Consider the following 57,671-nt stretch of genomic DNA (forward strand, 5'->3'; position numbering starts at 1 on the left):
GCTGCTCCTGACATAATGATTGTCGGCGCAACCTCCGGCTGCACACGTCAATTATTGTCTCAGATTACCGCCCCCTTTGGCAAGAAAAAACTATTCATTTCCCGATAGGGAAACTGAGCGGCAACACAATTGCCTACGGATATACATGGATGGTAGCGTTAGCTATTATAGCTCTGCTTGGTATTGTAACACTCTCGTATACTCAAATTGTCCAGGCTAACCCGGGGGGCGGCGGTTCATATTCCGTGGCCAAAAAGAATCTGGGAGAAACAGCTGCTTTAACGGCTGCTGCCGCCCTACTCATAGATTATACCCTTACTGTAGCAGTTAGCATTTCTTCTGGCACCGATGCCATTATTTCTGCATTTCCTCTTCTCTCTAACTACAGGATGGGTTTAAACCTTTTTGTTTTGTTTGGAATACTTATTATACTGCATTCTCCTCACCGAGCAATCACCGCCCCATTATTCAGTTTCATTGAAAAGATTGAAAGCAAAAAAAGCCCGGATGATTATATTACCATACTTATTCCGGAATTTGAGACAAAAAAATGGTGGCATCGGCTACTTCACAGCCAGACAGGATTATTATTTAGAAATTTGTTGGTATTTAAAAATGTTGTTGTTACAGTGGTCCTTTATCAACTTGAAAAATAGCTGTAAGTTTATATAGGAGTTATTAGTAATAAACCACTCTTGGGCAAGGACATGTTGAGAATTTTGTTCTGAGGTAAAACTTTAGAACTTGGGATAAATATACGGGTTTTGAGGCTCCTGCGCCTTACTAAAGGCAGTAATCCTAATTACAGGGATTGTATTTCCCTCGTATTTTCCTAATTGAATGGTTCCCCGGATATTCAGCCAATCGCCTTCTCTAAAGTTTGACGCATTCTTATATTCGCACATAAAGCCATCTGGCATAGCGTCAGCGGAGCAGCATGTAATTACATAACGAACCAGCCCAAATTGATCGGTAGTAAACTTTTGTTCTTTTAATACAAAACCGATCATGGTTATTTCTTTGCCAGCATACTGTTCGGGATACATGTTTACCTCATTGGTAACCAAAGAAAAATTATCTTCGGTTACATTAATAAGACTGGTTTTATGAAGTTCATCGATTTTTGCTTGCATTGGGTTTTGCTCCTGTGGGAGGTATCCTTGACTGTTTGAGTTGTTATTATTAGTCTGTGTTGTTGGTACATTACCCGGGACGGTAACAGTTAGGCCGGGTTGACCTGAGGTCGTCGGCCGTGTGCTAAGGTTCATTCCTTTATTAAAAGCCATGCTGGCATCAAGAGCATTGTTAGGCAATAGAAACGCCATCATTAGAGTGACAACGAACGGGAGTAAGGCCAATTTATTATGACTATGGCCGGAATGGCACAAGCAGCTATGGACAACAGATGTCCATCTAAAGGAATTGCCGGCTTGCACCAAAAACATGAGAAATATCAGAACTGCTGCCGCCTCGGTAAGCCTTACAAAACGAGGATTGATATAGTAAACAATATTATTGCTTTTCACAAACCAAAAAAGAAACGCGCTAAATCCAAGAAGAATTAAAGTTTTGAAAACAGCTTCTGTGTTAAGCGAGAAACGCCTTTTCATCCTACCTGAAACCCCCGACTGACACAATATTGATCAAAAGAGTACTACCTATAACCAATAGACTAACTATCATAACCAGAGCAATTACAAAACGAGCCTTAAAAGCATTGAGCAACATTAAATTATTTTTCATATCAATCATAGGACCGAACACCATGAATGCGAGCAGTGAACCAGTAGTAAAATTGGTTGCAAATGACGCGGCGATAAAAGCATCGGCAGATGAGCAAACAGAAACCCCAAAGGCAAAGGTCATCATTGCCGCTATTGATGACAGTGAATTCTGCCCTATGTTCAATATAATGTCTCGTGACACAAAGGTTTGAGCAATTGCAGCTAAAGAAGCTCCCATAATCAAATACTTACCCATATCAAAAAACTCATCGCAGGCGCTCTGGAATGTGTTAATTATTTTGGTTTTAAATGTTGGTTGTGAATTGTGATGGTGGTCATGATGTTCATGATCACAACCGCAGTAATAGAAGTTTTGGACAATACCCCTTTTCAGTTCGCTACTGTCAAACCAATAGCTCAAAAGCAGCCCGGTAACAAAAGAAACAAAGAAAGCCAGTCCTAGCCTGAACCAAACTATTTTAGGGTTGGCGCTGAACGCAACCGCTGTTGACGAAGCGACTACCGGATTAATAATGGGCGCGGCCAACATAAAGGTTATGGCGCTATAAAGAGGAACTCCTTTACTAACCAGCCTTCGGGCGACCGGCACAATACCGCATTCGCATACGGGAAAGATAATCCCCAGAAAACAGGCAAGGAAAATGTTTAGAATTCTGTTCCCGGGTAAAACTTTACGTATTGTTTCTTCAGAAAGAAAATTTTCCAGGATGGCGGATACAAGAACGCCGATAAGAATAAACGGCAGTGCCTCAATGATAATGCTCAGGAAAACTGTTTTAAAGTTTAAAAAATCGTTCCAAGTTATTATTGCCCTGGCATTTTTAAAAGGTAACGCAGTCACTAATGATTTTGACAAATGCCATGTTATATAAGTAAAGAATAGCAAGAAAAGAAATGGGATAGCCAGCTTTTTTATATTTAAAATTAATACACGCAAATTAATCTCGCCTTCGTTCTTTATCTTAAGTTTAGTTTAACGCTTCTTCTAAAGTTTTCATGTTGGCTTCCATAGTTTTCAGATAAGCGTCCGGCTCCATGCTACCCGTTACCGCCGGATCAAGGGTATATACTTTCGCTCCCGTTTCGCGGGCAATGGTCTCCGCAGCTTTCGCCGGATACTGGGGTTCAGCGAAGAGCGCCTTAATATTTGACTCTTTAATAGTTTCGATAGTGTCAGCCAACTCAGCGGCACTCGGTTCAGAACCGGGTTCCCTTTCGATTACATCTACAATGTTAAGGTTAAATTCCCGGGCAAAATAAGGAAATGCTTCATGAAACGTAATGATGTCCCGCTTCTTGGCGCCATCAAGATTCTGATGCATTGTCACGCGGAGGGCATCAAGCTGATCGACATATGCGGTAGTATTAGCATTGTATTGCGCGGCATGCTCCGGATCAAGCGCGGCCAGTTGCAGCCCGATATTTTTCACCTGTTGTATGGCATTTGATATACTTACCCATACGTGAGGATTATCTCCTTCCTCTCCGTCTCCTTTTATAAGCGGTATACCCTTGCTCGCGTCAACAATTTTCAGATCAGGCAGTTGACTGACCACTTTATCCATAAACGCCTCCATCCCCGCACCGTTAACAATAAATATTTGAGCCTCACTAAGAGTTTTTAAGTCATCAGGCTTGAGCTGGTAATCATGCAGACAACCTGTCGTAGGCTGGGTTATATTGACAACCTTTACACCAGGTACGTCTTTGGCGACATTCACAGCCGCTATATACATTGGGTAAAAGGACGTAGCAATGGTCAAGGTTTTACTTGCTGTTGATTTATCCGGCACCGTTGGGGTTTGTACCTGACATGCCGACAAAAAAACAGATATAACGGCAAGTAAAATAACAGCAATTAAAAAGTTTGCAGGTTTACGCATTTTAAAACTTCCTCTCAGTATATTTTGCAAATCAATAGTTCGATCAAAAAAATAATTCAATTAGTTAATTAAATTTCCAACGTTTTAATAGCTATAACGAAAATTCCTCATGGAATAGTATTCAGAAAATCCCCCTTTCATTCAAGGTTAAAGTGCTTATTCTTTAACAAGAAGTCTTCCTAAATAATACATATTCTTATTTGCAACTTAATATTACTTATATCCTGAAAATTTACAACTGTCAATAGCAATTAGAATTTAATGTACTTTATTAATTATTTCCTTACGGTTAATTATGCGCGGCGGTTCCTCGAACCAGCCGTTGTCTATCATAATATTGGTTCCGTCCTCTGCAAAGTCGCCGGCTTCAGCCATGATCAGGAGATATTTGGCCTTGAGGTCATGTCTGAAGTTCAAGGTCGAAAGTAAAGAGTAATCCATCGCACCGCAGGTATTTATCAATCCAATGTGAAACATCATTAATTTATCCGAAACAGGCGGCTCAACCGAGTCTGTCACCATAGTGTCCCAGAACATGGGTACAGGGATATCATCCTCTTTTAAATGCGCGCTAAACGTATCTATAATTTTATTAGCTAGTTTTATCCCCCGCTCAAGATAGTCTCCTACCTGCTTCGACCTGGTCACCTGTCTGAATCCGGTCATCAGATTCTTCCCCACCGAGTTTAAGAAAATCAAGTGAAATGAAGCGGCAATCTCTTGAGCAAGAGAAGGTCTTTTCTCACCTAGAAACCCTGTCAAGAAGTTTTGCTTTTTAACAAAATCAATTGTTTCTGATAGATTAATGTTTGGATATCTTATATAAAGACCCTTGGAAAGCAGGGTATTGGTAACATTATCAAAATACCCCAGCGAAGAGACAATGCTCCTGTTGAAGAACTCTCTTACATCATAACGGGTTGATAGTCCCAGGTTGAAGGCATTTCTGGGAATAATAAATCTTTCGAGACAAAATAAATAGTAATTGCAGAAGAGGTCGGAATAAAGACGGGGCGCCTCCAGATTAACATCTTCCGCCGTAAAACCTACCGGTATAGGCAGATTATCCGGTTCCATGATATTTCTGATGTCTTTCGCCTGCTGTTCATATAATTGCACGGCGTTTTCAGCCAAAGATTTGATATCACTGTCCTGAATATGCAGTGAAAGGTATTTTATAAAAACGGATATCATGCTTACATACAGATACGCGTTCCAGAGGCTAGCGATTTCCGAAGAAGTCAATCCCGGGTCGAACGAGGGTTTTTCGGTAATAATGTTACTTTCATCAATATATGGCTTTTCCATTCAATGATTCTTCCTCTCAATATTATTTTTCCCGGTTTATTAAAAGTACCGTCACAACATAACACAATGTAATTTTCCTTAAGTTAAAAAAAATATCCTGAATTTTATCCTTTCTATTATCCGTTTTAATATGCATACTCAATCGATTTTTTGCAAAAAAAACTTAATCTCTTCTTCCATAATTACACGTAGACTATTCTGACATAAAACCATGGAAACGGGAGAAAATAGCGGTTAATATCCGGTTGATGGAGGTGAACAATGAGAATTTGAGCAAATATAATCATGTCCATGCTGATAGAGCCAAGATAGTTCACCTTCTGCCCGGCCGGGTAAGGATGTTCGTGCCGCGGCTAAAGGGTAACTGGTTAATGGCTTCGGTCATTAACCAGAAAATGACGGAAATGGCCGGTGTCCGTCAGGCGCGGGCAAACCCGCTGACAGGCCGGGTATTGGTGGTTTTTAACGAAACACAGATAAGACCAAACAACCTGATTAAAACCATTAACGACATAAATAATGAACCAGAGTTTGAGTTCCATCTGCCTCCAAAGAATAACCAAGCATCCGCTTCAACTTTGAAGAAGCTTCAGGAACCGGAAGATTTACCGATCAGCGAGCAACTGCTAAATGTGGCCATGGGGGGAGGTATACTGGCTTATTTAGGGCTAAAGCGCGTCCTGTTCGGCCGCTCCTCTCTGGCCGAGAACCCCGGTATTTTCAACCTTGCGGCAATCACTGCCATCGTTTCCGGTTATCCGGTTTTGCATAGCGGATTCCAAAGCCTAGTTAAAGGCAGGATCAACCACGACTTATTGATGGGCACAATAGCCTTGGGCACCGTTTTTTTGCGGGAAAGTATTCCCGGACTGCTGGTAATCTGGCTGGTCAACCTAACCGCTTTGGGGCAGTCTCTGGTGCTTCGGAGCTATCGCAACGCGCTGCCAGAACTGCCTGAAACAACAGGAAAGCCGGCGCAAAAACAAGAGAAATTGACAATTCCCCGTTGGAGTGAGGCTGGGCAAGAGTATGGCCGCAAGGCGGTCCTGCCGGTATTTGGGCTGGCTTCATTATCGGGAATTGCCGGCGGCGCCGGCGGTTTCCAAAGATGGCTAGCCATGCTGCTGGCGGCCAACCCGTCTCCCGCCGGCCTTGCCGCCCCTACCGCCGCTACCGCGGCGATGGCCGGGGCGGGGAAAAAAGGGATCCTTTACCGGGACGAGCATACACTTGAGGTTCTTTCAGCGGTGGACACAGTTGTCATCACCAGCGCAAAGACGCTGTCTGAAGCATCCTACCAGGTGGCGGACATTCTACCGGCTCCCGGGATTACCAAAAAAGAATTGCTTGACTTGGCAGCTGAGGCTTCATGCCAAATGGATAACCATCATTGCCTGGTCTTAAGGAAAGCGCTGGCAGCCCGGGTATACCGCTTAAGATCAACAAATAACAGCCCAGGGGCAAGCGGACGGATATTAGCAGGTGATGAACATATTCTAACAGCCGGCGGCATCGACAGCAGGTGGTTTTTTTCCAAAGCCCGGCGTCTGCGGCATCTCGGTCAACTTCCGGTATTTATTGCCACGCATGGCCGGTTAGCCGGCCTGCTCGGGATCAAGCGGTATCGGGCGGCTGATCTGCGCGAACTGGTTAACGGCTTACGCGCCCTGGGTATTAGTAACATTGGTTTAACCGTGGAAGAAGATAACAATGTGTTGCGGCAGTCCGCCCATGAACTCGGAATACACCATGTCTGGCCGGGTTTAACAACTCAAAACACAGTAGCGGAAATCGGCAATTTGAAGCGCCAGGTTAAGAAGATTGCTTTATTAATGGGTGATACAGACGACTCTCCATTATTACAAGTTGCTGACGTTAGTATTTGCCTGGCTTCCAATCTGAAATGCAATTCAGTCGACGTGGTTATTTCCAAACCCGCCTTATTACCGGAAGTATTCCGCATGGCAAGGATTGGTAGACTACGGGCCAAACAGAATTTAGCTTTAGTCCTGGCGGCTAACGTCGCAGGTTTGGCTCTGGGGGCAACAGGCCGTATGCCGCCGATGGCCGCCTCAGTATATAACAATTTAATTTCTGTATTTGTAGGAGCAAATTCTTTGCGGCTGTTGTCAGGCAAACCCCGTCACCCAAGAAACCATTGCCGTTCGCTGCCGACAGCGCGAAAGGAAATAGCCGCGGCTTTAGCTCTTGCGGATAATTATCCTAAAACCCTTCAGCAGGAACATCGGCAAAAATATAGCTTTAACGACTTGCACAAACTGTCAGTAGCCGAAGCTTTAAGCAAACTAAAAACAGACCTGGAAAGTGGCCTGGATAAGCCTCAAGTGCTGCAGAGAATGAACTTATTCGGCCCAAATAAGTTGGCTGAAGCGAAGCCGCAGGGTTTTCTCTCCAGGATATGGGACCAACTCAAGGACTTTCTAGTAAAAGCTTTAATGGCCTCTTCAGCGGTCTGCATTGTGATGGGTGAATTTAATGACGCCCTGGCAATAGTGACTATCTTGATCTTGAATGCAGTTCTGGGCGCCCTGCAGGAGCAAAAAGCCGAGGGGGCTTTAGAAGCCCTGGATAAAATGACCGCTCCTACCGCAAAAGTTAGAAGGTCCGGAAAAGTGCGGCGTTTACCGGCAGCCGAATTGGTGCCGGGCGACATTGTATTGCTGGAGCAGGGGGACGGAGTCCCAGCGGATTTACGACTGGTAGAAGTACACGGGCTGGAAATCGAAGAGTCGGCCCTGACCGGCGAGCCATATCCAATACCTAAAAAAGCCGACCTGATCACAGATTGCGTCGCTTTATTAGATTGTGACAACCTGGCGTTCATGGGCACGAATGTTACCCGGGGGCGAGCGGTGGGACTGGTGTCGGCTACCGGCATGTCGACTGAAATCGGCAAGATTGCCGGCATGCTCAACGAGCATAAGAGGGAACCCACACCTCTGCAAAACCGCATGACCGCGGTTGGCGGCGTAATACTAAAGTACTCCCTGGCGGCCAGCGGGCTGGTGGCGCTGGCCGGCGTGCTGCGGGGCGGCTCATTGTTCCAGATGTTTTTAGCCGGGGTCAGCCTGGCAGTCGCCGCCATACCGGAAGGTTTACCGGCTGTTGTTACCATCGCCATGGCTTCCGGCGTCAAACGGATGGCTAAGGAAAACGCCGTGGTCAGGCGCCTGCCGGCCGTGGAGACACTGGGCAGCGCTACTTTAATCTGTACCGACAAAACGGGTACATTAACCCAAAACCGTCAGCAGGTGCAGTCGGTTTATACCAGTAGCGGCTGGTGGCAAACCCAACCGGGCGAGCGGCAGCTTAAACCGGTCCAAACCGGGAACAACGACCCGCAAGATTTGGTGAGTTTGCTGACTGCCGGAATACTGTGCAACGATGCCAGCCTGCACTGGTCACAAAACAAACCGGCCGGGAAGACTAAACCACAGTGGCAGGTAGAAGGCGACCCTACCGAAGGCGCCTTGCTGCTGGCAGCCTTGCAAGAAGGCCTGAATTACAAGGAAATACAGGAAAAGTGGCAGCGGATTCGAGAGCTTCCCTTTGACGCCGAACGGTTAAGAATGACGGTGATTTGCCGGGAAAAAAGTCTGGATTACGCGGCATTTGTGAAAGGCGCGCCGGAAGTTGTCCTTGGCCTTTGCCCACAAATGCAGCAACAGGGTAGAATTGTTCCTCTGGACGGCGCTTCCCGCCAAGCGGTGCTGGAGGCAAGCGAGCGGATGGCCGGAGACGCCATGCGGGTACTGGCAATTGCTTACCGCCCGCTGTCTGATCCGGATTTGCCCGACCCGGAACAATCTCTTATCTTGCTCGGCCTGGCAGGCATGGTTGACCCGCCGCGGCCGGAGGTCGGCAATGCCATTGCCACTTGTCACCGCGCCGGGATCAAGGTCGCAATGATCACCGGGGATCACCCCAATACCGCACTGACTATAGCCAAAAAGCTGGGCATTGCCGAAAGCGGCAACGTGCTTACCGGACGTGACATTGAGAGTCTCAATGACCTTGAATTAGCAACGGCTGTGCGAGAAGTGAGAGTTTTCGCCCGGGTGCTGCCGGCGCACAAATTACGCTTGGTCAAGGCTTTCCGCCAGCAGGGTGAAATCTTAGCCATGGTCGGGGACGGCGTCAACGACGCCCCCGCCGTGAAAGAAGGAGACATCGGGGTAGCCATGGGCCGGACCGGTACCGACGTAACCAAACAAGCCGCCGATATCGTGCTGCTTGATGACAATTTCGCCACGCTGGTTTCCGCTGTGGAACAGGGCAGGGGAATATACAGCAACATCAAGCGGTCTGCACGTTACTTATTGTCTACTAATGCCGGTGAAGTGCTTTTAATGTTCCTGTCGGTTCTTCTTGGCTTACCGATGCCTTTACTGCCCATCCAGTTGCTCTTCCTGAATTTATTGGGAGACGGCCTGCCGGCTTTGGCCCTGGGAGTTGAGCCGCTGGCCAAAGACTTGATGGACCAGGCGCCCAGGCCGGCCAATCAAAGTTTTTTTGATGAGGGGCTTAACACCCAAATAGCCAGCCGGGGTGTATCCCTTGGCCTGGTTGGATTAGGGGCCTACCACTGGGCCTTAAAACAAGGCAACCTGAGCCGGGCCAGGACTGTGGCACTGGCAACCATTACATCAGGACAACTGTTGGCGGCCTTGGAATGCGGTGAACGAAAAGAAGGCAAATCAAGCCATTTCCTGGCTGGCTCGGTGGCTCTATCGGCAGCCTTGCTGGCCGGAGCAATCTACCTGCCATTTGGCAGGGGGATCTTTAAAACAAGTCCGCTGGGTCTGATGGACGCAGCCGTTGCATTAGGCACATCCGGGCTGACTTCAATTATGGACCGTGCCATTGCCGATTTATGGCGTGGCAGTATACCAAGTAAAAAACCATTAATGCCGGCAATTAAAGAAAAAGCGGAGAGCTGCCAGGATTAACGGCAGCTCTCACAATTATATATCTCCTTCCACATCCGCAACCGGCCCCGCTGCCTGCGGATGTGATTCATCGGGTAACTTTTGCTCCATTCTTTCCTGCATAGTCCTGGCGCTTTCCACCATTTTTCCCCATGCATCCTTTAGAGAATCACCGGCATCATTAACCATATCATTGACAGTAAACGCACTTTTTACTGTTAACACAGCTAGACCACGGACTGTCTTTTTAAGTACCGGAACACCTGCTATACCCACTACCGCTCCAACCGCCAATAAGCCCAGAGGTGACAGTGTCCGTAAAGGACTTGCCAGTAACCATTTCAATTTTGTTCAACTCCTCCTGATTAAAATATATTATATCCTTCACCAATTAGCATTCTAATATTCAATCTTACAGCTATGCATTCAATGGAAGCAGTTATAAAAACATAATAATGTAAAACTATTGTAATAATTGGTTTTTATATGGACAAAATAATCCAGACTAAAATCTTGGGAGGAATATTAATGCATCAAGAACAAGATAAAGAAATGGTTAGCAAATATGACCCCGAGGTAATCAAGCAGCTAAAGAAGGAAATTATTGAGGATCTTGAGGAACGCCGGGAATGGCGGGAGAAGCACTACCATGACGGCTATGGCCGGGGCAACTACCCGCCGGTGCACCAAAATCGAAAACGCCGGAATTATGAAGATGACTGGTGGACTGACAGAGAAGAATATGATTATCAGCGTAATATGTCACTGGCGAGAAACCAGTTGCGGGATGAGTTAAGAGCGCTGGATAAAATGAACCAGCGTCTTGGACAAGTCAGGGACCCTCAAATACATCAAATGCTTCATGACTTGTTATATGAAGCCCGGGAACAGGGCATGGGAGTTCAGGACCTGCTGCAAAGCCTGGGAACAAATAACAGCGGTCCCGGCAGAGCAAGACCTTTCTGGAACCGGATTACGAATCCATTGAGAGGCATCGACCGCCGCAGTTTTGGCTGGGGGGCGGGCGCGGCATTAGTTGGTCTGCTCTTTTTACCCTCGGTTTCAAAATCAATACGTCCGTTGATCTGTAAAGCAATGGAAGAAGCGATAGAAATAAATGAACGGGTACATGGCGTTTTTGCTCAGGCAAAAGAGGAAATCGAAGATATTGTTGCCGAGGTAAGCTTTAATAAAATCGCGTCATCACCAAAGGTACCGGTATCCAATGACGACGTGACTGGTAAAAATGAACCAGCCCACGATAACGAGCAGACTCAAGATAATGAAGCAAACCTCGAATAATTAATTAATATCAGGATGAAAAGGAGGCGGCCGGTTGGCAGGTACGGATGAATTAATTGCACATCTTTCCAAAATACTGGCGGATTTGCGTAAAGCTATTGACGATAGTGTAGCCATTCGGAGCCGCAGCAAGGCCGACGCCAAATCTGTGGCTCAAATTTGGGAGAGTTTTCTAAGTGAATTCATCGGATATATTATGAAAAAAAGGCGGGAAACCGGCCAAAATTTACTTGATGGCATCTCCTTTCGCAATATTTGGCGCAGATAACCTATATCGCATGATTTGAAATTAAGAAGCTGGCCTTGGATATTTGGACCATTTTGGACAACTCCCAGGCCAGTCCCGTTAGGGAATAGAGCCAGCCAGGCGGAAGGGCGTGGCCAGGGGCGGCTCACTTTATCCTTTGTGCACACTGGTAAGCTGCTGCAAGGGCGCCGGGCACACCGCCGATCTGCATCGCCCAGCAAGAGCCGATATAAAGGTTTTTCACCGGTGTTTCTATGTTCACGCTCATGATGTTTTTATAGAACTTCTTCTTAGGGTTCCAGCTCCATGCGGAGCTCGCTCCATCTGTATTATGGGTAAATCTTTCATAAGTCAGCGGGGTTGCGGCATCTTTATATTCGATACATTCCTTTAAGCCGGGAATAAGCCTGGATGCGCTGTCTATCATCGCATCCATCGCTTTTTTCTTCAATTGTCCATATACTTCTTTATCTCCGCCGCCCCAGTTGTTCATCCAATGGTAAGGCACTATGGTCTGAAGCATCAATGAGGATTTCCCTCTAGGAGCATGTTTGGGGTTTACCATCGACGGCGAATAAAGTGAAGCAGATGTCTTACTGAAAAACTCTCCGTCTTCGGAATTATAAATGTCGTAACCGGGTTTAACCTCTAAAGGAAATACGTGAGGAACTTTCATATATTTGCCAAGTTCTTCGTTGGACATATTCAATCCCAGATATACTGTAAAGAAGGCCTCCGAAACGGCAGCCCTGTCAATATTATCCTGGAGTGCCTGTGGAATAAGGCTCTTGTCATCTAAAAGCTTTAGCAGGGTTTTCTTATAATCACTGGCAGAAATAACATAATCCGCGTCATAAAAGGTATTTTTGCATGAGACTCCAACTGCGGCCCCGTTTTTTGTGATTATCTTGTCGACATAGGAGTTCAGCTTCAAATCCCCGGCCAATTTTTTGAAGTTTTCTGCGAGAATGTTAGCCCATGATTGCATACCGTCTTTTACAGTCCAATAGTCGGTGAACATCGCCGATAAACCACTCCCAAACATGGCCGGCATATCCGGATAGCCGAATCCGCTGAACAGCTTGAATAGCTTTGAGTCTTTTTCAAAATATTGGGCGGCAAACTCCGATGACGTCATGTTGCCATACAACTTGGTTAATTTCATTTGCTTCGGACCGCTCAGGATGTAGGGGAGCATTGATGTTAACATTTTAAGCCCGCTGTAAAGAAAGGGCATGGGTTCATCCACGTTCCCCATCAGGCCGGCTATTTTGTCCAGATCTGAGAAAACCGCATCCAGCTTTTCTTTATCGGACGGGAAAGCAGAGTAAATCATTTTTTTATAATCATCGTAATTCTCAGGAGTTCCGTCGAAATCCTCTGAAACGAACCGCATTCTCTGTCTTACGAAGTTTATCTTTTCAAATACTCCGATGTCCTTCATTGCCTTGAATACCGATGCTGAGGCTTCAAAGGAAAGAGTGCCGCTTTCAAAGTAATACCCCTTCTTGTAAAATCCGGCGGTATAGCCGCCAGGCATGCTGTGTGATTCAAATATGGCTACTTTATGCCCCTTCTTTGCAAGAAGGTTGCCGGCAATAAGGCCGCCGATCCCCGAACCGATTATTATGACATTTTTCATTTCCCATTCTCCTCGCATATCTTATGTTCTCCACTATTCCATATATATTCCCCTAGTGTTCCCATTGTCAAGACAGATATTGCAAAAAAAATAAATAACAGTTCTCCTTCGATAAAAATGCTACTACGCTGCTTGGGATGAAGAGCCTGGAGTAATGCCTGATGTGGATTGTCCACATTGTGGGAGAGAAATGTTATATACGGATAGAGATAGACCATAGCGAACCTATCCCTGGTTTAATTTAAGTCGCCCGATAGGGCGAATTTGTTCTATTGGTATAATTTACTATAATAAAAAGTGGAACTTTAACACGTGCTTAATTACAATCTTACAGTCTTATTGGATAATAAAAAAAAGTATATTCTTTGTGGGGTATTATATGACGAACTCTAGTGTTACTGCAATTTTTAACCGGTTCATCTGCAACACTACGATAAGTGTATCCTCGTTAGCCCTTTCACTTCAGGCGGTAAACAGCTCCACCAGTACACATCCTTTCATTAATGAACAAGGAAGGCGAATACTTTATAACGATGGCAACAAAAAGGCAGCCCAGTTATTCTACTTGTTCGCCGGGCAACTGGACAGCGGCGTGGTTTGGATTGACAAAGGTTTGAAGAGCGCCTGCCACCATTATAATCCGAATACTGGCTCAGGGTTCTGGCTCTGTCCGAATGCCGCGGATAAATGCACCGACTTGTTTTCTAAAGCAATTAAATTATGGCGCAGAGAGAAACACGCGCTGGCGATATTCTTCCTCGGCGCCGCAGTCCACCTGGTCCAAGATGTCTGTGTGCCGCATCACGCTTCCTGCAAAATTTTTAACGGTCATCTGGACTTTGAATTATGGGTGGAAAAAAGGAAAAGCAATTATCAGATTGTAAGCGACGGCACTTATGAAATCTCTGATAAGCCGGCAGAGTGGATAGCTGAAAACGCCAGGCTGGCCAAAAGGTACTGCCACCTTGTGGAAAACAATTTACCAGGGGATTACCACCAGGCTGTTGAAGTCTTGCTTCCCCGGGCGCAGCGCACTACAGCCGGTTTTTTTATGCATTTTTACAACACCATCTATAATGGTAAAGGTGATTGATAGATGAGGGTTGCAATCTTTACAGATACGTTTATACCCCAGGTGAACGGGGTTGCCGGCAATACCGGAAGGCTGGCCGATGCACTCACAAAGCGGGAAATACCCTGCATGGTTCTTTCACCGGATACTGGCTATGAAGGCGGCCAGGGTTATAATGTATATTTTACAAGACGATTTAGTTTTCCCGCTTACCCGGAATGTAAAATAGCATTGCCAAATTACTTGAAAATGTGCCGGCAACTCGATTTATTTAAACCGGACCTTATTCATCTTGTAACTCAATTTTCTATCGGCTTGTGCGGCTTAAGGTATGCCTGCTCGACCAGTATACCTGTAATCAGTTCTTACCATACAAATTTCCCCCAGTACCTATCCTATTACAGGCTGGCTTTTCTTACTCCCTGGGTCTGGAAATACTTTCGCTGGTTTCATAACAAGTGTCTGAAAAACTACTGCCCGTCAGAAACAACAATGAAATTGCTCAAGGAAAATGGTATCCGGAACCTGGATTTGTGCGGGAGCGGGGTGGATATTGCTCTCTTTAACCCTAATAAACGAAGCCCGGCTTTTATCTCCAAGATTGGCGCGGACAATAAAACCATCTTACTGTACGTTGGACGGCTGGCAAAAGAAAAAGACCTGGATATGTTGATGGAAGCGGTAAGGGTTCTTAATAACTCTTTCCAAGACATATGCCTGGTAGTTACAGGCGACGGCCCGTTGACAAAAACGTTGAAGCGGAATGCGCCGGAAAATGTGATTTTCACCGGGTACCTAAACGGTGAGGAACTTGCTGAAGCATACGCCTCCAGTGATATTTTCGTTTTTCCCTCCACTACTGAAACATATGGCAATGTAATACTGGAAGCTATGGCTTCGGGGCTGCCTGTGGTGGCGCCATATTCCGGAGGGATACAGGAAAACCTGATAGACAAATATAACGGTCTAACCTGCAGACCTCGCAATTATGGTGATATTGTGGCAGCGGTAACAATGCTCAAAGAAAATGATCAACTGAGGGAAGCCCTGGGCAATCAGGCCCGGACCTTTGCTCTGAAGAAGTCCTGGGATAAAATATTAGGTGACCTCATTACAGATTATTTTGAATTGGTTAAGAATAATATGCGAAAGTTGCAATAAATTCGGCACAGGTTATTTCACACGGGCCGGTCATGATCGAAATAAAGGGCTGACCATGTGCCCGGAACCCTGGCAGGCGCGCTGAATAGAGGCATGTTTGCCGCCAAGTGGCACCGGGCATGGCGTTTTGGAGAATATTGCCGGTGTTGTTATCCAGCATCAATGTGTTCAAAATACCAAAACGAGAGACCTGAATATGAATATAATTCCTATTTTGAAAGCCTGCTCTTAAAAGTGGAGCTTTGCTTTTTATAATATATTTACAAAAAATAAACGACAAAATAACAGAAAAAACGCGAAATATTAACGTTTTAGTGCTAAATTAAGAATGTCCATATTACCATCCTTTTAAATAATTACTTACCAAAGCCTCCTTTTGACACACATTCCTCTTCACCGCCGTACTGGCGGTATTTTTCTATAATTTCCAAGAATATTTTCCATTCCGGCAGAGGTACCCTCATCGGCATATCCGGTCTTTTAAACATTCCTTATATACAAACAATTGGAGGTTTATTACTGGTTTGGATCGCGGTAAAACTTCTGGTTGAAAAAAGAGAGGAAGAAGAATTGGAAGCATCTATCAACATGCTTCAAGCTATTAAAACAATTATTATTGCCGACCTTGTAATGAGCTTAGATAACACCCTCGCCGTAGCTGCAGCCAGCAAAGGAAATTATTTATTATTAATAGCTGGCTTAACACTCAGCATCCCAATTGTTACCATGGGAAGTCAAATAATCGCTTCGCTTATGAATAAGTTTCCGGCTTTAGTCTATTTGGGCGCCGGCTTCATATCCTGGACGACCGGGGAGATGATTAACGGAGATAAGAGAGTTGCACCCTTCATGTACCACTATGTGCCTGAGAATTTGAAATCGTTGCTTCCCGCAGTTATAACAGCACTTGTTATTTTTGGGGGATGGTGGCTGAAAAATCATTAGAATTTCTATCATTTTCATAAAATTAACAGGAATTTAAAAAAGGCAAAATATTATTTACATATAACTATAACAATAATTTGGTACAATCCCTGATATACCAAAACATAGCATATGGGGGGATATCTTATGATACACATAGTTAATAAGCTACCTGCGTTACAATCTATATAGAAAGACATTTTTCGTGTTAAATGCATTTTATTGAGGTATAATCCGAGAAGGGGAACTTTGATAATGAAAATCGCGAATAGTATAAAATTCAAGCTAATTATCACTATTATCGTCATTTTAGTAACAGCCTTGGGCACTCTTTCATACCTAAGTTATTATAAGGCGGAGCAAGCCCTCGTCAACAATATGCAGCAGAATATCACTTACTTGGCTACGGCAACCGGTAAAGAGGTTAGTTTATGGCTGGAAGAGCATAAAGTTAAAATTGATACTCTGGCTAACTCACCGGTAATTGCCGGAGGTAATCGTGATGTAATCCTAACTTATCTAAACGCAGAGCTAAAGCGTAACAACGAGTATGAAACATTTGCCGTAGCCGACGAAAAAGGCGATTTTTACACAACAGGAGGAGCGACAGGCAATGCCAGTGATCGTGAATACTTTAAACAAGCATTTGCTACCGGTCAAATAGTGATTTCTGATCCGCTCGTCGATCGCACAACCGGAAAACTGGTCATTATGTTGGCAGCTCCCTTAAACAAAGACAACAAAGTTACCGGTCTCTTGTTGGGAACCCTCCCGGTAGATGAATTAGTACAGGAAATTGGTAAGATAAAAGTGGGCGATACTGGCTACACCTTCATGATTCAAGGGGATGGACTTTGTATTGCCCATCCCAATAAAGACATGGTCATGAAAGTGAACTTATTGAAAGACAGCGGCCTGCATCCAAAGCTGATTGAGGCTGCTCAAGAGATGACAAGAGGCGAAAGCGGCGTCACCCGCTACATTTTTGAAGGGGTGGACAAGTTCACGGCCTACGCGCCGGTACCTGGCAGTTCATGGTCTCTGGGAATTACTTGCCCCGTAACGGAACTATTGAGCGAGCTTAAATCCCTGACTGTCACTTCAATCGCCTTGACTCTGGTTATCTTGTTTATCGCGTGTGGCATCGCGGTCGCCTTGGCCAACCAGATAGTCAAGCCCGTCCAGGTCCTTAAGCGCGAGATTGGTTTGCTGGCGGAAAATGGCGGCGACTTGACTCAGGAGATCCGGGTACGCGGCAAAGACGAGATAGGCGACTTGGCCAACGCTGTCAACCGGTTTCTTGCCAACCTGAGAATAATCATGACAGAAGTAAAAGGAGCTGCCGATAAGGTTGCCGGGACAGCCGGCCAGCTTACTTTAAGCGCTCAACAAACATCGGCGGGCGCCAGCGAAACCGCCGCCACTATGGGTGAAATCGCCTCCACGGTTGAACAGTTTAGTTATAATGCGCAGAATATATCCCACGCTTCGGAGTCCGCCGCCAATCATGCCGGCGCTGGCAACCAGGGAGTCGCCAGAATTACCGAGCAAATGCATAGTATTGCCGACTCAACAGCAGTGGTTTCCAAAGCTATCGACGGGCTAAAAATGAAGTCACTTGAGATCAGTAACATTGTCGGGCTAATTACAAATATCGCCGACCAGACCAATTTGCTGGCTCTGAACGCCGCCATAGAGGCGGCCCGGGCCGGGGAGCAGGGTCTGGGATTCGCCGTCGTGGCTGAAGAAGTCAGAAAGCTGGCCGAGGAAGCGACCTCTGCTACCAAGAGAATAAACTCTCTAATATGCGAAATCCAACTTGAATCCGATAGAGCGGTGGAAAGCATGGCTGAAAATAGTAATGAGGTAGCGGCAGGGACAAAAATTGTTCAAGAAGTTGGCGGTAGTTTTAAAGAAATTATTGACGCTGTGCGGGATTTGACAACACAGGTTCAGAACATGGCGGCAGCTACTGAACAAATATCTGCCGCGATCCAAAACGTGGCGGCTTCCACAGAGGAACAAACCGCAGCCATGGAAGAAGTCTCGGCTTCTGCAGAATCTTTATCCAGTTTGTCTGTCGAGTTGGACACTCTGGTAAACAAATTCAAAGTATAGCTACAAAAATCATCAAGCAATGACAAAAAACTATATTTATGCCATAAAGGTTGCATACATGCAACCTTTTTAATCCAATAAAAAGGGTGCGGACACAGAAAACCGCACCAAGACATTAAATTAACAGGTGAGCGTTGATTATCTTCTGCATATAACTCCTGAAAATCGAGCAAATATATATTTCTACCCTCACTCATTATTATCGCACTGCAACTTTAACCATAGTCCCGTCTAAAACTATGGTAGAATGCGCGTCAACAATGGAAGAACGCTTCACCATAGATTTTCATTATAAGTTTCATTTGAATAACTTTGATATGACGGATTCCAGCCAAACGCCCAATTATCATTTTCTAAAACAGTGCAGTGTTCCAATTCACAACGAACACAACGGCTTGTTACAATCCTCCCGATCCTGCCGCATACCGGGCAAACCTGGATTCTCGCTTTCGGAATATTCCTATCCAGGTTCCATTCCCAAGCTGGGCAGGCGCAGTTTTTGCAAACCATTTTCCCCTCCTTTTTATCCGGCCTTTCCCCCGCCGGACTGGGGTAAATTTCACATTAAAGAAGTTCTACTCCCAAAGCGGCCAAAGAACTGCGTTCGGTCCGGTTTAAAGTGATATGCGCGTATATCTGCCGCCCCTTGAAGGCCTCGATTAAAGTTACAAAGCCGTTGTTCGTGGCTGTCAAGCGGCAGTTGTCGATCTGCTGGATGTCCCCGGTTATCACTATTTTTGTTCCCTTCCCCGCGCGCGTGATGATTGTTTTAACATTTTCCTTGGTTAGGTTCTGCGCCTCATCAATAATCACCCACTGTCCGGGAATTGAGCGTCCGCGGATATAGGCCAGGGCTTCCAGTTCAATATAGCCTTCTTCCATAAACCTGCCGACTTGCTCGGCAGGTGATGATTTTCTGTCATACTTATTTCCGGCAAAACCACTGAGTAAGAATTCCAGGTTGTCAAAGATAGCTCCCATCCAGGGCGAAAGCTTCTCTTCTTTATCACCCGGCAGCGCCCCGATGTCCTGGCTGTGTGGAATAAGCGCCCGGGAAACAATCAGCTTGCTGTATAAACCCTTGTTGATAACCTGGCACAAGCCCGCGGCTAGGGCCAGTAAGGTCTTCCCCGTACCCGCCGGGCCAAGAATGCTCACCAGTTGAATATCCGGATTGAGCAGCGCGTCCATCAAAAAGCGCTGTTCCACGTTCCCTTCCGCCGGGCCGATGCCAAAAGCTTGCAAGTCACGCCGCAAGGGCACTATGGTTTGATCATCGACGCGATAGCGCCCGTAGTGTGTTCCTCCCGTCTTGTCAACCATTTTGACATATTGATTGGCCAGCAGTGGATAATCGGTAGAAAAATAATTGAGCTGGTAAAATTTTTGAATATCCTGGGCTGATATCTGAATTTCACACCAGCCGGAATATAAATTTCCCAACTCAACATTTTCAACTATGTAGTTTTCAGCCGGTATACCTAAAATATCAGCGATCAACCTGGTGTAAATGTCTTGAGTGATCAGCTCCAGCGGCTCTTCTTCCTCCATGATGCCTTTGCTGACGGTAAGGATCCGGTTATTTATCTTGTTCTTTGATAAAATCTCGGGAAGTTGAACATCGGTATGATTTACTTCCACTTTGAAGAAGTGTCCGGTTTTGAGATGGACGCCTTGGTGAAGTTTCGGCCTCAACCCGTCAAGAAATCTAATCGCGCTGCGGGCGTAAAGGCCTCGCTGGTCTTCCAAACCTTTAAAATTATCCAGTTCGTGAATAACCGCAAGGGGCAAGATGATCTTACAGGGAGGGAACGATTGGATTATTTCTTCTATGGGTCGATCCAGCAGAACATTGGTATCTAGAACCCTTACTGTCAAGTTTACTACCCCCTATCTCCATAATCGTATTGTGTTGGACATGGTAGCGCGCCCTCGAGTTTATTATAAAAGATAATTATTAAATACAAACTAATTACTTATTAACTATTGGTTATTTCTTTGTAAAATGTTATATCTATTATCATTTAGGTATTCAGAATTCAGAATATTTCAAGATGTTTAACCATTCTTTTATTCTGACTCCTGAATTCTGACTCCTGACTCCTGTTATATGGTTTTAAATTTAAGCAGCTGGCCCTGGAGACTTTGGGCCTTTACAGCCAACTCTCTGGCCAGTTCCGCCACTTTCCTCGCTGAAGAACTATGCGCGTCCGTAATTGCGTCTGATTCCATTTCCGCCGTCCCGGCTACGGACCTCATCGTCAAAACTACCTGTCCGGTACCCGTGGAGATTTGTTCCATACTCCGGCTTATTTCCGTTATGCGTTCATCGGCATTTGCTATGGAGCGATAAATATTATTTAAATATCCTTCAGCGTTACCGGTCAATAAGAGACCTTCCTTTGCTCCCTTTCTGCCTGCTTCCACCTTCTCCAACACAGCTTTGCTTTCAACTTTGACGGCATTTGTCAACTCGCTTATTTCTTTAACCGATTGTCCGGCAATTCCCGCGAGTTTCCTTATTTCATCAGCCACCACGGAGAAACCTCTACCGTATTCCCCTGCCCGCGCCGCCTCTATTGAAGCGTTTAATGATAAAAGATGCGTTCTTTCTGATATGTCTTTGATTATATCCAATACTTGTCCGACTTTGTCCAGATGTCCGCTCAGAAACTCAACAGAACGCGATTGGTCTTCCATTAGGGTGAAATTCTCATTGATGTTTTCCAAGATGCTTCTGAGAGCCGAACGTCCACTTTCCACCGCCATCCGTACCTCGCGGCCGGCTTCTTCCGTCTCAAAAATCCTGGCGGATATTTCCTGAACCGAAGAAGCCATATCATTAACCAGCAAGCCTGTCTCTTGGATTAATTCTACCTGGTTGTCCGCGACAAAATTTATCTTTTTACTGTTTGCCAGGAGATCTTCCACCAGGGTTTGGAATTCATTTATCAATATTGCCAGATCGTTTAACATTTTGTTAAAACTTTTCCCCAAAACAGAATACTCCAAACCAACCCCTTCCTCATGGGCGCGCACAGTCAAATCACCTGTTCCCGCTTTTCCCGCGACCTGCAGCATGGCGGCCAACGGTACGGCAATCCTTCTGGACACAAAAAAGCAAATCAAAAATGAAGCGGCAATAGCAACCAGACCGATTGTCAGGGTAAAGTTTCTCAGTTTATTTATCGGGGCCATATAATCATCCACAGAAATACAAGAAACGTAAATCCAATTTTTCCCTGGTATATTGACATAAGCAGCGTTATACTTACTCCGTCCATTTTCAAAAAATAAAGTTCCACTTTTTTTCTTAATTATTTCCTCAATGGCAGGTTGGGGAATAAAGTCGCTTTGTCCTGTTTTTTCGCCTAGTTCAATTACATTACGGCCATCTCCATCGATCAACCGCAATTCTGCCCCGATCCCCTTATTACTGAAATATGCTAATTCCTGGGTCATTAAATAACCGGCTTTGTTTCTTAGTTCCCTGCTATCTACTGTTGAGGTAAAAAGTTCAATTTTATCCCCAACGTTTTTTACCGAAAGATTTAAGTTATCTGTAATCAATCTTTCCATGTTGCTTTTTAATGTGAAATATGTTGTACCCCCTAACAAAATTACAACGAGAATAACAAGGGTGGTGAACATTATCATAATTTGGGTTTGAAACTTTAAATTAAACCACCATTTACCAAACTTCTGAAATGTTTTTCTGTTGATAATATCTGTTGTTATCATCCTCACACCTCCTAATTAACCCTTAAGTGGCAGTCATCTTCCGGTGTATTCTCCTGCCAAGCCAGCGGGCCGTCAGGTTGAAGCCAAGCACAAACAGGATCAGCACCGCCGCGGAGCCGTCCGCTACCCTGCGCAGGTCGGGGATAAGCCCCTCGGCGTTAATCTTCCATATATGAACAGCCAGGGTTTCCGCCGGGCGGAACGGGTTTAGAGGCGAGGATCCGCTGAAAATATTCCACTGATTAAAATTCATTGCCGGGCTGGCCATGCCGGCGGTAAACAGCAACGCCGCGGCCTCTTCAAATACCCTGCCGCAGGTGATCACGACACCACTGATTAAGCCTGGAAAAGCGGCCGGCAACACTACCCTGCAGATTGTCTGCCAGTGGTTGGCGCCCAGGGCCAAGCTTCCCTCGCGCAGGCCGTCCGGCACACCGCGAATAGACACCTCGGTGATCCTGATCATGAATGGAAGGTTCAGCACCGTCAGGGCAAGCGCGCCCGAGATTAGCGAGTAACCCCAGCCGGTCATATTGACGAAAACCAGGAGGCCGAAAAGACCGACTACAATTGAAGGCAGGGAATTCAATGTCTCAATGGATAGTCTGATTGCTTCAGTTAACTTGTTGGTACCCGCGTATTCAGACAGATAAACCCCGGCCAATAGACCTATGGGAATTGTAATGGACATGGACAGCAGCAGGAGATAAAAAGTATTAAAGATCTGCGGCCCGATACCTCCGCCGGCGCTGATTGCCTGTGAAGGCTTTGTTAAGAAACCCCAGTCAATATACTTTCCTCCATGGTAAAGTATGTAACCGATTATGGCGCCCAGAAAAAAAATGACGGCAAGGGCGCCGGACCAGAATATTACAGTGGCGATCCGATCGATGCGGCGTGAATTCATCGGGCTACTCCCCCTTTACGTACGACAAAACGTAAAACCAGAATAAAAAAACAAGACATCATCAAGGTAAATAAACCCATTGACCAGAGCGCGTTGTTCCATAAGGAACCCATTGGCGTATTGCCCATATCCATGGTAATAGCGCCGGTCAAAGTAATCACCGGATCTATAATTGATGTAGGCATTTTTCTCATATTGCCGATTACCATCTGTACAGCGAGCGCTTCGCCGAAAGCCCTGGCCAGCCCCAGCACAATACCAGTGATTAAACCGTTGCGGGCGGCAGGAATAAGGACATGGCAGATGGACTGCCAGCGGGTGGAACCCAGTGCCAGCGCCGCCTCTTTATATTCACGGGGCAAGGATCTCAGGCTGTCTGTCAACACGCTGACGATAGTGGGCAGAATCATTATTGACAGCACCAGAAAGCCGGCCAGGATGCTAAAACCCATGCCGCCAATATTATCCCGGATAAAAGGAACCAACAGGCTTAAACCGATATACCCGTAAACCACGGATGGAATACCGGCCAGGAGCTCGATTGAAGGCTGCAAGAACCTCTGCCCCCAAGACGGCGCGATTTCGGCCATAAATACGGCGCAAATGATGCTGAGCGGCGCGCTCAAAAGAACAGCCAGCGCCGCGATTGTTATGGATCCAAAAATAAAAACCAGCACGCCGACTTGCGGGCCGCCATTTTCCGGCGGTCGGTCGGGCCACCATTGAGTGGAGAATAAAAACTCCTTAACACTGACCCCGTTGATTATAAAAGTAGACATTCCTTTTACGGTAATAAACGACACAATTGATACAACAGAAATTATTGCAATAACCGCCGCCCCCATGGTTAGGAGTCTGCCCAGCAATTCGCTGTTCAGTCTAAATGCCCCAGTTGCAACATTATTTTTCATCAATATCACTCCCCGATTCCACAATCAATCTACGGCGTTTTTTCAAAAACAGGGCCGGGTGACGGCCCTGTTTATTGTCCAATAAAATAATTTTCTGCTGGAACGCTGCGCAGACTATTTATTTTTAACGCTGCCATCCACACTTCTGACAATTTTCATTTCAGTCCCCGGAATATAACCAAGCTGAGGAACAATATTTTTCTGCACCTCATCAGTCATCATGAAATTCAAAAAAGCTTCCGCCACCCCGCTTGGCTTGCCCTTGGTGTAGCTGTGTTCATATCCCCACACCAGGTACTTGCCGGTAGTGATATTTTCTTTGTTGGGCGCAACTCCGTCCAGGCTGACAGCCTTTACGCTGCCGTCCAGATAAGACAGCGCCAGGTAGCCAATCGCCCCGGGAGTATCGTGAATAATCTTGCGGACTGTGCCCGAAGAATCTTCCTCAATGCCGGTGGCCTCCTCAGCGCCGCCCAGCGCAAATTTCTTGAAGACCGCCCGTGTGCCGGAAGCTTTCGGGCGGTTCACCAGCACTATTTTTTGATCAGGACCGCCCACGCTGTTCCAGTTAGTTATTTTACCGGTAAAAATATCCACCAACTGTTGCTTTGTCAGGTTGTCAATAGTAATTGCCGGGTTAACCACCGCAGCCATGCCGACAACACAAATCTGGTGGTCAGTAAGTTGTGAAGCATCGATACCTTCCTTTTCTTCAGCGTAAATATCCGAATTACCGATGTCAGCCGCTCCCTGCGCGACCTGGGTGAGGCCGGTGCCGCTGCCGCCGCCCTGCACCACTACTTTGGCATTCGGATTCTTGGCCATGAACTGAGTCGCGGCCTGTTCCATCAGCGGCTGCAGGGCGGTGGAACCCACCGCGGTAATGTTGCCGGACAACTGCTGGGCCTTGTTATCCGTCCCTTGTTGAGCCGCCTGTCCGCCGCAGCCGGCCAACGCTATCACAGTCGACAGGCACAATGCGGCAACTACCATAAATTTTGCTTTTTTCAGCAAGTCTTTCTCCTCCTTGTAACTTTTTTATATGATAAGTGGCTTTTACAACGCCACAAATTTTCAGTGCGTCTCCCGAAAACGATAGCCCACCCCGCGCACCGTTTCGATATATTCCGGGTTGGCCGGATCTTTTTCAATCTTCAGGCGTAAGTACCTGATATGAACGTCTACGGTGCGTGATTTCCGGTCATAATCGTATCCCCAGATTTTTTCCAGGAGCGAATCCCTGGTAAATACCCGGCCAGGGTTAGCTACCAGCAGGTAAAGAAGTTCAAATTCTTTCTGGGTAAGTTCCAGTCTTACCCCGTCAAGCAACGCTTCGTACTTCTCCGGCTGAATTAACAAACAGTTTACCCTTACCTCTTTTTTTGCAGCCTCCTCCTCGACAGGAGGCTGCTTGCGGCGCAGGTGAACCTTTACCCTGGCCACCAGTTCCCTGGGGGAAAATGGCTTGGTGATGTAGTCATCCGCGCCCAGCTCCAGCCCGAGCACCTTGTCCAGCATTTCATCCCTGGCGCTTAACATAATGACTGGAATGGAGGCGCTTTGCCGGTTGGACTTTAAGATGCGGAGCACGTCAAAACCGTCCATTCCCGGAAGCATTTTATCCAGAATAATCAAATCAGGTGTTTTTTCGCCGGTTAACTTAATCGCGTCATTCCCATTAGTTGCTTCAATTACCTGAAAGCCTTCTTTTACCAGGTTATACTTCAGAAGCTGCAGGATATTGACCTCATCGTCCACAACCAGGACTAGCGGCATCTCAAATCACCCTTTTTCATCAACAACTTTCAATAAAACCAATCCGGCCCCTGCGGTCATGAACATATACACTGCCGGGAATGGATTTGGCATAACATTTTAGCTGCGCGGCCTTTTCAGACAGAGTCTTCAAGTCCGCCTTTTCACCTCCTTCGCACTCGATAACAGCCATGGACACTGATATAAATGGGAACCACTTGGCCCGCCCTTCCCTGTCGTACCCGAGAATCCTGCCCTCCTTTCGATCCTCCGGCAGATAAAAGGATTTAATCAAGCGGTCAAAATACTTGATGATCCGTTCACACAGCGCGTCCGTACGTTCTCTTTCAGTAACCATGATAAAATCGTCTCCACCGATATGTCCCAGAAAATCTTTCTCACTGCCGTATTTGTTAATTACACTATTCAATAGCTTCGAAGTGAACAAAATGACTTTGTCACCGTTCTCAAAACCATATTTGTCGTTGTATATTTTGAAATTGTCCAAATCAAAGTAGACAACACTAAAAATCGGACTTTCTGTTGCACGCTTGAGCAACTCCTGCTCTATGCTAATGTTGCCCGGCAAACCGGTCAGGGGATTGGCCCCCCTGGCCAGCTCCAGGCGGATCCTGGTCATGGTGTCCAGGAGGTTTTGAACCGAAACCACGCCTTTCAGTAAATTGTTCTTTGTTACGATGATATGGTCGTAGAGTTTGAGCCGGTCACGGTTCATAGCCACCTGAGACACTAACTCAATGGTCGCGTCCTCCTCGACAACAAGTGGGGAAACATCCATAATCATAGAAATTGGACGCTTGTAATAAAGAGGAACCCCATACTGCGTGCCAAGGTGGCGGTAAAGAAGATGGCGCATAACCAGCCCCAGGGGTTCTCCTTCATCTGCCACCACCACGCCCGCAAGAAGCTCGTCATTATCCAAAATTTCTTTGACTTCCCGCACAAGAGTGTTTTTTTCAACACAGACGGCGTTTTCAGTAATGCTGCCCACCGGGAAGGCAGGTTTCCAGAAACGGTTGCGATTATTGGATGCCAGGTGGATTATTTTCGCGAAAACATCATCACTGATATGCTCCTTTGGATAAGCAGGCTTGCCTAGCAAGAAACCCTGTCCGTAATGCACGCCCATCTTGGCAAGCGTATTCAACTCTTCCTCATCCTCAATGCCCTCCGCGATAATCGAGCAACTAATCTTTTCGGCAAATGTCGTGAATGTCTCCAGAAGCGCTCTCTTCACCCGGTTGGCATGAATGCCTCTGACCAGAGACATATCGATTTTAATAAAGTCCGGTCTTATTTCAGCAATCGATTGGAGACATGAAAATCCGGAACCGGCATCGTCAACCGCCACCAGGAAACCCTGACTACGGTAATATTCAAGAGTCTTATTGAAACAGGCAAAGTCATCAATACAGTGCCTTTCGGTTATCTCGAAAACAACATTGCATGGATTCAAGCCCATTTCTTTGATTAACTTTATGGTTTCACCCCTGACAAAGTTTGGATCACCGAGGGAACGGGGGTGGATATTCAAAAAAAGCTTCTGGTCGGCTCCCAATCTGCCAAGCTGATTGATGGACACCTGACGGCAGAGCTTTTCCAGCGGGTAAAGCAGGTTTACTTCTTCAGCAAAAGAAAAGATAACATCCGGATTGTGAAAATAGCTGTCCCGGGGTCCTCTGGTAAGCGCTTCCCAACCCAAAACACAACCTGATTGAAAAGAAATGATGGGCTGGTATACAGCGTTAAACCCCGTGCCGTCAAGAAGTTCTTTAAATTCATGCAGCAGTTTTGCTTTTTGTTGATCTATAGAGCCTTTGGCGACACTCTGCGCTTCCCGCACGGCATTATACAGCTGGCTTTCCAAATTTCCGGACCTGTGGCTGATGACGGCGCAGCCTACATGGATTTCAAGTGCCCTTCCGGCTAATTTAATAATTTCTTGCTTTAAATTCTTCTTTAATTTAATTCGTAAAGTTAATGGCATTTCTCTCAGTATCGCCGCGTCCGGCACTTGTTCCACCGCGATAAGCGCGACATAATCATCACCCCAAAGGTTTTCCACGGCCAGCACCTTCGCATCCGGGAACAGCCCGGGCATTATATGCTGCAGGGCTTTTTTAAATGTCGCGAGCACACGCATGGCTATTAAATGCCCGTTTATCTGTTCAATTTCATGGAATCTGGCAATGTCAAAGTAAAATACCACTACTGAGTTTAACTTATCAAGACAGGACCCGATTGTTCTCAACAATGCCGGATTCTTTAAATGTTGTTGGCTGAAAATATAACTGTTATTAACGCTGGAAAATTTGACAAACCGCTCGAACAGACCAGCAACTTTTGTTATAACGTTGTTGATGGTAAACACCCCCCACTACACATTTTTCTGTCAGTGCTCATGGTTGGTTGAATGTTACGTTTAATATATACCTACGATGTTAAATAATGTTTATTAATGAATTAACGTTTCGTTAAATGAAGATTATATTTATGTAATATGCCCAAAGGTCACTTATCCACAAATAGCAGAATGTATATTTCCCTAACAATAAGAAAACCCGGCAATTAATACCGGGAAAGGAGAGGAGATAGCTAATATTTCTGATTTGTCAGCGATTCGTTTAATAGTATACCTAATCGTTTAATTCTTTGCGTTCACCGGTTGCCAGGTAAACAATCCGTTCACCGATGTTGGTCGCATGATCGGCGATCCGTTCCAAGTGACGGCTGGCGAACAGGAGAGCGGTTGCCTGGTTGATGGTCTTCGGATTTTCCATCATATATATAAGCAGTTCCCGAAAGACCTGATTATGCAGACTGTCCACCAGATCGTCTTCTTTAGCCATAGCAACGGCAAGTTGAACATCCTCCCGCACATAGGCATCCAGGGACTCTTTCACCATTTTCTGGGCAATTTGCGCCATCCGGGGAATGTCAAGCAGAGGTTTGATCAAGGGCTGGCATGCTATCCTTCTGGTTATCTTGGCAATATCACATGCCAGATCAGCCATTCTTTCCAAGTCGGTAATGATCATCAGTCCTGTCGCAATGCGCCGCAAATCCTTGGCTATTGGCTGCTGGGTAGCAATGAGCTTCAGGCATTTATTCTCTATCAATTGATGCTGTTCGTCGATAAGCACATCTCCGTCGATTACAGCTTGAGCCATATTTTCATCCTGCTTGGCAAGGGATTCTACTGCGCGGGAAATGGCCTCTTCCACATAAAAACCCATGCGTGTAATCTCTTGTTGGAGTTCACTTAAAGCCTGATCAAATGTTGCCCTGGTCCTCATGTGTGATGTTCATTCTCCTTTCATCGCCTGCCTGTTTTAGCCAAAGCGGCCAGTAATGTAATCTTCTGTACGCTGATCCGACGGTTTAGTAAATATTACTTCGGTTTTGCCGTATTCAATCAGATCGCCGTTTAAGAAAAAAGCGGTGACACCGGAAACACGGGCGGCTTGCTGCATGTTATGAGTTACAATAACAATAGTGTAGTCGTTTTTTAACACTTGAATCAACTCTTCAATTTTCATAGTTGCCAGCGGGTCTAAGGCTGAAGTGGGCTCATCCATTAGCAGCACCTCAGGCTCCACCGCAAGCAGCCGGGCGATGCACACCCGCTGCTGTTGACCGCCGGAAAGTCCCAACGCCGACTTATGTAGCCTGTCTTGCACCTCGTCCCACAGAACTGCCGCGCGCAAGCTCTTCTCTACAATCTCATCCAATTTGCGCTTGTTTCTCTCCCCGTGAATACGCGGCCCGTATGCTACATTATCATAAACCGACATCGGAAAAGGGTTGGGGCGCTGAAATACCATACCCACCCTTTTGCGCAGGTTAACCACGTCTTCGTCCTGGCGGTAGATATCCATGCCATCCAAAAGCACCACACCGTCCACTCTTACTCCCTCGATCAAGTCGTTCATTCTGTTCAAGATGCGCAAAAACGTCGACTTGCCACAGCCGGACGGTCCAATAAGAGCTGTAACCTGGTTTTCCTCTACTTCCAGGTTCACGTTCTTTAGGGCTTGAAAATCCCTGTAATAAAGGTTTAATCTTTCAACAGATATTTTTGACGATGTCAAGCTGTTTGCCCCCTCAGTCAGGCTGACCATTCTAGTATTAACGCAAACATGTGTCGTATAAATTATAATTGAGCCAGGTTATATTATTATTATCGCTTTGTTAAATGCCCTGTTAAATATTGTTAAATTTAGATTAATTCTATGCATATTTTTTAAATAAAAAAATGATCATGCCGCAAGCTTCACGGGTTATGTGCATTGGTTAATGGAAAAAAGTCAGAGCTGCCAGTACCCCAATTAAGACTCCTACAATAACTTCCATTGGCGTGTGTCCCAAGTTTTCCAAAAGGTCTTCACTCGGAGACACTCCTTCCTGGCGGCAAATCAAGTTAATGCGTCGGGCATGCTCACCCACAGCGCGTCTCAAGGTTATGGCGTCATAGATGACAATACCGCCAAAAACGGCTGCCACTTGAAAAAAGGGAGATGTCCAACCGTAAATAAGGCCCATAGTGATAGCAAGTGAAGTAACCACGGCAGCATGGGAACTTGGCATTCCCCCTGGTTGGAGGAGACGGTGCCAGGGCAGACTTTTATACCTGTGTAATGCCAGTAAAAGCTTTAGCCCTTGACATGCTACCAGGCTGCTCCCTGCAACAGATAGAAAATTTTCTAAAACCCCAACACTAGCAGGCATTAACATATTCACCTTCTAACATTACCTCCCGGAGTTGAAGTAAAAAGGAACAGCCGCACCAAACTCATTCCATAACCACCCGGTAAGTAAGGACGCAGGCAATAATCCAATCCCCACTATCATTGAATACATACCCAGCGCGCTCGCCTTTAAATTTTGAGGGGCTACGTCTGCCACTAGCGCCTTCTCGACTCCTTTTGTCAACCCGGTGTAAATTCCGTACAAGGCAAATAGCAACCAGTACCAACTGTTTGATTGAACAAAACCAAGGTAGACTACACTGTACAATAAGTATCCTGAAACCAGCAATCCTTTTCTTCCCAATCTATCTGATAAATGACCGGCAGGATAGGCAGATAATGAGGACACTGAGTAAAATACCAGGTATAGGAGAAGGACACCGGTTGTCGGCACTCCAGCATCAGATGCCCGAAGGATAAGGAACTGGTTTGAGGAATTGGCTATAGTAAAAAGAAGAATTACCAGCAATAAACGTTTTAATCGTTGCTCCAGACCACTCCACTTAAATTCAAATTTGTTTTGTTTTGGCTTGTGCATTTTCCTTTGACTCCCTAATCCAAAAAAGAAAACCAAATCCTATAACTACGGGTATAATCGAATAGAAAAAGACAACCGAAAAACCCTCGCTATTCCTGGATATAATCGCATAAGCTATTCCGGTGCCGGCAGCGGCTCCCAGCATATCCATCGCTTGGTGAATTCCAAAAGAGCGCCCATGCCTGCCTTTAACACCGGACTCGGCTATCATGGCATCGCGGGGTGCTGTTCTGACACCCTTGCCAATACGATCGAAGACCCGCCACAGGAAAACACCTATCCAGGAGCTTGCCGGGACCAGTAATACTCTTCCGACAGCGGAGAATCCATACCCGAAAATAGCCAAAAATTTACGATTATTCATCCGATTTGATCAAGTTTAATTTTTATAGCACCTGATTGTATGCAGACTGGCAATGCAAGCTGCTAGCCAGATACCCCCAGCGGCAAATCCGGCGACAACATCACTGGGAAAATGCACACCGAGATAAATACGGCTAATTCCAATGGCAAGTATAAGAGCACACGTTAGCACGATCACATACCATGACTGTTTGGATCGCTCCCGCAGGTTCATCCATAGCAAGTAGCCAAGCATTCCATAAAAGGCTGCGGAAACCATCGCATGTCCGCTGGGGAAGCTATAGCCTCCTGCTTCCACCAAATGACGGATATCCGGGCGGGAGCGGTGAAATATGTCTTTCAACAGTATATTCAGAACCCACCCGCCGGCTAGGCTGCTGGTCAACGCCACTGTTTCCCAGATATGTTTCAAACGAAAAATTAAATAGCCCCCTACCACCAGTAATAAGGTTATTTCCACAAAGGCGGACCCCAGCTGGGTAATGACTATGGCTAAACTCGTTAATCGTTCGGTGGCATAGCTTTGGACAAAGTTTGTGATCGATGCGTCAAATGTCCCGAGCTCTTGCTCTAAAAGATCTTCAGCCAGATTCGCGAACAACACCAAAAGAAGAGAACTGGCCACAATCCCCCAAGTCAGATGTTTACCAAACTTTTCGATGAGGGAATGGTAAGAGAAGTCATGCGGCCACTGGCTAAGCATCTGAGTTAACCTTCCCCGGCAGCAGGCTTGCTGCTAAAGCACCTGTGGCAAAGATAAATACAAGTATCCCCCATAATATACCTAATGCGGGGAAGTTGAGAAAAGCAACTAAAAATAGCGAGCCAATCAGAACCTGGTAATAAGGTTTTTGCCCCCAGTCAAAACTTTTTAACAATAACTCACCGATTATTGAACTTAAGGCTCCTAACCCGACAGATAATAGAATAAGAAGTATTAGTCCCAATAAAACGGCTACCGGTATGCCCCAGATTGTTACTGTAAGAGCCGCAAAGATCAGACCCAGGCCGATCGTTGCAAATAATCCCATCAAACCAACCTTTTGCGTATTGGACTGTAGCATTAGCTTTGCCTTTTTGACCCTGTTCTTGAACACAAATAAAGAAGCAAGGCTGATTAGTAAAATCAACAAGGCCAGAAACATTTTAGCCAGCTCGATCAAACCAAAAGCGCCAACACCCAATAGCAGACTGTTTAAATTCTTGTTAGTAAGATTAATATGGAAGAAACCTTTCCTAACCTGAGCCCCCGGTTCCTGGGTTAATTCTCCCCCTAATAAAAATACCGCGCCATTGACCCGGGCTGTGCTGGTTAAATTAAGATTGCCGTTGATCACAACCACGTCGTCGGTAACAAAGCCGGAAATGATTCCGTCTTCACCATAGAGGAATACATTTTCAACTCTCTGGCCTTCATTGACTGTCTTGCTATGCTCAAAGACAGACTCTACAGCAAAGGCATTGACAGAAAAACAGCTTAATAGCGCCATCAGAACTAGTAGGAAACATATCCTTCGTTTCATGAAATAAGCTCCTCTCTGGATAAAGCTGAATATACCCGCCCGAAGCCGTAAAAGGCGCCTATGGCTCCAACTGTCAGAATCAATCCCACGGCCAGGTTTGTTCTGTCTAACGGCAATTGCCAGCTTAGTTTTACCATAAGTGAAGTCACGGTTGCGAGGTGCTTGACAATAAAGCTGATCACTTCAAACAAAACAGAGCCGAAAAGAATTACTACGGTGCCCAGGAAAAACAGGCTTAGTAGTCCCCATGACTGAAGCAGCTTGTTGATAGGGTTCTGGCTATATCTCTCGGAGCTCTGAATTCGGTTTAGAATCTGTACTGTCAATAACGGACTCGCTACTGGAAGGGAAAATTGACGAACTACGCTCGAAAGCGCCTGTAATCTATTCAGAGTTTCCCTGCAATGAGCACAATTTTGCAGGTGGTTTTCAATAGCTTTGGCTTCTTCACTGGAGAGTTCTCCATCCAAATAGCCGGATAAATTCTCATTAGAGCAACTTAAATCAGACACCTCAAAAACCTTCTTCCCCCAGCTTTTTTAATAAAATCTTGCGGGCTGAGAATATGCGGGACTTGACTGTTCCGAGAGGGATATCCAAAATCTCACTGATCTCTTTATAGGAATAATCCTCCCATTCTCTCAGGATTAAAGCGGCTTTGTACTCGTCAGGCAGTGTTTTTAATGCATCGATCAATCGATCTTGTTGTTCCTTCTTTAGAGCAATTGTTTCAGGCTCATCAATAAAAGTATCTTCCACCTGGCTGACATAATCAAGGGGAACTGTTTTGAACCTTCCCTTTTCCCGGGAACGTCTGAAAGCCAGGTGGGTGATGATTTTGGCGAACCAATTGCGAAAAGCTTCCGGCGCCTTTAGTTTCACTATATTGTGATACACTTGCAAGTAGGCCTCTTGTAGGACCTCTTCCGCGTCGTAGGGATCATTTAAAATGCCGTAGGCTATGTTCAGCCCCCTTTGTTGAGTGCTTTGAACAAGTTTTTCAAAGGCCGTCAAATCACCTGTCTTTACTTGTTCAATAAGCGAAACCTCAACCAACGAATAAGCCTCCTCTATGCGCCGGTAGACTTATCGATCAGGTGAGCCCAAATTGTTACCAACTTACCGGCAATTCCATCCATATAAAGCCATAATCTATTGGCCATAAAGCTTCCTATCAGACCTGTCACCATTCCACCCAGAATATCCAGAGGATAATGGGTTCCGCAATAGACTCTGGAAAAGACCAGCGCAAGTGACATTACTGTCAATATTGTACCCCATCTTTTGTTTTTGCCAAAGATGCTTGCCGTAACGGCTGTCGCTCCTGTCGCGTGGTCGCTAGGGAAAATTTCATAATCCAAATTCATTCTGGAACCTCCTGCTTCTATTTATAAAGAGACATGAAAGACAAAAAAGTTCGCAAAAAACCCTAAGCAGTTCTCTACCAAATTATTAGGAGCACTCCTATTATTAGATAAGGTACAAAGTAACTCTTTTGATTTATACAAACTCATCAAGGGAAGAAATGAAAAAGAAATCAAACTTGCCATAAAGGGTTTTGAGGAAAATGGCAGAATAAAGATTACCATATCCCAATAATCTAATGTTCAATACATGACAATTGAGGATGAAAAGATTATTAACCTGATATAGTTGATTTTCAGGGGAAAAAACATTTGGGAGGTTTGGGGATTGGTATGTTGTAGACATGGAAAAAGTCTGTTAATTATACTTTTTAGCTTACTGGTATTGATCATTTTATCATATACAGCCTGTACCCAAAAAGCTCAAACGGGGAATAACGGCGAAGCAACTCAAAATGGTGCTGTACGGCAAAGTCCGTCAATGCAAATAGATCCTCCTCAAAAAACTACAGACCGGCAACCAGTCATAAACAAACCCGCACCGGCAATTACAAGTAACAAACAATCCTTTACGTTTGATGTCCTAGGCGATTCAAAGATACTGCCAGGTAAGGAGAATTGGCTTGGCAACCGGGTGTTGGCGGAAGCCGTAACAAGGATTAATCAGGACAACCCAACTCTCGTTGTTTATTTGGGAGACGGCGCTGACCAGGGTGGGCCGGTGGAAAACCTTGCGGCTTTTAGAAGCTACCTTGATAAATTACAGCCATCATGGTATCCGGTTATTGGTAACCACGAATTGAATAAAGGGGCAGATCCTAATGGTCTGGCGGGAAACGGCGAGGGAAACTTCCAGCGGGTTTTTACCGATAAGTTACCAATGCAAGGTCGGAGTTATTATTCTTTTAACTATCTGAACACACATTTTATCGTCCTGGATACGGCATGGCAAAGTGGATATGGGCCTGCTGAGGCAGAACTAAAACCAGGCAGCCAACAGTGGGAATGGCTTAGCCAGGACTTAGAAAATGCCAGTAAGCAAAGTCGGCACATTTTTATTTTCGGACACAAACCACCGGTATCTCCTTTCCGTGCCGGGGGACCGGATACCGAATCCAATTTACCTGACGGGCATGGGTCTAGTTGGGGAGATCCTGGCGTTGCCGCTGAATTTATGCAACTGGCTGCCAGTTATCATGTAGATGCCGTTTTCTCCGGTCATATCCATATGTATAACCGATTAGACATACAGGGATTACCGTACATAATTACTGCGGGTGCTGGTGCAAGTTTATATGCTTCCCAGGAGTCCGGTGGCTTCTATCACTATGTCAAATGTCGTATAGATGGGGAGCAGGTAAGCTATGAGGTGGTAAAATTATCACCTTAATTTGCGGGTTCATGTATCCATACACTGCCTTGGGTGGATCTTGAATAATTTTTTAACTGCTCCACCTTTTTTGATATAACTTTTAAGTTTATCCTCTCTCCCATTCCACAATCAATCACATACATAGATAAAAAAGGCGGATCCTCTTGTTCATAGGCTAAGTTCCTGTTTGTTTTTCGCTTCTCTTGCTCAGTTAAAGACATAATCAAGCTGTCATAGCTTTTGACTGTACGCTCACAAAATGAGTCAATACGTTCTTTTTCAATAATCGCGATGAAGTTGTCACCTTTAATATGAGCCAGAAAGTCCTTCTCTCCTCCATATTTCTTTAATATGTTAGCTAAAAGTCTGGCTGCAAACAATATAATACGGTTTCCACCCGACAATCCATATTTTTGCCTGCACATTTTATGCGGCAGGCTGACGTAAACAACGCAAAAAGGCACTTTCTCAGCAATACGTCTGCGTAGTTCCTGTTCCAAAGCAATATTGCCGGACAAGCCGGTGAGAGGATTGATATCCCCGGCCAGTTCCAAACGAATCCTGGTCATGGTACCTGGTAATATCTGATTCTTGTTCAATAAACCAATAAATTGTTTAACTAAGCGAACGGGCATCAAACAAATGGAGATCATCTCAATCCCCCCGATAACAACTTATTAACCAAGCATGTTCAATTATTAGAAACCGCGGGGCAGGCCACTCCGTGTCCCGCCCCCGCAACTTTCAGTCTTATTATTTGCTTTTAATATTACCTTTAGCGTCTCTCGTTATTTTCATATCAGTTTCAGGAATATAGTCTAATTGCGGGATGATATTTTTCTGCACTTCATCAGTCATCATGAACTTTAAGAAATCGTCCACCACGCCGCCTGGCTTGCCCTTGGTGTAGCTGTGTTCATAACCCCACACCAGGTATTTGCCGGTTACGATATTTTCTTTATTGGGCGCTACGCCGTCCAGGTTGACAACCTTCACGCTACCGTCCAAATATGAGAGCGCCAGGTAGCCAATCGCGCCGGGAGTATCGTGAACAATTTTCCGGACAGTACCGGAAGAATCTTCCTCAATACCGGTAGCCTCCTCTGCGCCGCCCAGCGCGTATTTTTTGAAGACTGCCCGGGTGCCGGAAGCTTTCGGGCGGTTTACCAGCACTATTTTTTGATCAGGGCCGCCCACGCTGCTCCAGTTAGTCGTTTTGCCGGTAAAAATGTCAATCAGCTGCTGTTTGGTCAGGTTGTCAACAGTGATGGCCGGGTTTACCACACAAGCCATGCCGACGACACAGATCTGGTGGTCAGTAAGCTGTGAAACATCTATACCTTCCTTCTCTTCAGCGTAAATATCCGAATTACCGATGTCGGCCGCTCCTTGCGCGACCTGGGTGAGGCCGGTGCCGCTGCCGCCGCCCTGCACTACGATCCTGGCATTCGGATTCTTGGCCATGAACTGAGTCGCGGCCTGTTCCATCAGCGGCTGCAGGGCGGTGGAACCTACCGCCGTAATGTTACCGGACAACTGCTGGGCTTTGTTGTCCGTCCCCTGTTGAGCCGCCTGTCCGCCGCAGGCAGCCAGTACCGCCGCGGCGGCCAAGCACAGCAAAACGACAAACATCAATTTTGCCTTTTTCAGCAAACCTATCTCCTCCTCGAAACCTAGTTGTTTTTTATACAAAGTGACCTTCACCTAAAGCCACTAATTTTTAGTGAATCTCCCGAAAACGATAGCCCACCCCGCGCACCGTTTCAATATATTTCGGATTAGCCGGGTCTTTTTCAATCTTTTGCCGCAAGTAACTGATATGAACATCCACAGTACGAGATTTTGGTTCAAAATCATATCCCCAGATCTTTTCCAGCAGGATGTCTCTTGTAAAAACCCGGCCGGGGCTCCCCGCCAGCAAGTGAAGCAGTTCAAATTCTTTTTGTGTCAGTTCCAGTCTCACACCGTCAAGCAGCGCTTCATATTTCTCCGGTTGGATGACCAAACCGTTTATCCTGACTTCCTCAACTTCCGCCGGCTCATCTTCGACTGAAAGCATTTGCCCGCGGCGCAAATGGACTTTTACCCTGGCTACCAGTTCCCTGGGAGAAAATGGTTTGGTGATATAGTCATCCGCGCCTAATTCCAGCCCAAGCACTTTGTCCAGCTCATCGCTCCTGGCACTTAACATAATCACGGGAATAGAAGCGCTTTGCCGGTTGGCTTTTAAAATGCGCAGCACATCAAAGCCGTCCATTTCCGGGAGCATTTTGTCCAGAATAATCAAGTCCGGCGCTTTTTCGCCGGTTAACTTAATCGCGTCGTTCCCATTAGTTGCTTCAATGACCTGGTAGCCCTCTTTTGTCAGGTTATACTTCAATAGTTGCAAAATATGGGCCTCATCGTCCACAACTAGGAGCAACGGCATCTTAAACCACCCCAATACACTATAAAACAATCCGGTTAAATACGCGTTATCGGGAGTTTAACCATTTATTAAGATATTATTAACTTTGTGTAAAACCACCGCCATTTCCCCATTACACTTTTTTCTGCCAATGCTCATGGTTGGATAAAAGTATCCTTGATCCAATTTCGTATTTCGTCCCTAACCCGCCTGTAAGCCGCGACAATTTCTTCCTCAGAACCTTTTGATATTGATGGATCTTCAAATCCTTTATGCAATGATTCTTTTGCCCCGGGGAAGACCGGGCAGGCTTCTCTAGCATGATCACAGACCGTGACGACACAATCAATTCCCGCGTTGTAAAATTCATCAATACTTTTAGAACGTTGTTTTGTTATATCAATATCTATCTCTCTCATGACCTCGATGGCTTGAGGGCTGACGCGTGACGGCGCGGTACCCGCGCTATATGTTTCGTAATATTCACCAAACATATGTCTTAGCAGGCCCTCAGCCATTTGTGAACGGGCAGAGTTGTGAGTACAAATAAACAGTACCTTTTTCTTCATATATAACCCACCTCATTTTATGAGTGATATTGCTGTGAATTTATATTTTGGGGATTTACGAAGATTTAACGCAAATTCGTTATAAAACGGTAATATTTGATTGATAGTACATCTAAAAAGGAGGGTAAAACATGAAAAATAATATTATGAGTGCGAGTGAAGTAATAAATCATTCGGGTTTAATATATCCCATGAATGTTAAATAATATTTATTTTTAATTTAAGATTTTGTTAATTTTTTTTATTCCTGCCATGACCATCCGGCGGTCAACCGGGCATCTTCCCCGGTCCAACCGCTCTCTAGCGCCAGGATCGTGTCGCCTAGAAATTCGGCTTCTTCCTCATCGTGGGTTACCAGAACAAAAGGTATCCGCCACTGCTGGTGCAGGCTTTTTAGTTCATGCCTCAGGTGAACCCTGGTTCTCTTGTCCAACGCGCTGAATGGTTCATCCAACAAAAGCAGCTGCGGCTGCACGGCCAGAGCCCTGGCCAGGGCCACCCGCTGTTTCTCACCGCCGGAAAGCCGGTCGGTGTAACGGTCGACAAGATGCCCCACGCCAAAGAAATCAAGTAAATCCAGTGGGTTCCGGGAGGTACTATCCTGCTTGCGCTTCCTGCACTTCAGACCATATAGAACATTTTGCCGCACAGTCATATGAGGGAAAAGGGCATAATCCTGAAATAAATAACCAATATTGCGATACTGAGCCGGGATGTTAATCTTTTTTTCAGATGAATAAAGAATTTTTCCATTTAACTTCAAGAAACCCGATGAAGGCCTCAACAGGCCGGCCAAACAATGCAGAACCGTTGTTTTACCTGAGCCGGAAGGTCCCCAGAGCACCAGGATCTGATTGGCAACCCTAAACTTTAAATCAAGGGTAAAATTCATCAGTTTTTGGGTAAAACAAGCCTCCAACATGACTATCACCGCGATATTATTTATTTTTCCTGCCCCAGCAATTAGCCAAGAAAATGACCAGCAGGCTGAAAGCGGTAACAATAGCTACCAATGACTTGGCTGTGGCGTTATCCCCCACCTCTACCGCAAAATAAATGGCCAACGGGATGGTTTGTGTTTGCCCGGGGATGTTGCCCGCCACCATCAGTGTGGCGCCGAACTCACCCAGCGCCCGGGCGAAGGACATTACCAGGCCGGCCATAATGCCCGGCCAGGCCAGTGGGAGAGTGATAGTGAAAAGTATCCTTGCTTCACTGGCGCCCAGAGTTCTGGCCGCTTTCTCACAATTGACGTCCACACTATTAAAAGCTGCTTTGGCGCTTTGGTACATTAACGGGAATGCCACCACAGTTGAAGCCAGTACCGCCGCCCACCAGGTGAAAATTATCGATATTCCCATACCGTTCAAGAGTTTCCCTAATACACCGTTTTTCCCGATAAACATTAATAAACCATAGCCTAATACAGAAGGCGGCAGCACCATAGGTAAAGTTAAAACCGCTTCCAGCGCCTCTTTGCCGAAGAACTCCCGGCGGGCCAGCAGCCGGGACAGCGGCAGCCCCAGACAACTAACCGCGATCAATGAGATTAGAGCAACCTTAAGAGACAGAATTACCGGGTGCCATTCAACTGATTGGATAAACGTCATACCCTGGAATCATTCCTTAACTTTTTAAAACAGTATTTCTCAAAAACCTGGGACGCCTCTTCACTTTGCAGATAGTTGACAAATTCCTCAGCTTCTTTCTGGTGTTTTGAACTGTTGAGAATAGCCACGGGGTAAACAATATTTTTATGTAAACCAGAAGGGACGGCGGCTATAATTTTAATGTTCTTGCCGGCTACGGCATCGGAACGGTAAACAAAACCCGCGTCCACGTTGTCTGTTTCCACATACGTGATCACCTGGCGCACATCTTTGGCCAGTAGTATCTTAGCCTGTAGCTTATCCCAGAGATTAAGGGTAGTTAATGCCTCCCTGGCATACTCCCCGGCGGGCACCGTTTCCGGGATACCGATACTTATTCTGGCCACACTACCACCGGTTAAGCCTTCAATACTTGAGAGACTGCTGTCTTTCGGCGCTATCAGCACCAACTCGTTCCCCAGGAGGTCTTTAACGGAATTGTGCACAATCAACCCCCTCTGGTCCAGGTTTGACATTTGCGGTTTGCCGGCGGAAATAAAGATATCCACAGGGGCTCCCTCTTCAATTTGCTTTTGCAGGGTTCCGGACGCGGCAAAATTATAACTTATATTTACATTCGGGCGCTGCGCGGCGTATACATTCTTCAACTCTTCCATAGCGTCCTTCAGGCTGGCGGCTGCCGAGACGACTAAATTTACCGGCTCCGCTTTGGCCGGGGTTTGTTCTTTGCCACCTGTACAGCCTGTAAGTACAGCTAGAGAAAAAAACACAACTCCCAAGAAAACCTGCCATCTTCTCATTATCCATCGCCCCTATAGAGGTTTTTACAATCAAAGGCACTAGCAAAAACACTGATAGTTTTGTTTCGTCTGGCGGATAATCGGCTCCAGTTCATGCTTGGCTCCGTCCAGTACACCGTCGCTGGTAGCCGGCAGTAAAGTGAACTCAGCTTGAGGGAAAAATGGTACCAAGTTCATGATAAAAGCGCCGGCTTCTTTTACAGCGATGGCTACCTGATTCAAATGATGATGGTTAATGCCGGGAATCAAAACCGTATTAACTTTTACCAGCATACCTCTCTTTCTGGCTTCCCGAATGCCCGCCAACTGCTTATTAAGCAGCAATTTGGCTCCCGCAATCCCCTGGTAAGGTTTATTATTATAAAAAACCGCGCTGTATATCTTACTGCCTATTATTGGGTCTACGGCATTTACTGTCACGGTTATTGTCTTGACTCCAACGGATTCCAGTTGATCAATACTATCTTCCAACATCAGGCCGTTGGTGCTGACGCACTTGATGATATGTGGGTAGCGTTCGTGCACCCGTTTCAGGGCGTCAATGGTTTCATTACTGGCCAGTGGCTCGCCGGGACCGGCCACGCCGATCACCCGAATCCGCTCGTCTTGACTAAGAATATTATAGACACTTTTTAATACATGCCGGGGTGGTAGAGGCCTGCTGGCAACACCCGGTCTGTTTTCATTTACACAGTCGTACTCTCTGGAGCAGTAACGGCATCTAATGTTACAGCAGGTTGCCACCGGTAAATGAAGCCGGGTAAACCAGCGGCTGACTTTGTGGTTGAAACAGGGATGCTGGCTTAAGATTACTTTTTCATCACTGGTCATTACAATTACCTCCTTCTGTTATTTCCACCTGCTGTTATGTATGTATATGGCCGCCGTACGGACCGGGCGCCATATGGTAAGGAAGGAAGCTTCCTTACCATCCGGCCCGTGTGCGGCCAAAAATTGGGTAACCTGCGGGCTTACAACGCGGCTTATGTTCGGCCCTTATGGCTGGCAGCAGTACTTCCTGGTTATTGTAATCTTGAATTCATTATCACCTGTTTTGCTTTTTTCCCCGCAGAGGCTACCTGCGGCTAGTTCGGCTTCCAGCCACGGCGGAACATGGCTGCACAGTACTTCCAGTTCATAAAATTCGCCTTTGCGGATAAAGGGAAGCAAGGCCTGTTTCGTGGTAATTCCAGTATTCCCTTCTTGAATCTCTTTCAGGGAAATCCGGTAGCAACCATCAGCAACCGCCACGGGAGCCACCCGGTCCACACCGCATTCCCCGGCAACTCTCTTCATCAGCGAATTTTCTTCTTCCATAATGATATGATCAAGAAAATCTAAGGGATTGCCCTCGTATTCCCATACACTGAAACCGCCCTTTTCCAGTTCAAAGTATGGAACACCGGTAATGGAAAGACCTACGAAAATTTTGCACTCGCCCAGGAAATCCTGTACATTCGTCATTTTTTTGCGAAGCTCCGGCAGGCCGGAAGTCCGGCTTATGGAGAACTCTTTTTCTTTTAATATTGTCCAATGGCCTTGTTCCTTCCGGCAGACAGCGATCATACCCCTCTCAAACAAGGAGGCTGTCCGGCCGTCTTCCCCAATATATACGGCAATATCTTCGGGCATTGATTTTCTCCTCCTCCACTGCCATCATTCCCCTTAATTTTTATATGGCTTTCCTACTCCACAGGCCACTGAATTCCAAGGACCTGTCTTCACCCAGCAGGCCGATGGCATCCGCCCTGCACTGAGTGCAGTGGTACATCTGCTGCAGCTCATCCCGGCAAATATTTCTCATTTTATTGACTTCCTTCATGGGTGTCTGGGACATATACTCAAAGGCGCTCCCCTTGGCCGGGATGAGCGGCATGATATTAGTGATGAATACACTCAGATCTTTGACTTTTTTTACGATTTCCGGGATGTGGCCGTCATTTATACCCTTAATCATCACTATATTAACTTTCACCACCACACCCTGCCTGGTCAGGCGTTCTATTCCAGCCAATTGATTTTTGGTCAATATGGCGGCCCCTTCAGCGCCCTGATACCTCTTGCCTTGATAGTTAACGAACTGATAAATTCTTTTACCGATTTCCGGTGTCAGGCAGTTTACCGTCACGGTGACATGCCTGACGCCTAATTCAACCAATTGATCAGCATAATCAGGGAGCATCAGCCCGTTTGTGGATAAACAAAATATCACATTCGGATTGGACTTTTTAATCAGTTCAATGGTTGACTTCGTCTCATTCCAATTGGCCAGGGCTTCCCCGGGCCCGGCTATCCCCACCACGCTCAGGTTTTCCACCCTGTCTTTCACAAAATCATACTTTTCCCTGGCGGATTCAGGGGTTAATATCTCACTGGTCACACCCGGCCGGCTCTCATGCAGGCAGTCGAATTTTCTGTTGCAATAGTTGCAGTTGATATTGCACCGGGGCGCCACGGGCATGTGGATCCTGGCGTATTTATGTTTTGCTTCAAAGGAAAAACATGGATGCTGTGAAGTTCTATACCCGTTTTGCACCGGGTTGCAGGCGCAGTTCATTTTTTTCACCTCGACCTTTGCCGGCTGGCTTTATAGTTCCATAGTAAAATTGCTGGTAAATGTTCCTCCGGTAGTTCTTGTATTTGTTTTCCAGAAGTGTATTGGTAATCCGGTCCAACAACATGGTAGTGCCCGCATAACCTACTGATAAGAGCCGTTGGCCGCCTACCCGGTCGTGGATGGGGAAACCATATCTCACCAGAGGGATGCCCTCCCATTCGGTGAGGTACCTGCCGCCGGAATGGCCGATGGCGATATTGGCTTCCATTTCCCTGCTTTTTTCCCGGATCCGTGAAAAATCCGTCTCACAGAGGACCTGTGCGTTACTACATCCGGCCTCATTTAATCGGGCTTTTAAAAGTCCGGCCAGTTTACCGCTCTTGCCACCCGTCGCCGTCACCACCGGGGTAATGCCGTTTTCCAGGCAGATACCGGCAACGGCGTAAATATTCTCCGGCTCGCCAAAAACCACGCATTTCCCCTGGGCATTATATTTATGAGAATCGATCATGCAGTCGATCAGCCTGCCCCTTTCTCGTTCCAGGCTTTCAGGAACCGGGTTTCCGGTCAACCGTTTTAGCAGGTTTATAAATAAGTCTGTATTTTCCACGCCAATAGGCACGGGCACATTGTACAACGGCACTCCGAAAGCGGATTCCAGGTAATGCCCCGGCGAGAAAACCTCGTCCACCGTCACGCCCATTTGGATAGTGGCCTGCGCACCGGCCATTCCGGCTATATCCGCCAGCTTCGTCCCCCCCGCCGGAACCTTCCGGTAAGGCCTTTCAAAGGCACGGTCCAGAGTGTCTGAAAAGTCGGGCAGCAAGATATAGCTGACTTTCATCATTTTGAGGATTCTCTTAATCTCCCTGATATCGGCGGGACTTATGTTGGGCACAATGATATTAATACCTTTGTGCTTCACTGTTTTCTTAACCAATTCCGCGACAACCCTTTTCACGGCCAGGAAGTATCCTTCAAAGTGGCTGTAACCATAACCCGGAGTGGAAACGGTTACCACCTGTAAATTTTCAAAACCCCTTTCCTCCAGGTAATCCGCCGCGATCCTGTCAATATCCTCACCGATGGTCTCCGCCAGGCAGGTAGTGAGTATACCCACCACTTTCGGTTTGTATAATTTAATTGAGTTGTCCAGGCCTTTTTTCAGGCTGGCTTCCCCACCGTAAATAGTCCCTTTTTCGTTAAGTGATGAGGAGGCGACGTCAATGGGCTCGTTGAAGTGTTCGGCGATATGCCGGCGCATATAAGTGCTGCAGCCCTGTGAGCCGTGGATGATCACCATGGAACCCTCTACCCCTTTGAGAGCAAGAATGGCCCCCAGCGGCATGCACATGCCGCACTGGTTTTCGTTGACATTAAGGTAGTGGGCCTGTTCCATCCCCATGAAAACTGCACCTCCCTCACGCTATGATAATTTCACGCTTGCCCGCGTTCCCGTCCAGCCAGTCAGGAGCGTCCGCGGGAACCTGTGTAAAGCGCCAGACCGGAGAACAGACGGTCGAATAAACCTCTTCGGCAAAGTTCACCGCCCCCACAAAGCCGCTTAAGGGATGTTTGCGGTCATGGTTGTGGTCAATGAAGGCAACGCCCAGCTTATAGGCCAGTGGCCTTTCCTTCACCCCCCCCACCAGCAGGTGCGCTCCTTTCTTCACAATAAACTGCTCCAGCTCAGCGGGATTAGCGTCATCCAGAATTACAGTTCCCTCATCCACCAGATCATTGATAGTATCGTATTCCTCCTGACGGCCTGTCTGGGTTCCCACCATTACCACATCTATGCCGATTTCCCTGAACTGCTTGATCAGGGAGATAGCTTTGAATCCACCGCCTACGTAGACCGCCGCCTTTTTGCCCCGCAGTTTTTCCCGGTAGCCCCGGACAATGTCACCGTTAGCGTTTATCTCTCTTTCGATCAGTTCTTCGGCCTTACACATAGTTTCCGGATCACCGAAAAACTTGGCGATTTTCCTCAGAGACTCCGCCGTGTCTTCCAAGCCGAGGAAGGAGATGTTCATATAAGGGATGCCATAGATCTGCTCCATTTTTCCAGCCAGGTAGAACATCGATCCGGTGCATTGAACGATGTTGAGAGAAGCCTTGGCGGCGGTTTTCAACGCCGCGCATGAGGAGTCGCCGGTAAAAGCCACGTTCATGTCTATGTCCATCTCCCTGAGGTAACTTTTGATAATCCAGACCTCGCCGGCCAGGTTAAAGTCACCCAGGTAATTAAGGCTTTTGCTCTTTTTAACTTCTTTCTTATTTTTCGGTTCGATCAGGCGCAGCAGAGCGTCGCAGGCCGCCCGGTACCCGGCCGACTTATTACCGGCGAAACCGCTGGACTGAACCGGTATCACATCAATCCCGTGTTTGCGCGCGGCAACCCTGCACACCATCTCCAGATCGTCGCCGATAACCCCAACGATGCAGGTGGAGTAAACAAAAACGAGCTTGGGATTATATTTTAAAACCAGTTCGTCTATTGCCAGGGCCAGCTTTTTTTCACCGCCGAAGATAACGTCTTGCTCCTTCAAATCGGTGGAAAAGCTGAAACGGTAAAGATCAGAACCGCTGCTCAAAGCGCCCCGGATATCCCAGGTATAACTGGCGCAGCCGATGGGGCCGTGCACCAGGTGGACGGCGTCGGTCACCGGGTTCAGCACTACCCTGGCGCCGCAGTATACGCAGGCCCTCTGGCTGACAACCCCGGCTATGCTGTCGGTGTCGCACTTCAGGTTCGGCTTTTGTTTCCCTTTGGCATAGATGGACTCTTTTCTTTCCTCCACCGGCAGCTCTAACAGGTTTACCGCTTTCATATCAGCCACTTCTTTCTTTTCTTACATTACTAGTTCGAAATCCTCGTCTCTGGCATCCCGGTCCACTCTTTCCAGCAGGGCATTGCTGATTAATTCAAGCAGTCGCATGGCTCCCCTGTAGCCGACTACCGGGAGGTAGGGGTGCATACTCCGGTCAAGGATGGGAAAACCGACCCGTACGAAGGGTATGTCTTCCGCCCTGGCGATATATTTCCCGTAGGTGTTCCCTATTAATAAATCAACAGGTTCGTTCTTGATCCACTGGTGAAGTTCGAACAGATCACCGGCTGCTTTTACCTTTCCCTCAATACCTGCCTCCACCAACATGTCTTTGATTTCCTTCTCGAACATCCCCTTCGGGCCGCCTATTGTTCCCCCCGGTGTGCCGGTCAACACGTAAACAGGCTTCATACCTAAACTCAAGACAAACTCAGTCAACCCGATGATAATGTCCGGATCACCGAAGATAGCCACCTTTTTACCATGAAAATGGTAATGGGTATCAATCATAATATCCGCCAGTTGCCCTCTTTCTTCTTCCAACTGGTAAGGCACTTCTTTGATAAAGCTTTGCCGCAGGGTCATCAGAAACTCATCGGTGGCTTTGATCCCTATGGGTGTTTTCAGGGTCACAGCGGGCACGTTGCATTTTCTCTCCAACAGGTTGGCGGCATCGCTGGAAGCATAGGTCCCCAACGCGATGGTGAGTTTGGAATTGCCTGTGTCCCGGAGATCTTCCACCTTGACGCCTCCCTTTGGGTACATGGCAAATTTGCCGGTCATGGGCGAGTCCAGCACACCCGAGGTATCCGGGAACATTATGAATTTCATTCCCATCAGGTTGACAATTCTTTTAATTTCCCGCATATCCCCTGGGTTGACAAAACCCGGGATGATATTAACCTGCTCCTTTTTGGCTTCTAATGTCGCCTCGGCCAGATAACTGACTATGCCTTTCGTCATGTTCGAAAACCCCGTTATATGTGAACCCTGGTAGCTAGGTGTGTTGGCATGGATCACCAGCTTTCCCTCGGGAACCTCGGCGCTCTTGATAATTGTAGTGATGTCATCACCAATGGTTTCAGATAGACATGTGGTATGGACAGCCATCACATCAGGATTATAAATGGCAAAAACATTCTTAATGGCAGTCTTTAAGTTGGCCACGCCACCAAAAACCGAAGCGCCTTCCGTAAATGAACTGGTTGTGGCCATGACAGGTTCCCGGAAATGACGGGTCAGATGCATCCGGTGGTACGAGCAGCATCCCTGAGAACCATGGCTGTGCGGGAGACAATTATGAATACCCAGGGCGGCGTACATGGCCCCGATCGGTTGACAGGTTTTAGCCGGATTAATTACTCCACCGCTTCGCTCTATAATTTCCTTCGGCGTGCAGTCTAACATGTTACGTTTCTCCTTCCTAGTCGGCACTACTGTTCTTAGCGGGCTTCTCAATGGTACCTTCCAGCAACGGCTTGTTTTTCCACGGCGGTTCTATAAAATTCCAGGTCGGCGTCGTGAAGCTCATGCTGATGTCCCGGGCAAAGTTCACAGCCCCTTTAAACCCGGCATAAGGGCCGCTATAGTCATAATTGTGCAGTTGCTTGGCCGGGATGCCCATTTTATGAGGCACATATTTATCTTTAATACCCGATGAAAAAATATCCGGCTTCATGGTCCTGATAAATTCCTCGGTTTCGTAATGGTTCATGTCGTCAACTATGAGGCTGCCATCCTTCATCGTCATATTCATTCCCTTATAATGGCTCAGTGGAATCTTATCCTTTAACTCCTCTGTTCTCTCATTGGACAACTTTAAGCGGTAACGGCGCTCGTCCGGGACGACATGCAGCTCAGGAATATTTTTGCTGTCCGCGTCCGGCTTGATATTTGGAAGAACATCCCGCCCTTCATAATCGTCGCGGTGGGCAAATTCATAACCGGCCAGCGTTGTTTCAATGCCAATTTCCTCATATAGCCCCTGGTAATGGTGGCCGCGGGACCCCCCTACGAAACAAAAAGTTGTTTTCCCAGCGCAAATCTTTTGATATGGCTCAAGCTGCCGCTCAGTTTCCGCCAGTTCTCTGGCAATGACTTCTTCAGTCTTCTTGATTAAATCTTCGTCACCGAAGTAGAGAGCCATATTGCGCAGCGACTCGCAGGTAGCCCGGATGCCGATAAAGTTCACCTTAAGCCATGGCGTACCGTATTTCTTTTCCAGCATGTCGGCAATGTAATTAATCGAGCGGTGGCACTGGACCAGGTTTAATTCAGCTACGTGGGCGTTTTTCAAGTCCTCATAAGAGCCGTTGCCGGTCATTACCGCCTGAACGTGGTAGCCGATTTCATTTAAGACTCTCTCAATCTCCCAGCTGTCGCCGCCAATGTTGTATTCGCCCAACATGTTGATGGTATATTTAGCGGGTGGTTCCTCCCAGTCCCCTTGACCGACGACCAATTCCATCAACCCGTTATTGGCGATGTGGTGTCCGGCGGACTGGCTGACACCTTTATAACCCTCACAATTGTACGCGGTAATGTTCAGGCCGTGTTTTTGCTGCGCCGCCCTGGCCACAGCCTGGATGTCGTCACCAATCAATCCCACTGGGCAAGTGGCGGAAATAGTAATGGCGTTAGGCTTGAGTACTTCCACGACTTCATCAATCATTCTGGCCAATTTCTTCTCGCCGCCGAATACAATGTCGCTTTCCTGCATATCGGTTGATACACAGTAAGTTAGATAGTTTTTTCCCGGCTCTTTAGGTATTGCCTTGTTCCGGCGCGTTAACCAGCTGTAATAAGCGCACCCGATGGGACCGTGGACAATGTGCACCATGTCCTTTAACGGGCCCAGAACCACTCCCTTGCAGCCGGCGAAGGCACAGCCGCGATTTGTCATGATGCCCGGGACGGTGCGGGTGTTGGCTTCGATCTCCTGGTGAGCCAGTGAGGAATCCCGGAGCAGAATGTGCTTCTTGCGCGTCCTCTTTACTTTAGCCGGATATGAATTTAGAATTTCATCCAAAACCCTCTCATTAACAGCCATAAATACTACCCCCTTTACCGCTTCTAAACCGCCGCTTCGCCCCGTTCGCCGGTCCTGACCGTGACAGCGTCTAGAGCCGGCGCCACGAAGATTTTACCATCGCCTTTATTTCCCGCTTTGTTAACTTTAATGATCATATCCACCACTTTATTTACCTCGCTGTCTTTGGCGAAAATGGTTAATAAACGTTTGGGAATGAGTCTGCTTCCTTTAGCCAGGCCGTCTGCCAGGATGCCGCCAATCTCTTCCTGGGCGCCCAAACTGTCCAGCACGGAAAAGTTAACCTGCATTTTACCCCGTCCCATCACCTTCATCGCGTGCAATCCGCAAATCCCGTCATCGGCCAGTGCTTTTTTGGTCTCATTGACCTTATTCATACGAATAATAGCTATGATTTCTTTCATTATGGTCACCCCTTACAAGCCCTTCGTGCCGCTGCTGATTGTGTATGCCTCTTCCACCGGGCTGACAAAGATTTTGCCATCGCCGAAAGCTCCCTTTTCCCCAGTCTTGGCGTATCTTGATACAATGCTGATTACATCCTCCTTATCTTCGTCCCTCACAACCAGCATCAATAACTCTTTTGGAATTTCGTCGTAAACAACTTCCCCAACCCTAACACCTCTTTGCTTGCCGCGCCCGACCACATCCATCTTGGTTACGGCGGGAAAACCCGCGCTGTTCAGCTCTGCCAAAATAGTGTTGGTTTTTTCAGGCCTGACAATAGCCCTGATCATTATCATGGCGGTCACTCCTTCTTTTAAATTCAAGTATTCAGAATTCAGCAGTCAGTAGTCAGAATGTTTCGATACGGTAAACCATTCTCATTCTTTCTCTTTACTCCTGAGTAGCTACAGTTTATTTATAATAAAGTTTGCTCAGGTTGGAGTGGCGCTTGCCATTAGGGCGATTTTAAGCCCTAATTCAAAGAGCGAGTGAACCTGAGGACAAGCGAGGGAACTGTTTGAGCGAGTGAAGCGAGCGAGCAAGACCTTCGCCCGAAGGTGAACGAACTCGAACATTTTTAAGGGGCGAATATGAGCCCGTTGGCAAGCGCCACTCCAGTTCTTCTGAGTAAACTTTATTTCCCTAAAGACTCAATCCATGATGCCATGCTCCATCAATATCTCTTCAAGCCGGTCTTGGGTCATAGGCTCGGGAATTACAAACATATCGTTGCCGTCGATTTTTTGGGCCAGCTTCCTGTATTCGTTTGCCTGGTCTGCGGCCGGGTCAAAATCAATTACAGTTTTCTTGTTAATCTCCGCCCGCTGCACTAGATTGTCTCTTGGCACAAAATGAACGAGTTGAGAGCCGAGTTCTTTGGCGAAAGCCTCTAAAAGATCGTATTCGTTATCCACTTTACGGCTGTTGCAGATGATGCCGCCCAGCCTTACCTCGCCGGTGGTGGCAAATTTCCTGATACCTTTGCTAATATTGTTGGCGGCGTACAATGCCATCATTTCACCGGAAGCCACGATATAGATCTCTTTGGCTTTACCTTCACGAATCGGCATGGCAAATCCACCGCAAACAACGTCACCAAGCACATCATAAAAGACGTAGTCCAAATCTTCCGTAAAAGCTCCCAGTGACTCCAGCAAATTGATGGAGGTGATGATCCCCCTGCCGGCACAGCCGACGCCCGGCTCAGGCCCACCGGATTCCACACATCTGGTATCTCCAAACCCTTCCCGCATGATGTCCTCCATATCGATATCTTCACCTTCTTCCCGCAGGGTATCCAGGACCGTCCTTTGGTTCAACCCATGAAGGAGTAATCTGCCGGAATCGGCCTTGGGATCGCATCCCACCACCAGCACTTTTTTTCCGCTCTCTGCAAGAGCCGCCACTGTGTTCTGGGTGGTCGTAGACTTGCCGATGCCACCCTTGCCGTAAATTGCTATCTTCCTCATAATCCTTCCTCCTAACCACCTGTTTTTGGCAATAAAAAGGACGCCTCCCTTTATGGGAATAGGCGTCCTTGCCAATTTTTTATCACTGCCGTGTAAATAAACACACACTGTGTTCAGATATTTTCATCTTAGTATTGCGATGTTGAATCCTGCCGCTCCATTGCTAAGCAATTTTTCAACATAATTTCATATAGACTTGTTAACTAGATAGCATCATCACCTTTTTCACCGGTTCTGATCCGAATCGCATCATCAATCTTATACGTAAAGATCTTGCCGTCACCTATCTCACCGGTACGGGCGACTTCCGTAATTATCTTCAATACTTCAGCTACGTCTTCATCAGGTATAACCATCTCCAACTTAATCTTCGGCAACAGGTTAATACTGTATTCGGCGCCGCGGTATACTTCGGTACGGCCTTTCTGAAGCCCACAACCAATCACCTGGGTCACGGTCATCCCGTGAATACCGTATTTGTTTACGGCTTCCTTGACGTCCTCAAGCTTACCCGGACGAAGGATACATTCAATTTTGGTCAAGGTTATTTCTCCCCCTTTGTTTTTCTACGATAGAATATATTTATTGTCCGCTATTCACACTGGTCACATAACAGGCTTTACTACAGTTGAACGTTCCTTTACCTCTGAAAACCCAGGCATATTCATGGATGCTGAAAGAACAAAATCGGTGTATGCGTCCTCTCCGTGCTGGGATATATCCATGCCGGACTCCTGCTCTTCATCTGTCGCACGCAACTTGACAAACACGTCAACAACTTTCAGGATGACGTAAGTGCCGATTATCGCCACAGCCCAGCTTGAAGCTGTTGCGATTAGCTGGATACCTAACTGCTCGGGGTTGCCGTAAAAGAGCCCGTCATTGCCGAGTGGGTTGACTGCCTTGGTGGCGAACAACCCGGTCGCCAGGGCGCCCCAGGTACCGCCGATACCGTGCACGCCAAAGGCGTCAAGCGAGTCGTCGTAACGGAGCTTCGCCTTGACCACACCTACCGCCAGGTAGCAGAGCATGCCGGCTACCAGTCCGATGATGATTGCCGACATCGGCTCTACAAAACCGGAAGCGGGTGTGATGGCCACCAGACCGGCTACCGCGCCTGAAGCTGCGCCGAGGGTGGTTGGCTTGCCGTGATGAATCCATTCTGAAATTACCCAGGACAGTGCCGCCGCCGCCGTAGCCAGGTGAGTCACAACGAAAGCGCTCGCGGCCAGGCCGTTGGCGCCTAGGGCGCTGCCGGCGTTAAAACCGAACCAGCCAAACCACAGCAGGGCTGCGCCAATTACTGTGAAAGGCAGGTTGTGCGGAATCATCGGCACACTGCCGTGCCCCTTGCGCTTGCCCAGAACTATACACGCAACCAAACCGGAAACACCGGAAATAATGTGGACTACGGTACCACCCGCGAAGTCTAAAGCGCCAAGGTTGCGCAGCCAACCGTTTACACCCCACACCCAGTGCGCTACCGGGTCGTAAATGAAAGTCGCCCAGAGAATCAGGAATGCCAGAAAGGCCGGAAAGCGCATCCTTTCCGCGAAGGCACCTGATATTAAAGCCGGGGTAATCACCGCGAACATCATCTGAAAGACCATGAACGCCTGGTGGGGAATCGTCGCTGAGTAATCCGGGTTCGCGTCAAGTCCGACGTTTTTTAATCCGATCCAGTCAAGGCTGCCGATGATATGGTGCACGTCCGGTCCAAAAGATAAGCTGTAACCGTAAAGCGCCCACTGAATACTGATTACTATCATTGCAAAAAAGCTGTACATGATCGTGCTGAGAACATTCTTCTTGCGGGACAAGCCCCCGTAGAACAAGGCCAGGCCGGGCAAGGTCATCAGCATCACCAGAGCGGCTGATATTAATACAAATGCAGTATCGCCCGCGCTAATGGTATTTTCCACAACAGCTTCCGTAGTATCGTCAGCCCAGGCTAAGGCTGGTATTGCCATAAAAATTGTCGTAAGTATCATTACAAGACGCAAGTACAATTTTGTCATTTTTTCAGCCTCCTTAAAACTAGTTCCTTTTACTCATTGAGAACCGCTTGACGGCGTAGCCCCGGACTTGGCGCCTCATTTCGGAAGCCTACGCTTGTTTTCTGGTTCCCTTATAACAGAAAACGCTCTTACCGCAGGATAATTTCCTGTGCAAGAGCGTCACTGCCCTATCAAGTTACGTCTTTATAACCCTAACAAAAAAGCTTTTCAGGAATTTACTCCCAAAAAGCGTCTTCGCCAGTTTGATACTGCTTCGTATCAAAAACTCTTATTAACAAGTATTCTAGATTAGTTCATTTTACTTGTCAATATATATTATCAAATATAACCTCAAGAATATTGTATACCGATATTCACAGTATCTGTTTCACCATATCGCTTACTATATCGGCGATCGCCGGAGAAGCGGTGATTCCGGGTGATTCTATCCCGATAAGATTGATCAACCCGGGTAAGCCACGGTCAGTCTCGTGCCGGATGATAAAATCTTTTTGCCCTTCCCCCGGTTTTTGCAGCTTTGGCCTTATTCCCACCATCTCTGGCTCTATATCATCATAGTCCAGAAACGGAAGCAGTTTTTTTGCTTCCGCGTAAAATTGCCGCTTGTTCGAGTCGTCTATATGATAGTCGATTTCGTCTATATATTGCGCGCTCGGGCCTAGCCGTATCCTGCCGTCCAGATCCAGGGTCACATGTACTCCGACGCCAGTCAGCTTGGCCGGCGGCACCGGGTATACCAGCCGGTCGATCAACCTGCTTTTTCCCCATGAAACACTGTAGTATTCTCCTTTACAGTAATACAAAGTATAACCCGCCCCAGCAATGTCGATACCAGCCATACGGGCTACCTCATCCGCGTGTAAACCAGCGCTATTGATCACAACCCGGGTTTCAAATAAAAACTTCTCCCCGGAACTGTCAACTTCAATCTGATAGAGAGCGTTGTCTTTTTCAACGCCGGTTACTTCCGACTTGTATACTACCTGTGCTCCCAACTCTTTAGCTTGATTCAAAAACATTTTGATCAATTCATGTACGTTGAGAATTCCGGTTGACGGCGATAAGAGGGCGGCTACACCGGCAATGTTTGGCTCCAAAGACTGCAATTCACGCCTTGACAGCAACCGTAAATCTTCTACGCCATTTTTCCTGCCCTTATTCAACAAATCTTCCAAAGCGTCACACTCAAACGAATCCACCGCTACAATTATCTTGCCGGTATTTCTATGTCCGATCGCAAAGCGCCGGCACAGGTCATAAAGGAGTTTGTTTCCCTCCACACAGGTTTTTGCTTTCAAAGAATTCTCGGGATAGTACAAACCTGCATGGATAACCTGGCTGTTCCTGCTGCTGGTTTCCATGCCGAATGATTCATTTTTTTCAATAACGTAAACCTGCCGGCTTTCTTGGGCCACCTTTGCTGCGATAGCCGCTCCGATCACACCGGCTCCAATAATGGTTACGTCTGCTACTTCATTCATTTTTATCTTAGCCTTTTAATAGTTAGTTGTTCTACTGACTACTGACTACTGACTACTGACTACTGAATATACTGACTACTGTTTTTTAACCATTGGGCTGCACCTTAAATTCGCGGTCAACAACATCTCCGGGGCTACCCATTAAACCGAGATTTTGACCGTTTAGCGAGGCTTCAACCGCTCCGGCGTTACCAAGAGTGACATTAATTTTATCTTTTCCTTCAAAGTGTTTTGACTGACCGGGAATCAAAGTCCCCTCAAAAGCCTGTCTCCCGTCTACGGTAACACTCATCCAGCAGTTGCTATTCTTGACGTTAAGGTCAAGTTTAACCATGGAGGAAGCAGCCGGCTGTTGCTGCACAACCGGGGGTTGCTGATTGACAGGAGGCGCCGTCTGTTCGCTCGTAACAGCATTCCCGCTGTTGTTAGACGCCATGTTGTTGCCTGACGTGTTGCCCTTGTCTTTTAATCCATTGGCAAATAAAGCCAGAACAACCATACCGACAATAACAGCGGCTATCGTGAGAAAGAGGCGGGAACGGGATTTACGGGGAACTCCGGCTTTACTCTCCTCTTCAAAATACATGTCCGACGATTCTGTAGGAGCCTCCGTAAATAAACCGTTGAAATTTTCGAAAACATCTTCCGCGTCAATACCAAGAAACCGCGTGTAGGTCCTTAAAAAAGCTTTCGCATAAACTGACCCGGGGAGAACTTGAAATTGCTCTTCTTCCAGCGCGCGAATATACTTGCGGCGTATTTTGGTTTCCTCTTCAACAGCCTCCAGGGTTAAGCCTTTGCCTTCCCTGGCTTCTTTCAACCTTTTCCCTATTTCCACAAGCTATGCACCTCCCCACCCAAACTGTTTGTCCACCGCGCAAAGATGCTACTGCAGCGACTCATGTAACGGCAAGTCTGTTACAAATTCGCAAATGATTTTAACCGCGTTTTCCATGTCGGCGGTATCCACACATAAATCATAACCGGCGCCGGGACTATCCGGGTAATTGTATAACGGGTCGTAATGATATTTCAACATGAAAGAAATGACATGGTCGAAATTTTTTTCCGCCAACAGCTGGTTTAATTCTTCCACCCGGGCCCGCCCCAGCCTTTTCACCAGGGAAGAGGTCGCCCTCTGCAATTCAATCACACTTGAACCCGGCCCGCCGGCGTACACTTCCCGAATTCTTTTTATCCTGTTTTCAATGGATGTATAAAGTAGAATTCTTTCGCCGTGACGGATGAATTCCATCACCAGAGGCGGCACAAACAAATTGCCCACCCGGCGGCTCTCACACTCGACCACAAAGAAACCTCTACCGCAGGCTTTTTTTAACAACTGCACAATATGGCCTTCAAAAGCCTTCTGAGACGGGGAAGGGGGCAAACCGATCTTGCCGTAGACCGACCCGCGGTGCCGGGCCAATCCTTCCAGATCCAGCACGGGCACCCCTTTTTGAGCAAGACTGTTAAGTACATCTGTTTTCCCCACGCCTGTTAAACCGTGCAAGACGACTGCTCTTAAAGGTAGTTTTTGCTGACTCAGGTATTCGTTTACATAACTGCGGTAAGCTTTATAACCACCTGCAATACGGTAAACCGGATAACCAGCGGTATCTAAAAACAAGGCCATCAACTCGCTGCGCTGCCCTCCACGCCAGCAAAAAACTACGACTTTTCTGCCGCGAGACAGCTTGTCAACCGCAGACAGTTTGTCACCGAGTTTCGGCGAGACCAATTCCAAACCCAACCTGACGGCCTGCTCCGTGCCGTCTCTGTGGTAGGTTAATCCTACCGCCGCCCGTTCCTCATTATTTAATACAGGTATGTTTACAGCACCCGGTATGGTATCTGTCAAGTATTCATTCTCTGACCGCACGTCAACCAACAAAGCTTCGTCCAGTTCAAGAGCTTCTTCTAATGTGATGTCTTTAAACAATTTATTTGCTCCAACTCACCCTGATATAGCGTTTCCTATTACCCCAAATATATAACACAAGGTGAGGGTAGTGTCAACGAAACATATTTTATTCTAACTTTTCCTGAACATCTGGTTAAATTGTTCTAAAGTCATCAGTATAGCTCTGGGCTTACTACCTTCATAGCCACCAACGATCCCTTTCTTTTCCATCATGTCAATTAATCTGGCCGCCCTGGCATATCCGATGTGCAGCCTTCTTTGCAGCAGCGAGATGGAAGCGTGGCCGCTTTCAATAAGAATTTGCACTGCCTGGGGCAAAAGCTCGTCCTCAATTTCAGGAATAGCCTCTTTCGCCGGCTCATCATGCAAGATCTTATCATTATATACGGGTTCAGCTTGTTTTTTTAGGTAATTAACCAGATCCTCGACTTCCTTGTCAGACAGAAAAGCGCCCTGTACGCGTAAAGGCTTTGAAGCCCCTACCGGCGAAAAGAGCATGTCCCCCTTTCCAAGGAGCTTTTCCGCGCCGGCCATATCCAGAATTGTGCGCGAGTCAATTTGAGAAGACACCGCGAATGAGATGCGGGAAGGAATGTTCGCCTTGATCAAACCGGTGATTACGTCCACAGACGGCCGCTGGGTGGCAACCAGCAGGTGTATGCCCGCAGCCCTGGCCATTTGCGCCAAACGGCAAACAGCGTCCTCCACATCCGCCGGGGCAACCATCATCAGGTCGGATAATTCGTCAATGATCACTACCATTAAAGGCAGCGGCATCTGCTTATTATCCTGGTCATGGTCCTTATTCTTAAACAATTGGTTATAGTGGGTGATATCACGCACTCCAGCCGCGGCGAACAACTCATAGCGGTGTTCCATTTCCTTCACGGCCCACCTCAAGGATGTGGCCGC

56 protein-coding genes (1 of these 56 running past the window's edge) are annotated in these 57,671 nt (G+C 46.9%); 9 read left to right on the top strand and 47 right to left on the bottom strand.

Annotated elements, in window-relative coordinates; genetic code table 11:
- Window positions 1-149 precede the first annotated feature (149 nt).
- Window positions 150-656: an APC family permease gene (locus tag L7E55_RS10945; RefSeq protein ID WP_277444271.1), complete on the top strand. Its 507-nt coding sequence runs from the start codon at window positions 150-152 to the stop codon at window positions 654-656.
- Between the two features lie 81 nt (window positions 657-737).
- Here the strand turns inward: L7E55_RS10945 and L7E55_RS10950 are convergent, their stop codons facing one another.
- The 4 genes from L7E55_RS10950 to L7E55_RS10965 all read right to left on the bottom strand — a co-directional run bounded on the left by L7E55_RS10950 (window position 738) and on the right by L7E55_RS10965 (window position 4,936).
- Window positions 738-1,610: a TIGR03943 family putative permease subunit gene (locus tag L7E55_RS10950; protein ID WP_277444272.1), complete on the bottom strand. Its 873-nt coding sequence runs from the start codon at window positions 1,608-1,610 to the stop codon at window positions 738-740.
- A 1-nt stretch (window position 1,611) separates the two neighbouring features.
- The gene (locus L7E55_RS10955; protein ID WP_277444273.1) at window positions 1,612-2,682 is read right to left on the bottom strand and encodes a permease; all 1,071 of its coding nucleotides are present in this window, start codon (window positions 2,680-2,682) and stop codon (window positions 1,612-1,614) included.
- A gap of 31 nt (window positions 2,683-2,713) precedes the next feature.
- The gene (locus L7E55_RS10960) at window positions 2,714-3,628 is read right to left on the bottom strand and encodes a metal ABC transporter substrate-binding protein (protein WP_277444274.1); all 915 of its coding nucleotides are present in this window, start codon (window positions 3,626-3,628) and stop codon (window positions 2,714-2,716) included.
- A 258-nt stretch (window positions 3,629-3,886) separates the two neighbouring features.
- Window positions 3,887-4,936, bottom strand: a complete 1,050-nt coding sequence (locus L7E55_RS10965; RefSeq protein WP_277444275.1) for a DUF3231 family protein — start codon at window positions 4,934-4,936, stop codon at window positions 3,887-3,889.
- A gap of 269 nt (window positions 4,937-5,205) precedes the next feature.
- Between L7E55_RS10965 and L7E55_RS10970 the strand changes: the two genes are divergently transcribed.
- Window positions 5,206-9,906 (top strand): HAD-IC family P-type ATPase, encoded by a 4,701-nt coding sequence (locus tag L7E55_RS10970; RefSeq protein WP_277444276.1) that lies wholly within the window; start codon window positions 5,206-5,208, stop codon window positions 9,904-9,906.
- A 15-nt stretch (window positions 9,907-9,921) separates the two neighbouring features.
- On the opposite strand, the gene L7E55_RS10975 is transcribed toward L7E55_RS10970, so the two are convergent.
- Window positions 9,922-10,230, bottom strand: coding sequence for a hypothetical protein (locus L7E55_RS10975; RefSeq protein ID WP_277444277.1), 309 nt, complete (start codon window positions 10,228-10,230; stop codon window positions 9,922-9,924).
- Between the two features lie 183 nt (window positions 10,231-10,413).
- Here L7E55_RS10975 and L7E55_RS10980 point away from each other — a divergent pair, with 183 nt between their 5' ends.
- Window positions 10,414-11,187 carry a hypothetical protein gene (locus L7E55_RS10980; protein ID WP_277444278.1) on the top strand — a complete coding sequence of 258 codons (774 nt, stop codon included), beginning with the start codon at window positions 10,414-10,416 and terminating at the stop codon, window positions 11,185-11,187.
- A gap of 34 nt (window positions 11,188-11,221) precedes the next feature.
- Window positions 11,222-11,455, top strand: a complete 234-nt coding sequence (locus tag L7E55_RS10985) for a hypothetical protein (RefSeq protein ID WP_277444279.1) — start codon at window positions 11,222-11,224, stop codon at window positions 11,453-11,455.
- A 124-nt stretch (window positions 11,456-11,579) separates the two neighbouring features.
- Here L7E55_RS10985 and L7E55_RS10990 read toward each other — a convergent pair whose 3' ends face one another.
- Window positions 11,580-13,076, bottom strand: coding sequence for a phytoene desaturase family protein (locus tag L7E55_RS10990; protein ID WP_277444280.1), 1,497 nt, complete (start codon window positions 13,074-13,076; stop codon window positions 11,580-11,582).
- 379 nt (window positions 13,077-13,455) lie between these two features.
- Here L7E55_RS10990 and L7E55_RS10995 point away from each other — a divergent pair, with 379 nt between their 5' ends.
- From L7E55_RS10995 to L7E55_RS11010, 4 genes are all read left to right on the top strand, one after another.
- Window positions 13,456-14,169 carry a zinc dependent phospholipase C family protein gene (locus L7E55_RS10995; RefSeq protein ID WP_277444281.1) on the top strand — a complete coding sequence of 238 codons (714 nt, stop codon included), beginning with the start codon at window positions 13,456-13,458 and terminating at the stop codon, window positions 14,167-14,169.
- 3 nt (window positions 14,170-14,172) lie between these two features.
- Window positions 14,173-15,309, top strand: a complete 1,137-nt coding sequence (locus L7E55_RS11000) for a glycosyltransferase family 4 protein (protein ID WP_277444282.1) — start codon at window positions 14,173-14,175, stop codon at window positions 15,307-15,309.
- Window positions 15,310-15,777: 468 nt separating this feature from the next.
- The gene (locus tag L7E55_RS11005; protein WP_277444338.1) at window positions 15,778-16,254 is read left to right on the top strand and encodes a YjbE family putative metal transport protein; all 477 of its coding nucleotides are present in this window, start codon (window positions 15,778-15,780) and stop codon (window positions 16,252-16,254) included.
- A gap of 234 nt (window positions 16,255-16,488) precedes the next feature.
- Window positions 16,489-18,351 (top strand): methyl-accepting chemotaxis protein, encoded by a 1,863-nt coding sequence (locus L7E55_RS11010; protein ID WP_277444283.1) that lies wholly within the window; start codon window positions 16,489-16,491, stop codon window positions 18,349-18,351.
- A gap of 273 nt (window positions 18,352-18,624) precedes the next feature.
- Here L7E55_RS11010 and L7E55_RS11015 read toward each other — a convergent pair whose 3' ends face one another.
- The 18 genes from L7E55_RS11015 to L7E55_RS11100 form a co-directional block, all read right to left on the bottom strand.
- Window positions 18,625-18,861 carry a hypothetical protein gene (locus tag L7E55_RS11015; RefSeq protein WP_277444284.1) on the bottom strand — a complete coding sequence of 79 codons (237 nt, stop codon included), beginning with the start codon at window positions 18,859-18,861 and terminating at the stop codon, window positions 18,625-18,627.
- Between the two features lie 54 nt (window positions 18,862-18,915).
- Entirely contained in the window at window positions 18,916-20,229 is a 1,314-nt protein-coding gene (locus tag L7E55_RS11020) for a PhoH family protein (RefSeq protein WP_277444285.1), read from the bottom strand.
- A 228-nt stretch (window positions 20,230-20,457) separates the two neighbouring features.
- Complete coding sequence (locus tag L7E55_RS11025) at window positions 20,458-22,092, bottom strand: methyl-accepting chemotaxis protein (RefSeq protein ID WP_277444286.1); 1,635 nt, start codon at window positions 22,090-22,092, stop codon at window positions 20,458-20,460.
- A 22-nt stretch (window positions 22,093-22,114) separates the two neighbouring features.
- Entirely contained in the window at window positions 22,115-22,999 is an 885-nt protein-coding gene (pstA, locus tag L7E55_RS11030; protein WP_277444287.1) for a phosphate ABC transporter permease PstA, read from the bottom strand.
- A complete protein-coding gene (gene pstC / locus L7E55_RS11035; RefSeq protein WP_277444288.1) occupies window positions 22,996-23,910 on the bottom strand; it encodes a phosphate ABC transporter permease subunit PstC in 915 nt (304 codons plus the stop codon). Before pstC ends, pstA begins: the two co-directional genes overlap by 4 nt.
- A 114-nt stretch (window positions 23,911-24,024) precedes the next feature.
- Window positions 24,025-24,921: a phosphate ABC transporter substrate-binding protein gene (locus L7E55_RS11040; RefSeq protein ID WP_420852039.1), complete on the bottom strand. Its 897-nt coding sequence runs from the start codon at window positions 24,919-24,921 to the stop codon at window positions 24,025-24,027.
- Window positions 24,922-24,984: 63 nt separating this feature from the next.
- Window positions 24,985-25,686: a response regulator transcription factor gene (locus L7E55_RS11045; protein ID WP_277444289.1), complete on the bottom strand. Its 702-nt coding sequence runs from the start codon at window positions 25,684-25,686 to the stop codon at window positions 24,985-24,987.
- Window positions 25,687-25,705: 19 nt separating this feature from the next.
- Complete coding sequence (locus L7E55_RS11050) at window positions 25,706-28,057, bottom strand: EAL domain-containing protein (protein WP_277444290.1); 2,352 nt, start codon at window positions 28,055-28,057, stop codon at window positions 25,706-25,708.
- Window positions 28,058-28,322: 265 nt separating this feature from the next.
- The gene (phoU, locus tag L7E55_RS11055) at window positions 28,323-28,982 is read right to left on the bottom strand and encodes a phosphate signaling complex protein PhoU (RefSeq protein WP_277444292.1); all 660 of its coding nucleotides are present in this window, start codon (window positions 28,980-28,982) and stop codon (window positions 28,323-28,325) included.
- A 36-nt stretch (window positions 28,983-29,018) separates the two neighbouring features.
- The gene (gene pstB / locus L7E55_RS11060; RefSeq protein WP_277444293.1) at window positions 29,019-29,777 is read right to left on the bottom strand and encodes a phosphate ABC transporter ATP-binding protein PstB; all 759 of its coding nucleotides are present in this window, start codon (window positions 29,775-29,777) and stop codon (window positions 29,019-29,021) included.
- A gap of 202 nt (window positions 29,778-29,979) precedes the next feature.
- Complete coding sequence (locus tag L7E55_RS11065; RefSeq protein WP_338091216.1) at window positions 29,980-30,420, bottom strand: divergent PAP2 family protein; 441 nt, start codon at window positions 30,418-30,420, stop codon at window positions 29,980-29,982.
- A gap of 15 nt (window positions 30,421-30,435) precedes the next feature.
- A complete protein-coding gene (locus tag L7E55_RS11070) occupies window positions 30,436-30,972 on the bottom strand; it encodes an MFS transporter (RefSeq protein ID WP_277444295.1) in 537 nt (178 codons plus the stop codon).
- A complete protein-coding gene (locus L7E55_RS11075) occupies window positions 30,944-31,336 on the bottom strand; it encodes an MFS transporter (protein WP_277444296.1) in 393 nt (130 codons plus the stop codon). Before L7E55_RS11075 ends, L7E55_RS11070 begins: the two co-directional genes overlap by 29 nt.
- Before the next feature lie 15 nt (window positions 31,337-31,351).
- Window positions 31,352-32,038, bottom strand: a complete 687-nt coding sequence (locus L7E55_RS11080) for a phosphatase PAP2 family protein (protein ID WP_277444297.1) — start codon at window positions 32,036-32,038, stop codon at window positions 31,352-31,354.
- Entirely contained in the window at window positions 32,031-32,858 is an 828-nt protein-coding gene (locus tag L7E55_RS11085; RefSeq protein ID WP_277444298.1) for a bactofilin family protein, read from the bottom strand. The genes L7E55_RS11080 and L7E55_RS11085 overlap by 8 nt, the downstream gene beginning before the upstream one ends.
- Window positions 32,855-33,370, bottom strand: a complete 516-nt coding sequence (locus L7E55_RS11090; protein ID WP_277444299.1) for a zf-HC2 domain-containing protein — start codon at window positions 33,368-33,370, stop codon at window positions 32,855-32,857. The genes L7E55_RS11085 and L7E55_RS11090 overlap by 4 nt, the downstream gene beginning before the upstream one ends.
- A gap of 1 nt (window position 33,371) precedes the next feature.
- Window positions 33,372-33,914, bottom strand: coding sequence for an RNA polymerase sigma factor (locus L7E55_RS11095; protein ID WP_277444300.1), 543 nt, complete (start codon window positions 33,912-33,914; stop codon window positions 33,372-33,374).
- A gap of 14 nt (window positions 33,915-33,928) precedes the next feature.
- Window positions 33,929-34,225, bottom strand: a complete 297-nt coding sequence (locus tag L7E55_RS11100) for a phosphatase PAP2 family protein (protein ID WP_277444301.1) — start codon at window positions 34,223-34,225, stop codon at window positions 33,929-33,931.
- 325 nt (window positions 34,226-34,550) lie between these two features.
- On the opposite strand from L7E55_RS11100, the gene L7E55_RS11105 reads away from it, so the two are divergent.
- Window positions 34,551-35,612, top strand: a complete 1,062-nt coding sequence (locus L7E55_RS11105; protein ID WP_277444302.1) for a metallophosphoesterase family protein — start codon at window positions 34,551-34,553, stop codon at window positions 35,610-35,612.
- Here the strand turns inward: L7E55_RS11105 and L7E55_RS11110 are convergent.
- From L7E55_RS11110 to L7E55_RS11220, 23 genes are all read right to left on the bottom strand, one after another.
- Window positions 35,609-36,247, bottom strand: a complete 639-nt coding sequence (locus L7E55_RS11110; protein ID WP_277444303.1) for a diguanylate cyclase domain-containing protein — start codon at window positions 36,245-36,247, stop codon at window positions 35,609-35,611. The two genes, L7E55_RS11105 and L7E55_RS11110, sit on opposite strands and share 4 nt — an antisense overlap.
- Window positions 36,248-36,347: 100 nt before the next feature.
- The gene (locus L7E55_RS11115; RefSeq protein ID WP_420852040.1) at window positions 36,348-37,226 is read right to left on the bottom strand and encodes a phosphate ABC transporter substrate-binding protein; all 879 of its coding nucleotides are present in this window, start codon (window positions 37,224-37,226) and stop codon (window positions 36,348-36,350) included.
- Window positions 37,227-37,314: 88 nt separating this feature from the next.
- Window positions 37,315-38,022: a response regulator transcription factor gene (locus tag L7E55_RS11120; RefSeq protein ID WP_277444304.1), complete on the bottom strand. Its 708-nt coding sequence runs from the start codon at window positions 38,020-38,022 to the stop codon at window positions 37,315-37,317.
- A 134-nt stretch (window positions 38,023-38,156) separates the two neighbouring features.
- Window positions 38,157-38,570, bottom strand: coding sequence for an arsenate reductase ArsC (locus L7E55_RS11125; RefSeq protein ID WP_277444305.1), 414 nt, complete (start codon window positions 38,568-38,570; stop codon window positions 38,157-38,159).
- A gap of 241 nt (window positions 38,571-38,811) precedes the next feature.
- On the bottom strand, window positions 38,812-39,492 hold the full coding sequence (locus L7E55_RS11130; protein ID WP_277444306.1) for an ATP-binding cassette domain-containing protein: 681 nt from the start codon (window positions 39,490-39,492) through the stop codon (window positions 38,812-38,814).
- A 16-nt stretch (window positions 39,493-39,508) separates the two neighbouring features.
- Window positions 39,509-40,180, bottom strand: a complete 672-nt coding sequence (gene modB / locus L7E55_RS11135) for a molybdate ABC transporter permease subunit (RefSeq protein ID WP_277444307.1) — start codon at window positions 40,178-40,180, stop codon at window positions 39,509-39,511.
- On the bottom strand, window positions 40,177-40,980 hold the full coding sequence (modA, locus tag L7E55_RS11140) for a molybdate ABC transporter substrate-binding protein (protein WP_277444308.1): 804 nt from the start codon (window positions 40,978-40,980) through the stop codon (window positions 40,177-40,179). Before modA ends, modB begins: the two co-directional genes overlap by 4 nt.
- Before the next feature lie 39 nt (window positions 40,981-41,019).
- Window positions 41,020-41,811: a radical SAM protein gene (locus tag L7E55_RS11145; protein WP_277444309.1), complete on the bottom strand. Its 792-nt coding sequence runs from the start codon at window positions 41,809-41,811 to the stop codon at window positions 41,020-41,022.
- A 165-nt stretch (window positions 41,812-41,976) separates the two neighbouring features.
- Window positions 41,977-42,612, bottom strand: a complete 636-nt coding sequence (locus L7E55_RS11150; RefSeq protein ID WP_277444310.1) for a Fe-only nitrogenase accessory AnfO family protein — start codon at window positions 42,610-42,612, stop codon at window positions 41,977-41,979.
- Between the two features lie 40 nt (window positions 42,613-42,652).
- Entirely contained in the window at window positions 42,653-43,537 is an 885-nt protein-coding gene (nifB, locus tag L7E55_RS11155; protein ID WP_277444311.1) for a nitrogenase cofactor biosynthesis protein NifB, read from the bottom strand.
- Window positions 43,500-44,942, bottom strand: a complete 1,443-nt coding sequence (locus L7E55_RS11160) for a nitrogenase component 1 (protein ID WP_420852037.1) — start codon at window positions 44,940-44,942, stop codon at window positions 43,500-43,502. The genes nifB and L7E55_RS11160 overlap by 38 nt, the downstream gene beginning before the upstream one ends.
- A gap of 16 nt (window positions 44,943-44,958) precedes the next feature.
- Window positions 44,959-46,371 carry a nitrogenase iron-molybdenum cofactor biosynthesis protein NifE gene (gene nifE / locus L7E55_RS11165; protein ID WP_277444312.1) on the bottom strand — a complete coding sequence of 471 codons (1,413 nt, stop codon included), beginning with the start codon at window positions 46,369-46,371 and terminating at the stop codon, window positions 44,959-44,961.
- A 21-nt stretch (window positions 46,372-46,392) separates the two neighbouring features.
- Window positions 46,393-47,778, bottom strand: coding sequence for a nitrogenase molybdenum-iron protein subunit beta (gene nifK / locus L7E55_RS11170; protein WP_277444313.1), 1,386 nt, complete (start codon window positions 47,776-47,778; stop codon window positions 46,393-46,395).
- Between the two features lie 16 nt (window positions 47,779-47,794).
- Complete coding sequence (gene nifD / locus L7E55_RS11175; RefSeq protein ID WP_277444314.1) at window positions 47,795-49,420, bottom strand: nitrogenase molybdenum-iron protein alpha chain; 1,626 nt, start codon at window positions 49,418-49,420, stop codon at window positions 47,795-47,797.
- A 23-nt stretch (window positions 49,421-49,443) separates the two neighbouring features.
- Window positions 49,444-49,824, bottom strand: a complete 381-nt coding sequence (locus tag L7E55_RS11180) for a P-II family nitrogen regulator (RefSeq protein WP_277444315.1) — start codon at window positions 49,822-49,824, stop codon at window positions 49,444-49,446.
- A 12-nt stretch (window positions 49,825-49,836) separates the two neighbouring features.
- On the bottom strand, window positions 49,837-50,163 hold the full coding sequence (locus L7E55_RS11185; RefSeq protein WP_277444316.1) for a P-II family nitrogen regulator: 327 nt from the start codon (window positions 50,161-50,163) through the stop codon (window positions 49,837-49,839).
- 354 nt (window positions 50,164-50,517) lie between these two features.
- Complete coding sequence (gene nifH, locus L7E55_RS11190) at window positions 50,518-51,336, bottom strand: nitrogenase iron protein (RefSeq protein WP_277444317.1); 819 nt, start codon at window positions 51,334-51,336, stop codon at window positions 50,518-50,520.
- Between the two features lie 203 nt (window positions 51,337-51,539).
- Window positions 51,540-51,878 (bottom strand): P-II family nitrogen regulator, encoded by a 339-nt coding sequence (locus L7E55_RS11195; RefSeq protein WP_277444318.1) that lies wholly within the window; start codon window positions 51,876-51,878, stop codon window positions 51,540-51,542.
- A 63-nt stretch (window positions 51,879-51,941) separates the two neighbouring features.
- Window positions 51,942-53,354: an ammonium transporter gene (locus L7E55_RS11200; RefSeq protein WP_277444319.1), complete on the bottom strand. Its 1,413-nt coding sequence runs from the start codon at window positions 53,352-53,354 to the stop codon at window positions 51,942-51,944.
- Window positions 53,355-53,707: 353 nt separating this feature from the next.
- Window positions 53,708-54,835, bottom strand: coding sequence for an NAD(P)/FAD-dependent oxidoreductase (locus tag L7E55_RS11205; RefSeq protein WP_277444320.1), 1,128 nt, complete (start codon window positions 54,833-54,835; stop codon window positions 53,708-53,710).
- 85 nt (window positions 54,836-54,920) lie between these two features.
- Complete coding sequence (locus L7E55_RS11210; protein ID WP_277444321.1) at window positions 54,921-55,673, bottom strand: helix-turn-helix domain-containing protein; 753 nt, start codon at window positions 55,671-55,673, stop codon at window positions 54,921-54,923.
- A gap of 48 nt (window positions 55,674-55,721) precedes the next feature.
- Window positions 55,722-56,777 carry a tRNA 2-selenouridine(34) synthase MnmH gene (gene mnmH, locus L7E55_RS11215; RefSeq protein WP_277444322.1) on the bottom strand — a complete coding sequence of 352 codons (1,056 nt, stop codon included), beginning with the start codon at window positions 56,775-56,777 and terminating at the stop codon, window positions 55,722-55,724.
- Between the two features lie 93 nt (window positions 56,778-56,870).
- Window positions 56,871-57,671, bottom strand: partial view of an FtsK/SpoIIIE family DNA translocase gene (locus L7E55_RS11220; protein ID WP_277444323.1) — the end only. 1,437 nt of this gene lie beyond the right edge of the window; the window shows 801 of its 2,238 coding nt (coding positions 1,438-2,238); its start codon lies off the right edge, out of view; the stop codon is at window positions 56,871-56,873.

Source organism: Pelotomaculum isophthalicicum JI (assembly GCF_029478095.1).
GTDB classification, from domain to species: Bacteria; Bacillota; Desulfotomaculia; order Desulfotomaculales; family Pelotomaculaceae; genus Pelotomaculum_D; species Pelotomaculum_D isophthalicicum.

Bases quoted from the DNA above. Each gene is read 5' to 3' on its own strand.
- L7E55_RS10945 (WP_277444271.1), top strand. From the start codon at position 150: ATGGTAGCGTTAGCTATTATAGCTCTGCTTGGTATTGTAACACTCTCG.
- L7E55_RS10950 (WP_277444272.1), bottom strand. From the start codon at position 1,610: ATGAAAAGGCGTTTCTCGCTTAACACAGAAGCTGTTTTCAAAACTTTA.
- L7E55_RS10960 (WP_277444274.1), bottom strand. From the start codon at position 3,628: ATGCGTAAACCTGCAAACTTTTTAATTGCTGTTATTTTACTTGCCGTT.
- L7E55_RS10965 (WP_277444275.1), bottom strand. From the start codon at position 4,936: ATGGAAAAGCCATATATTGATGAAAGTAACATTATTACCGAAAAACCC.
- L7E55_RS10980 (WP_277444278.1), top strand. From the start codon at position 10,414: ATGCATCAAGAACAAGATAAAGAAATGGTTAGCAAATATGACCCCGAG.
- L7E55_RS10990 (WP_277444280.1), bottom strand. From the start codon at position 13,076: ATGAAAAATGTCATAATAATCGGTTCGGGGATCGGCGGCCTTATTGCC.
- L7E55_RS10995 (WP_277444281.1), top strand. From the start codon at position 13,456: ATGACGAACTCTAGTGTTACTGCAATTTTTAACCGGTTCATCTGCAAC.
- L7E55_RS11000 (WP_277444282.1), top strand. From the start codon at position 14,173: ATGAGGGTTGCAATCTTTACAGATACGTTTATACCCCAGGTGAACGGG.
- L7E55_RS11010 (WP_277444283.1), top strand. From the start codon at position 16,489: ATGAAAATCGCGAATAGTATAAAATTCAAGCTAATTATCACTATTATC.
- L7E55_RS11015 (WP_277444284.1), bottom strand. From the start codon at position 18,861: ATGGTTTGCAAAAACTGCGCCTGCCCAGCTTGGGAATGGAACCTGGAT.
- L7E55_RS11025 (WP_277444286.1), bottom strand. From the start codon at position 22,092: ATGATAACAACAGATATTATCAACAGAAAAACATTTCAGAAGTTTGGT.
- pstA (WP_277444287.1), bottom strand. From the start codon at position 22,999: ATGAATTCACGCCGCATCGATCGGATCGCCACTGTAATATTCTGGTCC.
- pstC (WP_277444288.1), bottom strand. From the start codon at position 23,910: ATGAAAAATAATGTTGCAACTGGGGCATTTAGACTGAACAGCGAATTG.
- L7E55_RS11045 (WP_277444289.1), bottom strand. From the start codon at position 25,686: ATGCCGCTAGTCCTGGTTGTGGACGATGAGGTCAATATCCTGCAGCTT.
- phoU (WP_277444292.1), bottom strand. From the start codon at position 28,982: ATGAGGACCAGGGCAACATTTGATCAGGCTTTAAGTGAACTCCAACAA.
- L7E55_RS11065 (WP_338091216.1), bottom strand. From the start codon at position 30,420: ATGTTAATGCCTGCTAGTGTTGGGGTTTTAGAAAATTTTCTATCTGTT.
- L7E55_RS11070 (WP_277444295.1), bottom strand. From the start codon at position 30,972: ATGCACAAGCCAAAACAAAACAAATTTGAATTTAAGTGGAGTGGTCTG.
- L7E55_RS11075 (WP_277444296.1), bottom strand. From the start codon at position 31,336: ATGAATAATCGTAAATTTTTGGCTATTTTCGGGTATGGATTCTCCGCT.
- L7E55_RS11080 (WP_277444297.1), bottom strand. From the start codon at position 32,038: ATGCTTAGCCAGTGGCCGCATGACTTCTCTTACCATTCCCTCATCGAA.
- L7E55_RS11085 (WP_277444298.1), bottom strand. From the start codon at position 32,858: ATGAAACGAAGGATATGTTTCCTACTAGTTCTGATGGCGCTATTAAGC.
- L7E55_RS11100 (WP_277444301.1), bottom strand. From the start codon at position 34,225: ATGAATTTGGATTATGAAATTTTCCCTAGCGACCACGCGACAGGAGCG.
- L7E55_RS11110 (WP_277444303.1), bottom strand. From the start codon at position 36,247: ATGATCTCCATTTGTTTGATGCCCGTTCGCTTAGTTAAACAATTTATT.
- L7E55_RS11115 (WP_420852040.1), bottom strand. From the start codon at position 37,226: ATGTTTGTCGTTTTGCTGTGCTTGGCCGCCGCGGCGGTACTGGCTGCC.
- L7E55_RS11120 (WP_277444304.1), bottom strand. From the start codon at position 38,022: ATGCCGTTGCTCCTAGTTGTGGACGATGAGGCCCATATTTTGCAACTA.
- L7E55_RS11125 (WP_277444305.1), bottom strand. From the start codon at position 38,570: ATGAAGAAAAAGGTACTGTTTATTTGTACTCACAACTCTGCCCGTTCA.
- L7E55_RS11130 (WP_277444306.1), bottom strand. From the start codon at position 39,492: ATGTTGGAGGCTTGTTTTACCCAAAAACTGATGAATTTTACCCTTGAT.
- modB (WP_277444307.1), bottom strand. From the start codon at position 40,180: ATGACGTTTATCCAATCAGTTGAATGGCACCCGGTAATTCTGTCTCTT.
- modA (WP_277444308.1), bottom strand. From the start codon at position 40,980: ATGAGAAGATGGCAGGTTTTCTTGGGAGTTGTGTTTTTTTCTCTAGCT.
- L7E55_RS11145 (WP_277444309.1), bottom strand. From the start codon at position 41,811: ATGACCAGTGATGAAAAAGTAATCTTAAGCCAGCATCCCTGTTTCAAC.
- L7E55_RS11150 (WP_277444310.1), bottom strand. From the start codon at position 42,612: ATGCCCGAAGATATTGCCGTATATATTGGGGAAGACGGCCGGACAGCC.
- nifB (WP_277444311.1), bottom strand. From the start codon at position 43,537: ATGAACTGCGCCTGCAACCCGGTGCAAAACGGGTATAGAACTTCACAG.
- L7E55_RS11160 (WP_420852037.1), bottom strand. From the start codon at position 44,942: ATGGGGATGGAACAGGCCCACTACCTTAATGTCAACGAAAACCAGTGC.
- nifE (WP_277444312.1), bottom strand. From the start codon at position 46,371: ATGAAAGCGGTAAACCTGTTAGAGCTGCCGGTGGAGGAAAGAAAAGAG.
- nifK (WP_277444313.1), bottom strand. From the start codon at position 47,778: ATGTTAGACTGCACGCCGAAGGAAATTATAGAGCGAAGCGGTGGAGTA.
- nifD (WP_277444314.1), bottom strand. From the start codon at position 49,420: ATGGCTGTTAATGAGAGGGTTTTGGATGAAATTCTAAATTCATATCCG.
- L7E55_RS11180 (WP_277444315.1), bottom strand. From the start codon at position 49,824: ATGAAAGAAATCATAGCTATTATTCGTATGAATAAGGTCAATGAGACC.
- L7E55_RS11185 (WP_277444316.1), bottom strand. From the start codon at position 50,163: ATGATAATGATCAGGGCTATTGTCAGGCCTGAAAAAACCAACACTATT.
- nifH (WP_277444317.1), bottom strand. From the start codon at position 51,336: ATGAGGAAGATAGCAATTTACGGCAAGGGTGGCATCGGCAAGTCTACG.
- L7E55_RS11200 (WP_277444319.1), bottom strand. From the start codon at position 53,354: ATGACAAAATTGTACTTGCGTCTTGTAATGATACTTACGACAATTTTT.
- L7E55_RS11205 (WP_277444320.1), bottom strand. From the start codon at position 54,835: ATGAATGAAGTAGCAGACGTAACCATTATTGGAGCCGGTGTGATCGGA.